We start from the raw sequence: 57,671 nt of genomic DNA, 5'->3' as shown, positions 1-57,671 counted from the left end.
TGCTGCGTAATGGCACTTGCTTCGTGCGGAAACGACCGTGATGAAGAAATCTCGAAAGGTACTCCTCCCGTAATCACATTTGAGAACGGCACAGGCGTCTACGCAGTGAAAATACTGAAAGACATCACCATCACGCCCGTCGTGACAAATGCCACTGACCCCATCTATACGTGGAAAGATAAAGATGGGAAAATCATTAGTAAAGACGTCTCCTGCACCTATTCGTCCAAAACTGCCGGATCGGTCTTTCTTCGCTTTCGCGTTGACACCGAAAATGGTTATGCGGAAGAAGAAATACGTGTAGAGGTCGTAGATAAAATGATCCCTGCCGTATCGCTAATCCCTCTCTACAATACGTATATAGGTAAAGATATAAGCATTGTATCTTCCGTCAACATCACCGATGGGAGCACCTATGCCTGGACGATGGATGGCAAAACGGTAGGAACAGAACCCACCTACACATTCAAACCCAGTGAAAAAGGACAGTTCAGTCTGAAACTTGTGGTAACCAACGAAGACGGTAGCGGCAACGCCACCACCTCGATACTGGTATCGGACAAGCCGGAGATGAACATCGTGTTCAACGAGACCCAGCTGACTGTTCCCACCGGACGTGCCGCCTGCGTATCTCCCGTCATCACCGATGCCACCGCCAACGCGACCTATGTATGGCAAGTGGACGGAGTGACCCAACAAGGCCAAACACAATCCACCTTCACCTTTACACCTCCCAGTGCCGGAAACTATCAGGTGAAAGTGACCGGAACAGACGGCACCGTGGTGAAGAGTGCCACACAAACCGTTGTCTGCCTGACAACCAACGAAGCCAAATATTACCGCGCTCCCACAGCTAATAGCTCGAGCATGCAGATCACCGTATTTGACCTCTTGCCTGCACCGGGACAATTCGTTAGCCAGATTAACGGAGCCACACAGGCGGAAGCCAACACGTATGCCGAGCGGCGAATCAACCAAGATAAGAACTATATATCGTTGGGGGCTTGGGGCGGCTACATCGTGGTAGGCCTCGACCACAGCATCTACAACAAGAACAACGGTTACGACTTCTTCATTACAGGCAATGCCTTCAAAGGAAGTTCCGAGCCTGGCATTGTTTACGTGATGCAGGACGAGAACGGTAACGGAAAGCCTGATGATACTTGGTACGAACTGCGCGGCAGCGAGACCGGCAAAGCGGAAACGTATCAGAACTATGCAGTGACCTACTATCGCGCTCCTAAAACCAATATGCCTCTGCAATGGACAGACAATCGCGGCAACTCCGGCAGCGTCGATCTGAAACCCTCCTTCCCTTCCTGCTCAAAGATGCCCAATATACCCTGCGCGGTACACGCCTGAAAGCGAATACCCGTCATGACGGCCTATGGTACAACGATGCCTACGATTGGGCTATGCCGACAACTGGGGAACTGACTTCGTCGGTGGAGAGAATGCCAACGCAGACCCTGCCGGTAACGGATTCAAGATAGCCAACGCGATGTATCCCAACGGAGAAAAAGTGACGTTGCGCTACATCGACTTCATCAAAGTGCAGACAGGCATCCAGTCGGTAGCAGGTGTGCTCGGAGAGTTGTCCACAGAAGTTTTCGGCTTCACCGACAACCAGATGAACGAATCACCTTCCACCCTGCAATAACTATAAATTTAAAGCATTACAGATATGACTCTGAATATTTTAGGAAAAACCTTTTTGTCGGTTCTTTGCGCCGTAACCTTGTTCACAGGTTGTAGTGACGACGACGATAACAGCCCGTTCGTCGGACTGGACAACAATATGCTTTCATTCTCCCTCACCCAGGGAGTAACCACGTGGCAGGCAGCCATTGACGACAACGAGATCGTGATAACCGTTCCCGAAGGTACCGAACTTGCGGGAGCTACCGCCACCTATCGCCTGAGCGAACAGGCCGCCATCTTCCCCGATCCCGCGGGCATAAACTTATGGAACGAAGAACAACAGTTCGTTGTGAAGTCGTATAACCAGACCAGACGGACGTACAAATACACCATCCAGTACACGCCCGTCAGCGAGGTGGCCAACATCACCCTCAACTCACAAGCGGAAGTCGATGCGTTCGGCACGCACGGGGTAACGGCCATAGAAGGAAGCCTATTCATTGGACTTACTGAGAACACAACCGATCCGATCATGAATCTGAATGGTTTATCCAAGCTCACCGAGGTAATGGGGCAACTTCAGATCGGGCAATACTATCAAGGCGAGTACCTTGACGGACTGGCTAAAATCAAGCGAGCAGGAAGCATCTTGATCACGACTGTCGGAACAGGCGTTGCCAAAAACCTCAAGTCGGTCTCCTTCCCTGCCCTCACACTCATTCGCAGAGATTTGAACCTATATAACGGTAAACAGATTGAATCCCTTTCGATGCCTCTTCTGAAGACTATTCTCGGAAACTCGGAGATTCAGGAAACGAGCATAACCTCTTTCAACATGAACTCTCTCCAGCAGGTGGGAGGAAGTATAATCTTCAATAGCAATCAACTAACTGACTTGGAGTTCCCGGATTTGGAATCCATCGGAGATCAGCTCTATCTATACGCCAGCACTTCCGGCGCAGGATTTCCCAAGCTGACCACAATCAACTTACCGATATTGGGCACTTGTTCCCGAATCAGATTCGAAGGGGCAGAAAGTTTGGAAACTCTCCGTATTCCGAAATTAAAGGCTTTATCTACGCTGAGTTTCCAGAAATCTCTGTCGTTTACAGACATCAATACCACTATAAAAGACCTCGAAAGCATAGAGACTCTTACCCTCTCTTCGACCTCTGTTTTGCAACTGGACGCTACCGGCAAGACTATCGAGAAACTTACCATTTCCCCAAACGGCACCGATCAATTCACCCTGACGGGTAAAGACACCTTTGGTGACATTGAGTTTGCCAACAACAATCAGGCTCCGTTGCCTATTCTCGTGGGCATAAACACGATAGCCAACTATTCCATCCGCACGGCACGGGGTAGCGTCTCCTTAGACGGGGTGAAGGCGATCACCGGAAGCCTGAGCACCAGTCCGGTTACCATGAACGTGCTGGATGAGTTACTGCTGCCGGACTTGGAATCGGTAGGCAGCATTAAGACGCATCTGGGAAGCAACGGAGTAGCCACTCGCCTCAACGCACCCAAGCTGACCGAGGTCACGGGAAGTCTGGCTCTCACCGTCAACACCAGTCAGGCAGACCTTTCGTATATCAACCTACCCGTACTGAGCAAAGTCGGCGGGGAACTGAACATAGCAGGCAAAACAACCTCGCAACAGACGATTACGCAGATCAATTGTTTCCCCAAGCTAAGTTCTGTAGGAGAGGTGACCATCAAAGGCTTTAAGAAGCTGTTCAACTTCAGCCCGTTCAAGCCTATGATCGAGCAAGTGAGCAAATGGACAGTCACATATTGCGGTTCCAATCCGACCTTACAACAGATGAAAGACTCACCTACCGGTATTTTAGCAATAATTAAAAAACAAACTTATGAAAAAAAATCTCCTTTTCTGTGCTGCTTGCGCACTTATCGTAGCGTTAGGCAGTTGTACGAATGATGTGCTGGACGAAGTGCTGGACGATTCTCAACCAACCGAAGAGCCTACACGTTCAACGAATGACACCCGATGGTTGCATGCGTATGTATTATGTGAAGGAACCTGGAAAGCGGGCAATGCGTCCATCCCGGGATATTTAATTAAATATGATAGCCTTTGGAACGAAATCTCCAGAACTCAGGTAGGAGACACCGGCAATGCGCTCATTAAATACGGTTCTAAATTGTATTGTGCTGTGAGCGGCAATGGTCTTACAGCCGACAATGGAGGAATCCGGGTGTTTAATGCCGGTACAGGTACAGCACTAACTTCACTCATTCAGTACGACGACCCCAAGAGTGGACATAAGATCATGCCTCGCCATTTGGCAGCTCACGGTGGAAAAGTGTACATCAGTCTCTATTCCGGAGCGGTGATGTCTATCGATACCCTCGTTTATGCCAAGCAAAACTCCCTTGCACTGGCAGCCACCTATTCCGAAGGTATCTGTGTAGCGAACGATCAGGTTTATGTTTGCAACTCCGGAAACGCCAATGATACGTCTGCCGGAAGCGGAAACACGATCTCCGTGTTGCCACTCGATCTAAGCGAAGAAGATCAGCTTACCATTGTTTCGAATCCGAAGCTCATCAAACAGGCTCCCGACGGAACGATTTACTTCAACGCGCTGGGCAACTACACAACAGAGAGCTCGGCTTTGTATAAACTGACCACGACCGGTTACAGCCAAATCACCGATCAGGTGGGAGGTTTTGGAATCGGAGCCGATGCTGTTTACACAGCGGATATTGATTGGATGTCAATGGATTACGATACACATCTGAAGAAAGTAACCTTTGCCGGAGTAGTGAGCCAATTTAATGTGAGCACCCTACCCGATTTTATGTTTGGCTATAGTGTTTCCGTCAATCCGTATAACGGGGATGTATGCATCGGTCAGTCCATGGGACAGGATCTAAACATTTTCAAATCGGATGGTACAGGCCCGACGCATACGATCGAGACGGGCGTTGCCAACGTCAACTCGGTAGTATTCGCTAATTAGTCCCTACATTCTAAATAGGCCGGACAATCCGGTTTTACCTTCACCTGCCTGCCGAAAGTTCTCAGCAGGCAGGTGAATCTTCTTATTTTTTACTACTTTTGCCCGATAAAAGCATGCATATGAACAAAAAGGCTCCTATAATTCTTCCCATAATTCTCCTATTTCTTGCCGTAGCGTCGTGCATGGATTATGATCCTTTCGAGAAGAAAGCGTTCAATGCCTCCGGTAACGGATTATTCATTACCAATGAAGGCAACTTTCAATACGGCAATGCCAGCCTTTCTTACTATGATACGAATACGAAAGAGGTTGAGGAGGACGTCTTTTTCAGCGCGAATGGCCGTAAGCTAGGAGATGTTGCCCAATCGATGACCATCCATAAAGGCAAAGGCTATGTGGTGGTCAACAACTCAGGCGTGGTCTACGTCATCGATATACAGACTTTCGAGGTGCTCGGAGGTATCAAAGGCCTCTCTTCGCCTCGCTATGTGCACTTTGTGAACGATACCAAAGCTTATATAACCGATCTTTATGCGCCCGTTATCACGGTTTTCAATCCCCAGACCTTGGAGAAGACGGGAACGATCGACACCCAAGGCCATAAATCGACCGAACAAATGGTGCAGTACGGCAAGTACGTGTTTGTCAACTGTTGGTCGTACGACAACTCTATCCTGGTTATCGATACCGAAACGGACAAGGTGGTAGACAGAATCGCCGTAGGCGTGCAACCTACTTCACTCGTTCTCGATAAATATGGTAAGCTGTGGACAATAACCGATGGCGGATACGAAGGTAGCCCCTACGGATACGAAGCTCCGGCACTCTACAAGATAGATGCCGCCACACGGACGATAGAAAATAAATTCACCTTCACCAAAGGGGAGAACGCTTCGGAAGTTACGCTCAACGGCGAACGAGATACACTCTATTATATCTGCAACGACATTTGGCGGATGGACGTCACCGCCACGCGCACACCGGTACGCCCTTTCTTAAAACGACCGGAGAAGAATAGCATCTTCTACGGCCTGACGATCGACCCTTATACGTCGGAGGTCTATGTGGCTGATGCCATCGACTATCAACAACGCGGAGCTATCTTCCGCTACACCTCGCAAGCCGTACCGGTAGACACCTTCAAGGTAGGTATCATCCCGGGAGCGTTCTGCTTTAAATACAACCGTCCATGAGTATGATAACTAAAATACGGATAAGTATCGCATTCCTGCTTTGCTGGGTACTAACCCTGCAAGGACAAGACAAGAAAGTGGCCTGGCAGTTACGTCTGGACACGGTCACCATTGTCGGCAAACGTCCCTTCCGCGATATCGGAGCCACAAAAACGGTACTCGACACACTCGTTCTGCGTGAGAATATAGCCAATAGCCTGGCAGACGTTTTGTCGCAAAGTACCTCGATCTTTATCAAAAGTTACGGCAGGGGAACCATGGCAACCGCTTCTTTCCGCGGTACGGCTCCCTCGCATACGCAAGTACTTTGGAACGGCATGAGTATCAATTCACCCATGTTGGGACAGGTGGACTTCTCACTCATCCCCTCCTATTTCATCGACGACATGAGTCTGTGGCACGGGGCAAGTTCGGTCAATGTTAGCGGTAGCGGACTGGGTGGTGCGATTACATTGGGCACAGGCCCCGAAAGGAAAAAAGGGTTCGATCTGCACTTTGTGCAAGGTATCAGTAGTTACCGAACTTTTGACGACTTCCTTCGTTTCAGTTATGCAGGCGAGAAGTGGCAAAGTTCGACCCGCCTCTACTTCGCCAAATCGAAAAACGAGTTCAGCTACACCAATTACGATAAAGCGCAACTCAACGAAGACGGTAGCTACAACCCGGAATATGAAAAGTCCACGAACAAGAACTGCCAGTATCAGGACTTCCACTTGATGCAGGAACTTTATTACGACCGCAAAGACGGCAATAAGTTTTCGCTCACCGCTTGGCTGATGAATTCCGACCGGGGCGTACCGATGCTTACATCCGACCAACGCGAAGAGGCAAACTATAAAACCCGGCAGGAGGAAACTACGTTCCGTGCCGTCGGCGGATGGGATCGAACAGCGAGAAGCTGAAAGCATCCGGTAAGCTGGGCTATACCTACACGCATATGCAGTATAAATACGACTCGCGAGTAGGTGAAGAGCAACTGAACCGCATGCAAAATGCAAGCAGCTATGTCTATTCCGGTTTTATGTCGGGCAATGTAGAATATATCCCTTCTGAGAAGTGATGATCGGTGCCAACCTAAACGGAACATTCAACTATGCCGATACGTGGGAAAGTGTGGACAAGGTGGGTATATTGAGAGCCGCCCGGAGATTTCCGCACTCGCTACCGTACGCTACCGCCCTTGGTCACGCGTGGGATTAGCAGCCGACCTGCGGGGTATGTATTACAATAAATTCACGCCGCTCATTCCGGCCGCCTTTCTGGACGTCACCCTCTGGCCGCGTTACGGACTTATGTTCAAGCTTCTATCGCCCGCAACTACCGCTACCCTACGCTGAATGACCTTTATTTTCAGCCGGGAGGCAATCCGAATCTGGCACCCGAGAAAGGATTTACATACGACACCGGCCTGGAGTTTACGCTCAAATCGGATGAGCTTTTCACCCTGAAAGGTGAAGCCACCGTTTTTGATTCGCACATCGACGACTGGATTCTCTGGATTCCTACCACCAAAGGGTACTGGACACCTCGCAACGTGAAGCAGGTACACAGCTACGGTCTCGAACTAAAGGGAAAGGCTTCGCTTCGTTTGGGAGAGTGGACGTTGTGGATGGACGCCAACTGGACGCACACCAAGGCAATCAACAAGAGCGAACCGGTTAGCTCGGAAGATAAATCGACCGGCAAGCAATTGGTTTACATACCTGAGTACTCGTCGGCGCTCATGACGCAGGTGAGTTGGAAGGATTTCTTCTTTATATATAAGTATAACTATTACAGCCAACGCTATACGACTTCAAGCAACGAGATGTACACCAAGCGGGACCAACTCGGCGCTTACTATATGAATGATGTATCGCTGGAGAAACGGTTCAAGTGGAAGCAAACGGGGGTATCCGTGAAGTTCTCGGTGTACAACCTCTTCAACGAAGAATATATATCCGTACTCAGTCGCCCCATGCCCCGGAGGAACTATGGTTTCACCGTCAGCATCAACCCACGGTGGGGACATAAAAGCAACTGACATTTATTCATTTAAAAACAGAATCACTAGAATATGAGACATACCCTTTCAACCCTTACGCTGCTTTGCCTGCTTGTACTGTCAGGTTGCAAATCAGGCAACAAGGTTTCGCTGGAAGCTTTTAGCAACGAAGTATATGCGCCCGAATACGCTTCGGGATTCAAAATAATAGGGGCGGACAATACTGCCAGCACCATCATCCGAACATTCAACCCCTGGCAAGGGGCAACCAACATCGAGATGCCTTATTTCATCTCACGCAACAACGAACAACCACCTGCCGGATTTAGCGGAACCGTTATTCCTGCCGGTGCGAAACGAATTGTCTGTATGTCTTCTTCGTACATCGCCATGCTCGACGCCTTAGGGGAAGTCAGCCGCATCGTGGGAGTTTCGGGCATCAATTATGTTTCCAACGCCTACGTTCTAGCACACAAGGATTCGATTCAGGATATGGGTGCTGAAATGAATTATGAACTGTTGCTGGGACTAAAGCCTGATCTGGTACTGCTGTATGGCATTGGAGATGCGCAGGCAAGTGTGACCGACAAGCTGAAAGAGTTGTCCATCCCTTCGATGTACGTAGGTGAATACCTGGAAGAATCTCCGCTGGGCAAAGCGGAATGGCTTGTTGTCTTAGGGGAATTGATGGACATTCGGCAGAAAAGTATCGACGCATTCCGGGAGATTCCCCAACGCTATCACGCTCTGAAAGCGCTTACCGATTCGGTAGAGCAACGGCCTACGGTGATGTTCAACACGCCTTGGAATGATAGTTGGGTAATGCCGTCGACTCAGAGTTATATGGCACGCCTGGTTGCCGATGCGGGAGGGGACTATATTTATAAGGAGAATACAACGACCAGCTCCACGCCCATCGGTTTGGAAACAGCCTACCAATTGATACAGAAAGCGGATTACTGGATCAACTTAGGCATGGCTTCTTCGTTGAAGGAATTGAATAAGATGAACCCGAAATTCTCCGCTGCCAAAGCTGTACACAACCAGACGGTTTACAACAACAACCTACGATTGACGGCTACGGGCGGCAACGACTATTGGGAATCGGCGGTCGTACACCCCGACATCGTATTGCGCGATTTGATACATATCTTCCATCCGGAACTGGTTCCCGATTCACTCTATTATTACCGACAGTTGCAATGAGTAAAAACGGAAAACGAACCTCCCTGCTATTTACCTCTTTGGGTATCATTGCCATCGTCCTGCTTCTGGCGGATATGGCAACCGGAGATACCTTTATCCCCATTGGCAAGATATGGGCGGTACTTACCGGAGGCGAATGTGACGGCACCACACGCAACATCTTGCTCTCGATCCGTTTTATCCGGGTTGGCGTTGCCGCTTTGATAGGGATCGCTCTTTCCGTAAGCGGACTGCAAATGCAGACCGTCTTTCAAAATCCATTGGCGGACCCGTATCTATTGGGAGTCAGTTCGGGCGCAGGGCTAGGAGTCGCGCTATTTGTATTGGGCGCACCGACATTGGGATGGACTGATTTCCCGATGTTACAGTCCATTGGTATCGTTGGTTCGGGCTGGATCGGAACTTCCGTTATCTTATTGGGTATCGCTATTCTCAGCCGGAAGGTAAAGAACATTCTGGGTGTATTGATTGTGGGGGTCATGATCGGGTACGTAACGGGTGCCATCATTCAGATCCTGCAATACCTGAGTTCCGCCGAACGCTTGAAGATGTTCACCTTATGGTCGATGGGATCACTTGGACATATCACCTCCAGCCAACTGGCAATCATGATACCTGTGCTTTGCGTCGGACTGGTTTTATCCGTCGCTTGCATCAAGTCATTGAACCTGTTGCTGCTCGGCGAGAACTATGCACGCACCATGGGCATGAACGTCAAACGCTCACGTACCCTGATCTTTATGTCCACCGCGCTACTGACCGGAACGGTTACCGCATTCTGTGGCCCGGTAGGATTTATCGGATTGGCTATTCCACATATCACACGCCTGGTGTTCAGCAATGCCGATCATCGGGTATTGGTTCCCGGCACAATGCTGATCGGCATGATCGGTATGCTGATTTGCGATATCATTGCGAAGAAGTTCCTGTTGCCGATCAATTGCATCACCGCCCTACTCGGAGTTCCGGTTATTCTATGGGTGATTAGTAAAAACTTAGGTATATTCAAATGATTGAGCTCAAAGATCTGACATTAGGTTATGGCCAACACATCCTGCTGGATAAAGTTTCCACCGAGATAGCAACCGGACAACTCGTTGCCCTACTGGGACGCAACGGTACGGGCAAGAGCACGCTGCTTCGGGCCGTTATGGGCTTGGAGAAACCGCAGGAAGGGGAAATCCTCCTGGATGGTAAGCAGGTGGCTCGTCTCAAACCGGAAGAGCTGGCTCGTAAGATCAGTTTCGTGACGACCGATAAAGTGCGCATAGCTAATCTCAGTTGCGAGGATGTGGTTTCTTTGGGACGTGCTCCGTATACCAACTGGGTGGGCCGCCTGCAAGAAGAAGACCGGGAACGGGTGACCGAGGCCATGCGCCTGGTAGGAATGAGTGATTATGCCGGCAAAACGATGGATAAGATGTCCGACGGTGAATGTCAGCGCATTATGATAGCGCGGGCACTGGCGCAAGATACGCCGGTTATCTTACTCGACGAACCTACCGCTTTTCTGGACTTACCCAACCGGTACGAACTTTGCCTACTCCTGAAATCCTTAGCCGAGAATGCTCGAAAGTGCATTGTATTCTCTACACACGACCTGGACATTGCTCTCTCGCTCTGTAGCACAATTATGCTGATTGACAACCCGCGACTCTATAGTTTACCTACTTCGGAGATGGTCAAAAGCGGGCATATCGAACGCCTGTTTCGCAACGATTCCATCACGTTCGATCCCCAGGAGATGCGCGTCCGCGTCACCGAAACAGGTAAAATTCCCTAAAAAAGATTCTTTCCGCATAAATGGTGATGATTCCCGATTAATGGCTATCTTTGTCACCGAATCGGTTTTGGGTGGCCTTTAGCTATCCAAATTAAAAGGGAATCGGGTGTAAATCCCGAACAGTCCCGCTGCTGTGAAACTCCATACAACTCTTGGTAATACTCCTGCACTGGACTAATATCCGGGAAGGCACCAAGCAGGGAGCCAGTCAGAAGACCTGCCGTTCAATGTCTGAAAAGCTGTCTTCACTCGTGGGATAGGAAAACAGCCGACTATTAAGTAACCGTTTCTAAGAAGCCGTACTTGAAGATATATTCTTCGGGCGGTTTACGTAATGGCATACATATGTATTCATAATATAAATAACGATGGAAGTTCTAAGAAATTTATTCGAAGGTTACCCCAATTTATGGGGAGGCGGGGTGGCGCACTCTGTTTTAATTTTGTCGCTTGTCATAGCATTCGGCATCATGCTGGGAAAAATAAAAGTATGGGGTGTTTCTCTCGGGGTTACCTGGATTCTATTTGTCGGCATCGCGTTCGGCCATTTCAACCTGAACCTGGATGAGCACCTACTCCATTTCCTAAAAGAATTCGGATTAATCTTATTTGTTTACTCAATCGGCCTGCAAGTCGGGCCGGGCTTTTTTTCAGCATTTAAGAAGGGTGGTTTCACCTTAAATATGCTGGCTGCTTTGGTGGTATTCCTCGGAGTAGCGATCACGGTTATCCTGCATTTTGTAACAGGGACGCCTATCACGACCATGGTAGGTATCTTGTCGGGTGCGGTAACCAATACCCCCGGTCTGGGTGCTGCCCAACAAGCCAACAGTGATTTACGAGGGATCGATGCTCCCGAAATAGCCATGGGCTATGCGGTCAGCTACCCGTTGGGTGTTGTAGGTATTATCCTATCACTCATTTTCCTGAAATATATCCTCCGCATCAACACGACTCGCGAAGAGGAAGAGGCTCAGAAAGGTCTGGGCCATCTGCAAGAACTGACCGTTCGCCCAACCTCTATCGAGGTGAGAAATGAGGCGATCGACGGACTCATTATTAAAGAGCTTGGCCCGCTGGTGAATCGCAAATTCGTCATATCACGCATACGCCACCGCGAAGGAGGGGTAACGGAGCTGGTCAACTCGGAGACTGTATTGAATGTAGGAGATATTATTCTGGTTATTGCCAACCCGATAGATATGGAGGCAATCACGATCTTCTTCGGCAAGGAGACGCAGATGGAGTGGAATGACCTGAACAAAGAACTGATTTCCCGACGCATTCTGATTACCAAACCGGAACTGAACGGAAAGACGCTTTCGCAACTTAGAATACGAAATAACTTCGGGGCGAATATTACCCGGATTAATCGTTCGGGGGTGGACTTGGTCGCTTCGCCGAACCTACACTTACAAATGGGCGACCGGGTTACGGTGGTTGGAACCGAACTGTCGGTTAGCCATGCGGAAAAGGTGCTCGGTAACTCGTTGAAACGTTTGAATCATCCGAACCTGATCCCTATCTTTATCGGGATTGCGCTAGGTTGTATTCTGGGTAGTATACCGTTTGCTTTCCCCGGCATTCCGCAACCGGTCAAGTTGGGATTGGCAGGCGGCCCGCTTATCGTTTCGATTCTAATCAGCTGCTTCGGCCCGAAACTCAAACTTATCACATACACGACCATGAGTGCCAACCTGATGTTGCGCGAAATCGGTATCGCACTCTTCTTAGCCTGTGTGGGACTGGGTGCCGGAGAAGGCTTTATCGACACCGTAATCTATGGCGGCGGATATATATGGGTTGGCTATGGGGTAATTATCACCGTTCTACCTTTACTTATCGTAGGTATGATCGGAAGATGGTACTGCAAACTGAACTATTTCACCTTGATGGGAGTTATCGCGGGATCTACGACAGATCCTCCGGCATTGGCCTATTCGAATGACCAGACTTCCTGCGATGCTCCGGCAGTGGGCTACGCAACTGTTTATCCGCTGACTATGTTCCTGCGGGTACTGACTGCCCAATTGCTGATTCTGGCATTGGGCTAGCTCAACCAGCTACTGCTCCGGCAGGGGAATACCGCTAAACGGCTTCACCTCGCCTATGGCAAACACGCTGTGCAGGCTGCCGATGCATTCGATAGTACCCAGCGTATTGAGGATAAAGTCCTGGTAGTGTTTCATGTCGCGTACATAAATCTTCATCATAAAATCGTAATCACCGGATGTGTTATAGCATTCGGTGATTTCTTTGATCGTTTCGATGGCTGCCATGAATTGCTGTCCGTACTCTTTGCTGTGCTGCTTCAGGCGAATGTTGCAGAATACAATGAAGCTGTTTCCTAACTTATCGGCATCCAAGACTACTGAATATCGTTTGATAAACCCTTCGCGCTCCAAGCGTTTCTGACGTTCGAACACCGGGGTAGCCGACAAATTTACGGCCGAAGCCAACTCTTTGGTTGTCAATTTCGCATTTGCCTGCAAAGCCTTTAGAATCTTCAAATCAATCGCATCTAACTTCTCCATAGAATATTATTCTCATCCATCCTGTACTTACAGAATTATTTTATAGTTTATACTTCAATACAAGCGCAAAATTAGAAAAATAATCCAACTTCAAACAGGCTATTAGATTTTATTTCCACGAGACATACCTTTGTAGAGAAAAAAGCAAAACAATGGGAAATAAAAACAACGCACCCTTTCGGGCAGATATCGTAGGTAGTTTCCTGCGTCCGGAAGAGTTGAAAAAGGCACGTGCCGACTATCAGGAGCATAAAATTACGGCAGAAGAATTGAAAGCTGTGGAGGATAAATGCATCACCGAACTTATCGGAAAGGAAAAAGCAGCCGGTCTGCAATGCGTCACCGACGGAGAGTTCCGTCGCAGTTGGTGGCACCTCGATTTCTTCTGGGGATTTGAAGGTGTGGAATACCAAAAGGCCGAACAGGGATATAAGTTTCACGATGAAGAGACCCGTGCGGAGTCAGCTTCTCTATCCGGTAAGGTTCGTTTCAATCCGAATCATCCCTTCTTCGAGCATTTCACATTTGCCAGTCAAGTAGCAGGCAATGAGGTCTTGACGAAGCAAACCATTCCCTCTCCGTCACAATTCTACATGGCACTGAGCTGGCCGGGCAACCAACACGCCATTGCCGACTTCTATACCGACGAAGAGGAACTGTACAGTGACATCGCAGACGCTTACCAAAAAAGCATACGAAAGTTCTACGAACTGGGTTGCCGGAATATCCAATTGGACGACTGTACCTGGGGAATGCTTTGCAGCCGCGAGTACATGGCAGCCAAAGGGGTGACAGCCGATGCCGAACAGGTGAAAGCCTTGCAAGCCCTGTATGTGAGATTGAACAATGAAGCGATCGCCGATTTACCGGAAGATTTGGTAATCAACACGCATGTTTGCCGAGGTAACTACCACTCTACTTGGGCAGGTTCGGGAAGTTACGAACCGGTAGCAGAGTCTCTGTTCGCCAAAGAGAACGTACATGCTTACTATTTGGAGTTTGACACAGAGCGTGCCGGAGGATTCGAGCCTCTCCGCTTTGTACCGGAAAACAAACACGTGGTATTGGGTCTCATAACCTCTAAGCATCCACAATTGGAAGAGAAAGAACAGATCAAACAGCGTATTCAGGAGGCAACTCAATACGTACCACTCGATCGGCTTTATTTAAGCCCTCAATGCGGATTCGCCTCAACAGAAGAAGGCAACATCCTCACCGAAGAAGAACAGTGGAATAAAGTAGCACTCGTACGCGAAATAGCGGCCGAGGTATGGGGTTAACGATCGATTCCGTCTCGTGACAATACACCTTGGGTATAGTAATGCTTTACTTCACGCATCTCTGTAACCAAGTCAGCCATTTCAATCAGCTCTTGCGGAGCATAACGTCCGGTAATGATCAATTCGGTTTCCGGACGTTTGCTGTGCAGAAGCTTCTGCACGTCTGCCAGTTCCAGCAGGCCTAGATACAACGCAATAGTCAACTCATCCAGAATCACAATCTCATATTCGTCCGCCAGCAAGATCTGCTCACATCGTTCCAACCCCTTACGAGCCATGCGGATATCTTCCTGATCAACCTCACGGGTCAGCATACAGCCGTTGCCGAACTGTTCAATACATATATGCTCGAATTTCTCAACCATACGGGTTTCGTGGTACTGCATACTCTTGACAAATTGCCCGACGAAGACGTGCTTCCCGGCACAAAGGCACGTACAGCCAATCCGAAAGCAGCCGTTGTCTTTCCTTTTCCATCGCCTGTGTAAACGTGAATATATCCTTTTTCCATTCGGTGTAAATGCTAGTGACTGTACAAAAATAAACTTTATCTTTGTGATATGAAAATAAATGAAGACTACCTAGCCGAAGAATTTTCGGTCATAATTCCCGTAGCCGACTTTATGGCTCAATACCGGGATGCTGAGAAGTTTATGGGTTTCTGCCAACAATGCCGCCGCTATGACACTTGCTGGGCCTGTCCGCCATTCAGTTTCAATGTAGACCATTATCTGTACCAGACTGCCTTTATACTAGCCTCCAAGATCACGCCGCTGCACCCCCAAGAGATTACAGATCCCATTACGTATGGAGCCGAACTGATGAAGACGGAACGCTTGTCGATGGATGCTCGCTTACTCAGACTGGAGAAGCAGTATCAGGGACGCGCTTTCTTCGCCGGGTTTTGCATCGTTTGCCCTTCCTGTACCCGCATCGAAGGTAAGCCCTGCCCCTACCCTGAATTGGCTCGCCCGTCATTGGAGTCTTGTGGTTTCGACATTGGTAAGACTACCTCCCAATTGCTGAACATCGAGCTAAAATGGAGCGAGAATGGCAAGATGCCGGAATACCTGACGCTCGTCGGTGGCGTATTTCACAACGCCATTCAATAGCCACACTAAAAATTACAGGAGCAGACCACCGCTAAAGCACTCCTACACCCTATCGGCTAACTACCTTTGCTCTATCAACTAATTCGTTCGACCCGGGTGGAACGAAACAAATACCCGGGTCGGACCAAACACCGACCTAGGTGGAACGAAACATCAACCCGGGTCGAACGAATCCAAAGTAGTAACCTAACTAATTATTTTTAGCGTATGAGTGCCGTATATGATTTATTTGAGAACCCGCCCGCAGAGGATGGAGCACAGCAACCTTTACACGCCCGAATCGTGCTCAAAGGGACTGTCGGGCAGGAAGAGTTTTTAGACCGCGTACATAAGTTTACGGGCATCAGCCGAAGCCTGCTGGCAGGTGCCATGGAAGCTTTTGCCAATGAGACTTGCGACTTGCTGGCCAATGGATGGAATGTAGAATTGGGCAAACTGGGTTTCTTCTCCGCCTCCCTGCAATGCCCACCGGTGTATGATAAGAAAAAGGTCCGGGTATCCTCCGTCAAACTGAAAAGTATCAACTTCCGGGCAAGCCGGGTATGCAGAAGGGAAGTAGGCCGGCAAATGAGGTTGCAACGCCGGGAAACTTCCCCTCAGTCAAAACAGGGTGGCATTTCCCGTCCGATGTGTATCGAACGACTTGCCGAGTATTTCAAAACGCATCTGTTCATCAGCCGGACAAGCTACTGCCTGCTTACCGGACGGAATAAAAGATGTGCGATAGCCGATCTCAATGCTTTCATTGCCGAAGGGATAATCCGGCGTGAAGGGCTGGGAAAACTGAGTATTTATTGCAAATCAGACGTTTTTTCTCCTCCCCAATAGAGCCAAATAGTTAATTCTCTATTTTTTTTCAAAATTGTGCGTCAATGTGCATCATTGACGTTCATTAAAGCACATGGACGTTTTCCATATGTCGTATATTTGTATCGTGATCACAAAGAGATATGGTAATAAAATTAGTAACTTAAAAACATCATTTAAAATGGCATTAAAGTATGTAATTAAAAAAAGAATTTTCGGTTTCGACAAAACAAAAACTGAAAAGTATGTGGCACAAAACTTCATTACGAATACCTTGGATTTCCGAAGCTTATGCGATGAAATAACCAAAGTGGGCATGGTACCTAGCGGAGCGGTTAAATTTGTACTCGACGCACTGATAGATACCTTGAGTATCAACCTCAACAAAGGTATCTCCGTTCAACTGGGGGACTTCGGATGCTTCCGACCGGGCATGAATTGTGAAAGCCAAGAGACTGCTGAGAAGGTAGACACGGATACAATCCGGAGGGTGAAAATCATTTTCACACCAGGCTATAAGTTTAAAGAGATGCTACACAACGTAAGTGTGCAAAAGCTCGAAACCGAACCTTCCAAACCGGAAGAGGGAGGCGGTGGAGAAGCTCCGGACCCGACAACACTCGAGAATCTGTAAATCAAAACCTGCACCTGATAAAACAGGTGCAGGTGATGCTTAAAAAAACGTATGATATGTTGATATTTTGTTCAATATTTCGTATATTTACCAAACCTTAAAATGAAAAATTAAATGGAACATTCAACCTGGGAAGAATTGGAAGAAGAAGAGAAGCCTTTTGTCATCAAAACGTATCTAAAAAAGGATTTAGCCTGCCTTTACAACCCGAACATTACGCCACGATGCGCCATCCGGATGCTAACCAAGTGGATAAAGATCAATAAAGAGTTGTACGCTCGCTTGACGGAACTCGGATACAATCCGCGTACACGTACTTTCACGCCCCGCCAAGTACAGCTAATAACCACTTTCCTGGACATTCCTTAGCGGATGTCCAGGGATACCTGGCATATATCAACGAGCAGCTTCGGCCTTCTTAAACTGCCTGAATTGCCACCAAAGCATAGCGCCCGACACAACACTTGCCGCCAAATCGGCTACCGGCATACTTACCCATACGCCTAGCTGCCCATAATAATGCGGCAGAATCAACAGACACGGAACGAGGAAAAGCATCTGCCGGGTGAGTGAAAGGAAAATAGCCTTATTGGCCATTCCGATACTTTGAAAGAAGTTGGAAGCTACCATCTGGAAACCTACGATGGGGAAAAACAGGACAACCAAACGGAATCCCTTCGAGGAGATCGCGATCAGCTCTGGGTCCGACGTAAAGATGGCGGAAACCATTTCGGGAATAAACATACCGATCAGGAAACCGATTGTCGTGATTACGGTCGCATAGCGAATCGTCTCCTTCAACACCCGCGTCACACGCGGATAAAGCTTCGCCCCGAAATTATAGCCGGCAATAGGCTGCATCCCCTGATTCAATCCCAACACAATCATTATAAAGACAAAGACGATGCGGTTGACAATGCCGAACGCGCCAATAGCCAAATCGCCTCCATACTTCTTCAACCCCTGATTGATGAGGATGACAATGAAACAAGAAGCCATATTCATCAGGAAAGGAGCCATACCGATCGCTAAAGAGTCGGTTACAATCTTACGTTCCAACCGGTAAATACCTTTCTGCAACCGGATCAACTCGTCTTTACGACTGAAGAAATGAAACTGCCACAGCAAAGCGATCAACTGCGCGCAAACAGTAGCAGCAGCCGCTCCCCGAATCCCCCAATCGAATACAAATATAAACAAGGGGGCGAGCAGCACATTGATTACCACCGTGGTTATGGTAGCGATCATCGCCTTCTGCGGATGTCCGGAAGCCCTAAGTACCGCATTCAGCCCGAGGTAGAGATGGGTAACCACGTTACCGAGCAGGATGATCTGCATAAACTCCCGGGCATACTTCACCGTTTCGTCACTTCCTCCGAAGAAATAAAGAATCGGATCGAGAAACGGTAGGACAAGGAGCGTAAAGGAGATACCGATAATCAGGTTTAAGATAAGCACATTGCCAAGTATCTTCTGGGCAGTACCGTAGTCTTTCTGCCCCAGCTTGACAGATATAAGTGTAGAGGCTCCCACTCCGACCAACGAGCCGAAAGCAGCACCTAAGTTCATCAAAGGAAACGTCAGCGCAAGCCCCGAAATAGCCAGTGCTCCTACCCCGTGTCCAATGAAAATACTATCTACCATGTTATAAAGAGAAGATGCCGTCATAGCGATGATTGCCGGAATGGCGTATTGCATCAGAAGTTTTCCAATCTTTTCAGTACCCAGCGCAGTGGGTGTTTTTTGTTGACTCATATTCTTTTCTTTGAGGGCGCAAAGATACAAAAAAGAGACGTAATACGGGATATATAAGAAAAGTTTCGTATTTTTGCCTCCAAAATTGAGTTAATACATAACGAAATGAATATATTAGAACTAAGTGAACAGGAAATCATCAGACGTAACAGTCTGAACGAACTTCGCGCGATGGGTATTGATCCCTATCCGGCAGCAGAGTATGTAACCAATGCTTTCTCCACCGATATTAAAAAAGAATTCAAAGATGAAGACGAACCTCGCCAGGTATCGATCGCCGGACGTATCATGAGTCGCCGTGTGATGGGTAAAGCCTCTTTCGTTGAGTTGCAGGATTCCAGAGGCCGTATCCAGGTATATATCACCCGTGACGACATCTGCCCGGGAGAAGACAAGGAAATGTACAACACCGCATTTAAACGTCTGCTCGACTTAGGCGACTTTATCGGAATCGAAGGTTTTGTATTTCGCACGCAAATGGGCGAAATAAGCGTTCATGCGCAAAAGCTGACCGTTCTGGCTAAGTCCATCAAACCGCTGCCCATCGTAAAACACAAAGATGGCGTAGCATACGACTCTTTTGAAGATCCTGAACTTCGTTATCGCCAACGCTATGTCGACCTGGCAGTAAACGAAGGCATCAAAGATATTTTCATGAAGCGCACGAAAGTATATAGCTCCATGCGCGAGTATTTCAATACCAAGGGCTATCTGGAGGTAGAAACTCCAATCCTGCAAGCAATCCCCGGTGGCGCTGCGGCTCGTCCGTTCATCACACACCACAATGCTTTGGATATGCCTCTTTACCTACGTGTTGCCGACGAACTTTATTTGAAGCGTCTCATCGTAGGTGGTTTTGAAGGTGTATACGAATTCTCCAAGAACTTCCGTAACGAAGGTATGGACCGTACGCACAACCCGGAGTTTACTTGTATGGAAATCTATGTATCCTACAAGGACTACAACTGGATGATGGAATTCACCGAAAACATGATCGACAAGATCTGTATGGATGCCAACGGAACGCACGAGGTTAAAGTCGGCGACAACGTAATCAACTTCAAAGCTCCTTACAGACGGGTGACTATGCTCGATTCGATCAAGGAATTTACAGGATACGACCTCACCGGAAAGAGCGAAGCTGAAGTTCGGGAGGTCTGCCAGGCGTTGAAAATGGATATCGATGACACAATGGGTAAAGGCAAACTGATCGACGAAATCTTCGGAGAATTCTGCGAAGGAAATTATATCCAGCCTACATTTATCACCGACTATCCGGTGGAAATGTCACCGCTGACCAAACGCCATCGTAACAATCCGGAATTGACGGAACGCTTCGAGCTGATGGTAAACGGTAAGGAATTGTGTAACGCATACTCCGAATTGAACGACCCGATCGATCAGTTAGGACGCTTCCAAGACCAACTCCGCCTCAGCGAAAAGGGAGACGACGAGGCCATGTTTATCGATATGGACTTTGTACGCGCGTTGGAATATGGTATGCCTCCTACTTCGGGAATGGGAATCGGTATGGACCGCTTGGTTATGCTCATGACCGGACAAACGGCCATTCAGGAAGTTCTGTTCTTCCCGCAAATGCGCCCTGAAAAAACAACCAAAAAAGATTCGGCTTCCAAATACATGGAACTGGGCATCCCGGAAGAATGGGTAGCTCTCGTACAAAAAGCCGGTTACAACACAGTAAGCGACATGAAAGATGTCAACCCGCAAAAACTACACCAAGACATCTGTGGTATAAATAAGAAGTATAAATTGGAATTAACTAACCCAACCGTGAACGAGGTGACCGACTGGGTAAACAAACTTAATTGAATCTAATTGCAGAAAGACGTATCAGACTTCTTTCTGCAATTATCAATGATCCATTAAATATGAAATTACCCGGTAAGATAGCGATAATGGGCGGCGGAAGTTGGGCTACAGCCATTGCTAAAATGTGTCTGGCTCAGGAAGACTCCATTAATTGGTATATGCGACGAGACGATCGCATCACCGACTTCAAAAGACTGGGGCATAATCCGGCCTATCTAACAGGGGTGAAGTTCGATGTAAAGCGTATCAATTTCAGTTCCAATATCAACGATATTGTGAAACAATCGGATACACTCATCTTCGTGACCCCTTCTCCGTACCTGAAAGCGCACTTGAAAAAACTGAAACATAAAATTCGGGACAAGTTCATTATTACCGCTATCAAAGGAATCGTACCCGACGATAATGTTATCGTATCAGAATATTTCACCAAGGAATACGGTGTTCCCCCCGAAAATATCGCCGTATTAGGTGGCCCATGCCATGCAGAAGAAGTTGCGTTGGAACGTCTCTCGTATCTGACGATCGCTTGTCCGGACAAGGACAAAGCACGTATCTTTGCCCGCCGGTTGGGAAGCAGCTACATCAAAACTTCCGTGAGTGACGACGTGATAGGTATCGAATATAGTTCGGTACTGAAAAATGTCTACGCCATTGCGGCAGGTATATGTAGCGGCCTAAAGTACGGAGACAACTTTCAAGCGGTACTGATATCCAATGCGATTCAGGAAATGAACCGTTTTCTCAACACGGTGCACCCGCTCAACAGAAATGTATACGAGTCGGTGTATCTAGGCGACCTGCTGGTAACCGGCTACTCTAACTTTAGCCGTAACCGGACGTTCGGAACCATGATCGGCAAAGGATACTCCGTGAAAAGCGCGCAGATTGAGATGGAAATGATAGCCGAAGGATACTACGGTACCAAGTGCATCAAAGAAATCAATAAGCATCATCATGTGAATATGCCTATACTGGATGCCGTATACAACATCTTGTACGAACGCATTTCGCCAATGATCGAGATAAAGTTACTCACCGACTCATTCAGATAAACCTTATAAATAGTATAAAGATATGATTAGTTTGAATATTGAAAAAACTTTTGGTTTTATCGCAAAAGAAAAAGTTTTTGCCTATGAAGCTGAGGTAAAGGCTGCACAGGAGATGTTAGCAAAAGGTACAGGGAAAGGAAACGACTTTCTAGGTTGGTTACATCTGCCTTCTTCTATCAGTAAAGAGCATCTGGCTGACTTGAAAGCTACCGCACAGGTATTGAGAGATAACTGCGAAGTAGTCGTTGTAGCCGGTATCGGTGGCAGCTATCTGGGTGCCCGTGCTGTAATCGAAGCCTTGTCCAACAGCTTTGCATGGCTGCAAGATAAGCAAACTTCTCCGATCATGATTTATGCCGGGCATAACATCAGTGAAGATTACTTATACGAACTTACCGAATATCTGAAAAACAAGAAATTTGGTCTTATCAACATCTCTAAATCGGGTACAACTACCGAAACTGCCCTCGCTTTCCGCCTGCTGAAAAAGCAATGCGAAGATCAACGGGGCAAAGAGACTGCTCAAAAGGTTATCGTAGCAATTACCGATGCCGAAAAAGGAGCTGCGCGCATCACAGCGGACAAGGAAGGATACAAAACGTTCATCATTCCTGATAACGTTGGCGGACGTTTCTCGGTACTGACGCCGGTTGGCCTGCTTCCGATTGCGGTTGCCGGCTTCGACATCGAACAATTAGTTGCCGGAGCAGCTGATATGGAGAAAGCTTGTGGTGATCAGGTACCTTTTGCCGAAAACCCAGCGGCTATTTATGCTGCCACTCGCAACGAGTTGTACAAAAGCGGGAAGAAGATCGAGATTCTCGTTAACTTCTGCCCGAAGTTGCACTACGTAAGTGAATGGTGGAAGCAGCTTTACGGAGAATCTGAAGGCAAAGACAACAAGGGTATTTTCCCGGCTGCTGTTGATTTCTCTACCGATCTTCACTCCATGGGGCAATGGATTCAGGAAGGCGAACGCTCTATCTTCGAGACGGTGATCTCCGTAGATAAAGTAAATCACAAACTGGAGGTTCCTTCTGACGAAGCGAATCTGGATGGCCTGAACTTCTTAGCCGGCAAACGTAGATGAGGTGAACAAGATGGCTGAACTAGGTACTCAGTTGGCTCACGTAGACGGTGGTGTTCCCAATATGCGCATTGTTCTTCCCGAACTGAGCGAGTACTACATTGGCGGACTTCTGTACTTCTTTGAAAAGGCTTGCGGCATCAGCGGTTATCTGTTAGGAGTTAACCCATTCAACCAGCCGGGCGTAGAGGCTTACAAAAAGAATATGTTTGCTCTGCTAAACAAACCGGGATACGAAGAAGATTCGAAAGCTATTCAAGCTAAGTTATAAGAACTGTATTCCCTCAATATAAAAAAGAAGCGACCTTTTGAAGATCGCTTCTTTTTTATTATATATAGGTGGAAAATCATTCGTTGTCGGCTGCCTTCGTCTTTAAATCAATAACTTCCTGTGCTCCTTCGCACTCGGCTTTGGAAGAGAGATAGAAAGATAGCTTCACATCACCGTTTTGGTCGACTTTCTCCACGACGGCCTGCACCAGAACCTTGGACTTTGTTACTCCATCCTTAAATCGCAACTGCCCTTTTTCCTTATTGGTCAGATTGCCTTCGGAAGTTACTTCGCCCTCCTCATAAACCAAGTCGGTAAGTACCTCTCCCTCGTTCAAGAGTTTAAAGGTCTTCAACTCGGCCCCATTGCCATCGAGCGATAAATAGGCATCAACCTTATCACCCGGCTCCAGCACAGGCAACTGGTCTAAATTACCGGCATAATTCTTCGATTTTTCAATTTCTCCGTCTTCGCCTTCTAAACTTACATATAGTTTTTCGACTTTAATAACCGGACTCTCTTCCTTGGCGGAACAGGCTCCCAGCAATAATGGCAGCAGAAATAATAGTCCCTTTTTCATACTATCAATAGATTAATCATGCCACAAAAATACATATTATCTTCTAATTAACAAACAGTTGCGCCATTTATCAACCTGACTACCAACCGACAACTATCTTTTCGTTAGGCTTTGTCTCTCATTTTTTATAACTATCTTTGCACGATATATCTTCCTATCTGGAAGATTATCAAATTCTAAACTGTTGAGCTATGCAAAATTTAATCAAGAAGTCGCATGTATTTATGCTACTATCGGCTTTATCCTTATTTATGATATTAGTTGGTTGCCAACAGAGTAAACTCAAAGAAGCAATCGAGAATGCCAACAAGCAGTGTCCCATCACCTTAGGGGAAACCGGAGAGATTAGCAGTATTGTTTATGATGGGCAGAATGTAATTTATACGCTCTCTATCAACGAAGCGCTTACGGATATGGAGGCGTTAAAGGCAAATCCCGAAAGCCTGAAAACATCAATCATGCTCATGCTTCAAGATCCGACGACAGATACCAAGGACTTGTTTACCCTTATGGTTCAATCGAAAGCAGGGCTGCACGTCATATACATTGGCAAAGATTCAGGCAGTAAACTTACTTGTGAACTGACGCACGACGAGCTGAAAGGTACGCTTGATACCCAAGTCGATTCGCCGGAAAACGATCTAGCCAATCTAAAATCACACCTAGAGATAGCTAGCCGGGAACTTCCGATACAAGTCAATAAGGATACCCGTCTGGAAGAAGTGCAACTCACCGATAAGTCTGTTATCTATGTATCTCACATCGATGAAGCCGGATACAGTCTCAGTAAAATCAAAGATAGTTCGATAGCTATCAAACGGAATATCATCGAAACATTGTCCACAGCCGGCCAAGCAACTCGTGTGTTTATCAACAATTGTGTAAGTTGTGATAGGGATATAATATACCGATATGTCGGTAGCCAGTCCGGAGACCACTACGATGTGACAATCAGCATTCCTGAACTAAAGGATATTATCAAATAAGATTAAGAATCGCAACGATTCTATTAAACTCAAAATATGAAGAAGAAACTCAAAGCTGTCCTGTTCGATATGGATGGCGTACTATTTAATTCCATGCCCTACCATGCCGAAGCCTGGCATCAAGTAATGAAGAGCTACGGGCTTTCACTCAGCCGCGAAGAAGCGTATCTGCACGAAGGGCGCACAGGTTCTTCAACGATCAACCTGGTTTTCCAACGTGAATTAGGTAGAGAAGCGACGCAAGAGGAGATCGAAAACATCTATAAGGAGAAAAGCATTTTATTCAATTCATATCCCGATCCCGAACGTATGCCGGGCGCATGGGAACTGCTTCAGAAGGTAAAAAGTAACGGACTCACCCCGATGGTTGTTACCGGTTCCGGACAACATTCGTTATTGGACAGGCTGGAGCATAATTTCCCGGGGATGTTCCGCAAAGAATTAATGGTAACCGCCTATGATGTGAAATACGGCAAACCCAACCCTGAACCCTACCTGATGGCTCTCGGTAAAGGGGACCTGCAAGCCGACGAAGCAGTCGTAATAGAAAATGCACCGCTCGGAGTGGAATCCGGACATAAAGCCGGCATCTTTACCATTGCGGTCAATACCGGTCCGCTGGATGAGCAAGTGTTACTCGAAGCCGGTGCAAACACGCTCTACCCATCTATGACATCGCTTTGTGAAGATTGGGAAGAGATTCTGGAAACCATGCCCAACTGCTGATTCACTTCATTGAATCAAACATCCATAATAGCATTAAGGAATACTAAGTTCCTTAATGCTATTTCATACCCCATCCATATACCTGAGAACAAGTACGATATAGAGACTATCCAATCTCTGTCTCTCTACAGCTATTATACACATCAATAGCTTCCCTATAATAGCATTTACCTCCCCAAGCAAAAGAAACTCTCAGAAACTGTAAGGAAACTGGTAGTTACGTTCAAGAATAATTGTACAGGAAGATGAATTCGCATAAAATGTCAATCATTTTCATCAAAGCTGTTGTAATTTAATCTTTTATCCTATATTTGTAACATTCCGTTTACAGATGCATCAGTAAAACGTAGGAAAACATTTTGTTTGTAACGAAGGACGCTAATTTTATTATCCCGAAGTTGGAAGCTCGACAGTTTCCCTTGGAAAGAAATAATAGACAGAGACATCTCCCCGCTGAGTAGAGAATTACAATTTCCAATATAAGAAAAATGTATGTACGAACATTAAACTTTGATACAGAGATGAGAAAATCACTTATTCGTATATTCCTATTAGTTGCGACGTGCACTGCAGTAATGACATCATGTACCACAGAGGTCACTCCTAAGACAAAAAAACAAAAGTCTTACATTACACAGTTCGTCAAATGCGAGCAGCTGTACATAACAAGCTCGAATACTTCCATGCTCGACCTAGAAAAAAAGGAATTCTTCTGGCAATACCTGAACGAGGGGCAAATGAAGTCCGATGTGTCACTAAACGTTAATGCTACGCTGATTAACCCAAACTTGAACGAACACGAATTCTACCCCGCTAAGAACGATGACGATCCGCGCCGTGCCGAAAAGCAGGCAGTTTACGAGCGTTATATCAAGCAACTGAACGATATGGCCTTTGTCTGGAATAGCTCGACATGCGGGCCATCGCGGGACCTCACCGTGACATGTGTGCCGTTGAAATCCGTCGCTATCACTGCCGACAAGGACTTCGGCGAAGACCTGCCTGCAGGTGCAGACTTGGGGCAACTGTTCCATATCCTCTTTGACGATGTGGCTGCGACCATCAGCGCTGGCTACACTGCGACCGGCGATTGCTACCAAGGACTCTTGCCAGATTATCAATGGGTGTTCGGTCCCGATCAAAGCACATGCAGCCCCATATCGCTCCGCTGCCTTCCGCTGAAGGACGCACCTCTGGAAGACTACTCGTTCACCGAAGCGCGGTGGGTATTCTTTCTTGACGACAAGCCCGAGAAGCCGGACACTTACACATTCCACGTGCAGATGAATTTTGCCGACGGTACCGTGCTCGAAACCGACTCGCCACCAATCCTAATCAAAGGAGAGAATTAACTTAAGAAGTAGCCACCAAATCCGGTGGCTATTTTCATTCCATTATACATACTGGTATACTTTATTGTAATATTTACGACATAAGGATTATCTAAATAACTGACGGCTATTATATAAATAAAGCCATTTAGAACCCAACTCAGAGGGGAAAGAGATATACACTTCTTCTTATCAGTACAAGCTCGGAGCAAGCTATCTTTACTATATATGCTCATGACTTTTAGGTATTTTTATATTTTCGAATACTGACATTTGGGTATTGACTGTGTGTTTTTCTGTAACTAATTTTGCAGGTAATAAATAAAAGAAAAAAATGGAAAAAGGACTATTTTATGTAATGCTAATATGGTTAACATTGAGTGGGTGCAATGATACTATCAATGAGGTATTGCTAGAAGAATCAACACCCCGTATTATTGAATCGAATCAGGACAAAGCTGTTTGCACTGCAATTGGGATGGAGTGGAACTGCAAATGGATATTACAGATATGCAGATTCAAGGGGATTTTTTGAGTTTGATACGACCTCCGGTGCTGCGTGGGAAGGCGATGGGACGCATTCAAGCTATGTTTTTGCCGACAGTTTTAGGATGATTTATAACATATATTATGAAGAAGATTCTTGTTATAATGTCTTTTTTTTGTGTGTGTTCGGGAATTGTTTCTTGTGATGACAGAGATATCAATGACAATCCGCTCGTAGGGAACTGGGAATCGCAATTTTCTTTGCCTAAGGATACGTTTGAGTATGCTTATGATGAACAAACTGACACAATCGCTGTTCAGGGAAAACCTTTTATCGTAAATAGCATTTGCGATATGGATAGTGGTAGTTTTGTGAGTTTCGCCCATGAAAATGACATCCAATACAAATGGATGAATGTAAATTTTACCAACAGCGAACTAGTTTTGTCGTTGGCGGAAAATTCTAAAGTGGATAAACGCCGTATGTGGATGTGGCTTAGTAGTGGAGATTATTTCAAGAAAATATATATAGTACAAGATGGAAAAAAGTAGTTGAAGAAGTATCTATGCTGAAATGCAATAATGCGATTTCTGATTAAGAAAAAGCTATTAATATTATAGTTCGTATCTCCAATGCGGATTACCCCAACAATACCACCGCACGAAGAAGGTGCAAACAGTTCTGCTATATCAACATCGAAGGCATTGGCTATCTTTTCCAATACTTCTACGGATGGATTACCATTGATGTGGTTACTAAGTCCAACACGGTTAAAATGGACAATATGAATAAAAAAATCCGCAATCAGCTAATAATTAACTGATTGCGGATTTGCTAAGTGACCCCGGTGCGATTCAAACGCACGACCTTCAGAACCGGAATCTGACGCTCTATTCACTAAGCTACGGAGCCGTTCTCTTAATGCGAGGACAAAAGTATAAAAAAACTTCTCATGTTCCTAGCGATTCTACTTTTTTTATGCACTTTTGATAGGATCCCCTCCTCGCTATATTGTTATTTTGAAACACTTTAGTGGAATGGTTTATCAAATTGACATTATTTTAGAGAGTTTCCAATACATATATCAATATTATTCATACCTTTGCCGACAATTAACATTCAATAAACCTATGAGTTATCTGATAAAACCAAAGAACTATCAACCACTGCTCGACCTGAAACAAACCGAGCTGGGAATTAAACAAATAAAAGAGTTCTTTCAACTGAACTTATCATCTGAACTGCGCCTGAGACGGGTGACAGCTCCGCTCTTCGTTCTGAAAGGAATGGGGATTAATGATGATTTGAATGGTGTGGAACGCCCCGTATCTTTTCCGATCAAAGACTTAGGAGATTCGCAAGCTGAAGTCGTTCATTCATTAGCTAAATGGAAAAGACTCACTTTGGCGGACTACAACATAGAACCGGGATATGGTATTTATACAGATATGAACGCCATTCGCTCGGATGAGGAGTTGGGAAATCTGCACTCACTTTATGTAGATCAATGGGATTGGGAACGTGTAATCACGGAAGAGAATCGGAATGTGGACTTCCTCAAAGAGATTGTCAACCGCATCTACGCTGCCATGATCCGCACAGAGTACATGGTCTATGAAATGTACCCGCAAATTAAGCCATGTCTGCCGCAAGAATTGTACTTCATCCATTCCGAAGAACTACGTCAGCTCTACCCGGACCTCGAGCCGAAATGCAGAGAACATGCGATTTGCAAGAAATACGGTGCTGTATTTATCATCGGTATTGGTTGCAAACTGAGTGATGGCAAGAAACATGATGGCCGCGCTCCCGATTACGATGATTATACATCCAAGGGAATCAATGATCTTCCGGGATTGAATGGAGATCTTTTGCTTTGGGACAATGTGCTGCAACGCTCTATTGAACTGTCTTCCATGGGGGTTCGCGTAGACAAAACAGCTTTAGAGCGCCAGCTGAAAGAGGAACATGAGGAGCAACGCATGGAGCTTTATTTCCACAAACGACTTATGGAAGATTCGTTGCCTTTATCCATCGGAGGTGGTATCGGTCAGTCGCGTCTTTGTATGTTTTACCTCCGCAAAGCACATATTGGAGAAATCCAAGCGAGCATCTGGCCCGAAGATATGCGCAAAGAATGTGAAGAACTTGATATACACCTAATTTAATAATGAACGTACAGATAGAGAGTAGTTGGAAAACACATTTACAGCCGGAATTTGAGAAAGATTATTTCGGCAAGCTGACTGATTTTGTCAGAGATGAATATCGTCAATTTCAGATCTTCCCTCCGGGGAGCTTGATCTTTAATGCTTTCAATCTTTGTCCTTTTGACAAAGTGAAGGTCGTAATTATCGGACAGGATCCTTATCACGGTCCGGGACAAGCCCATGGGCTCTGCTTCTCAGTCAACGATGGTGTGAGATTTCCGCCTTCCCTACTGAATATCTTTAAAGAAATCAAAGAAGACTTAGGTACCGAGTCTCCTGCAAGCGGCAATCTGACTCGCTGGGCGGAACAAGGCGTACTGTTGCTGAACGCTACCTTAACCGTGCGTGCGCACCAAGCCGGTTCGCATCAGAATAAAGGATGGGAAGCATTTACAGATGCTGCCATACGGGCTTTGGCCGAAGAGCGGGAACACTTGGTTTTCATCCTGTGGGGGGCATACGCCCAGCGTAAGGGAGCATTTATCGACCGCAACAAACACCTGGTGTTAAGTTCGGCACACCCTTCTCCCCTATCTGCATACAATGGATTCTTTGGCAATAAGCATTTTAGCCACACCAACGAATACTTAAAAGCACACGGAGAAGCAGAAATCATCTGGTAAAATAAACTCCGGTGACATAGATAAAATAAGAGCGATAGTTTCCGCATGAAACTATCGCTCTTATTATTTTATAATTGAATGATCAACGAAGATCTCTTAATGTTATAAATTTACTTCGTATATAATAGTCAGGTTCTTTCCCAATCTCTCACATCCGATTAATACCACTGGATATTACTTTGTGTCTGGCTTCTCTGTTCATATTTCAAGTCTTGCAGGATACTGGCATTGGCACGTATCGTGACATTGTAGTACTTCCAACGACCAAACGGAGAAAGGCTGGCTGATAAGTTGAAACAGTGCAAGTCGCGAGAAACCGTACAAGAGGTTTGCGTAATTTCTTTAGCTTGGAAGTCGTATCCCGAATTGAAAGAGAACGACCAATTGTTGGATATCTTCACATTACCGTTGGCATTGATATTATGCGTATAGCTATAAGGGTAACGCATCGAGTGCCGGTTAATAGCCTTATTCTTATCTTCACGGATATTGAACGAATAACTTAAACTTAAGGACCAAGGCATCTTAAAGACCTGATAGCCATCCGAATCGGATTTCGCTTTCTCTACTTTCTTGGTAGTGGTTGCTTCTCCGTCTTCTTCTTCCGAATCATCGTCATCGTCTCCGGAAGGTTTCTTCTTGTTGGCTTCTTTTTCATCCTTCGGACCAAACCACTTCTTCCACGTATCGTTATTTAGCGTATAATTAAAAGAAGAACCATAGCCCTGGAATCGCCCGAATCGCCCATACGACCACTCCGTACGATTGCTGGTAACAACCGTACCACTCTTATCAAAAGTATACGCATAAGTAGCAAATTGCGCATTCATATTAAAGGTGTAGCTTTTTGATAACTTCAACCGAAGATTCAGGCTCAAATCACTCCACGGTCTTTCTTTGGCAGCCATATTATAAGACATATTCGCACTCAAGTCATCAATCAAGCTGACTTTCTTAATGGAGTCATTCTTATCCTTATATTTCATTTCGAAGTTATTCGCCATAGAGAAGTTAACCGTTCCCGAACCTTGACGAGATGGTACGCCAAAAGGCTGACCGGAAAAAGGAGAATAGTATTGTGTCGCTCCATTATAGTCAGTATATTCTTCCCAGTATTTACTGAAACCGGGAGCACCGCTCAAGCTTACCTGTGGAGTGAAGACGTGACGGATCTGTATCTCTTTCTTCTTCATAAAAAGAGGCTTATACATACCGTACACTTTCGTACTCATACTTAAGCTAGCCGAATAATTAGACACTCGATAAAACCCGTTGATCGAGTCATTGGCAACTGACTCCAGCCTGCGGGTATCCATATTGTACTCCTGATTAATCTTCCGGGTATACCAACGTTCGGTATAATTTACCGAAGGAGAAACCTGCAAATATTTAAAGAGCGTGAAAGTTGCACTGACCGGAACATTATGATTCATGGCATTCTCCCACTCACTAATCCCAGCCTTAAACAAACGATCATCTTTGGTCCGAATACTATTGGTTAGACGTCCGGTATAGGACAGAGATATTTTTTCATACCAACGTTCCTCACCAGCTGCTTTCTTTCTTTTAAACGGAAACAAACGGCTCAGCGTAATATTTAAATCCGGTAAAGTCACCGCGATGGAAGAGTCACGCATCGTCTGCGCAATATTAGATGTTCCGGACAAGGTCAAACCCATATCTGGAAAGCTGCGCGAATAACTGATACTTGATGTTTTAGTATTCTGTGTCAACAGCTGAGAGTTATAAAGGTTGTTGACATTGGTACGTTCGTAGCTACTTGTCGAGAAGTTCACACTTGCCGAGAACGTACTATTCGGACTGGCTTTAGCATCCTGTCGGTGATTCCAAACAACCTTAAAGTCTTTGGCAACCGTATAGTCAGACATCCCTTTGTCTCCGGTCTTTGTCACCTGGTAGTCAGCCTGAAGTGTTCCGGAATATTTATATCGCCGATTGTAATTCGTCAAGCCGGACAGCCGCCAAGAACCCTTGGTATAAATATCTGCGGTCATTTTCAAGTCCATAAGATCACTTATCGCAAAATAATAACCGCCTTCTGCCAAACCAAAACCACGACTGGAGTCATCCATATACGTAGGCATGATGAAACCGGAAGAGTAGCTGCTCGAAAAAGGAAAGAAAAAGAATGGAACCGCTATAGGTAACGGTACATCTTCTACTACCAGATAGGCAGGCCCGGTTACTACATTCTTCTTAGGACGTACTTTAGCTCTGGTCAACTGCATATAAAAGTGCGGATGATCATGATGGTCACAAGTGGTATAGCGTCCATCTTCCATGAAGATTTCGTCATTGGCACCTTTCTTGGCCTTGTTACCCGTCACATAGCCTTCTCCTTGTTGAGTGACGATGTCCGTTATTCCAGCCTTTTTACTCTTGAAGTTATAGCGTATGGTTTCCGTATCGTAAGCTGTATCGCCATCTTTAAAGACAGGTTTCCCTTTTTCCACGCCGGCAGAATCCTTAATACCATAAGCGTGAACAGTACTGCTGTCGAGATTCATCGAGATAACTTCAGCCGTTAATTCAATTTTCTGGTAATTGACCTTTCCGCTACCATACAACGTAGCATTCCCTCCCTGTACAAAAACAGTAGAGTCATTGGATTCATAAACAACAGGAGCATCAAGAGGTTGCTTTTTCTTTACTACCGGCAAAGAATCAATGCGTACCGTATCAGCCTTCAATGAATCGCGCCCATTCTGCAAGGAGTCCGTTCCTGCGGTATTAGAGGCAATCATCCCCCTTCTTCGACGCTGAGACGTGGCTCATCGGGTAAGAATAGTAAGACAATCAGTAGTATAAGTGGTATAAATATTTTTGCTTTCAATGGCGCCATTAACTAATAGTTTACGCTTGAAGTGGCAAAAGTACATAAACTTCATCAATTATACGTGAGAATCGTGGTTATTTAATTATTTTTTAGTGCTACGCAAAGAGCTTACACCACTCGTCAAAGCGGCAAAGGCCTTCTTCTCCATATTTTGCAATGCTTTTCCGAGCCTTTTCAATCGTTTTCTCTTCGTCAAGATGAGTCTTCGAAAAGAATTTATCAGCGAAACATATCAATTGTTCCTCTAAACTAACCGGAACCATTTCTCGATGAGGTACAGGAAGCTTTTGTTCAATGATTTCGTGCAATGAAAGTCCGGCACCTGTATGGCGTTCACAAACTAGCGCATGCCTATCTAACCCTTCGCTACGCATTAAATCAGCTCCCAAATATCCATGGCAAATATAAGGATGGGTACCAAAGCAGTAGATAGAAGGTGCCTGTGTCAGGAATATCCCAATATCATGGAGCATGGCGGCTTCTTCCACAAACTTGCGATCAATAGCCAATTCCGGATGCCTGTCCGCTATCTCTAAAACCTTTTTGGCTACAGAATGACTATGCACCATTACTATCTTCTTTAGCTCATTATTCTGCGGATAGTATTTATTTATTATCTCAATCGGATTCATACTTTCTCTTTTATTCTTGTTCGCTTGCTAATAAATGAATATTTTTGTGCAATATTACCTAAAATAGTACCGATATGCAAGTGAGACCTTTTTTCGTTATCAGTTTTCTATTGGCTCTGCTATTCTCATCAAACTCTTATGGAGTTGTGACAACCGGAGCGGAACGTATCGATAAATACTTGCCCTTACTTCAAGGCAAACGGGTAGGATTGGTGATTAACCATACCTCGATTGTCGGACCGACCCGGACTTGTTTACTCGACTCCTTACTTCAATTAAACGTAAATGTAGTCAAAGTGTTCGCACCTGAACACGGTTTTCGCGGAGATGCCGATGCCGGAGAAACAGTCAAAGATGGTAAAGATAGTCGAACGGGAACTCCTATTACCTCCCTCTACGGAAGCAATAAAAAACCAACGAGTAATCAATTAAGCGATTTGGATATAATTGTGTTTGATATACAAGATGTGGGAGCACGGTTTTACACCTATATAAGTACGATGTATTACGTCATGGAGGCTTGCGCCGAAAACCAAAAAGAAATGCTTGTGTTGGATCGCCCTAACCCTTGCGATTATACGGACGGCCCTGTACTAAAGCCCGCTTATCAAAGTTTTGTCGGCATGCTCCCCATTCCCATATTGCATGGTTGTACAGTCGGAGAACTTGCACGAATGATCAACGGAGAAGGATGGCTTACTACAAAAGAGAAATGTCGGCTAACCGTTATTCCGGTAACAGGTTGGAAACACGGTCAGGCCTATTCCCTACCCGTCAAACCTTCGCCTAACCTTCCGAACGATCAGTCCATCCGCCTATATGCGTCCTTATGTCCTTTCGAAGCAACTAACATCAGCGTGGGGCGTGGTACACTTTTCCCCTTTCAGGTTATTGGAGGCCGCAGCAAAAAGTATGGAAACTTCACCTTCACACCTCAATCTTTACCGGGCTTTGATAAGAATCCGCTGAACAAAGGCGTGTTATGCCACGGTGAAGATCTACGTAAGACAGAAGACGTTAAGGGTTTCACACTCCGCTTTTTCCTTCAATTCTACCGCCTTTCCGGTGAAGGGAGCGCATTCATCTCAAGGGCACGTTGGTTTGACCTATTGATGGGAACCGACTCAGTGCGAAAAGCGATTCTTGCCGGCAAATCAGAAAAAGCCATCCAAGCCGGTTGCAAAAAGAACTTGAGGCCTACAAACTTATGCGAATGAAATATCTATTGTACTGATGAGTGGCGTTTGCGCCATTCGGTGACTTTCTGCTCATAAGCTTTAGCTTTCTTTCCGGTCAGCCAAGGGATATCGAGTATCTCAGGAATGTTCTTTGCGCCATCTATCACCTCGATACCAGCCTTCGTTTTGATAAGACTGACGTCATCATAAAGCGAATCATTTTCTAAGAAAGCGCGCATCCGAAGGGTATCGCCTTCTACATTCACCGTTTGATAGAAACGATGATTCGTTCCATAACGATCGTAACGATCACTTATCCACAAGCGATATTCTTTGGGGGATGCGTGGCTGACGAGATAGAGCGGTGTTGTCATTTTCCCATCGTCTGTTTTGTTAGTCATGCGCGCATAATTATGCTCATGCCCTTGAAGTACAAGATCCACCCCATATTCACGAAACAGAGAATCAAACATCCAACGTACGGTTAGATTGTTCATTTTCCCCTTAATGGAATAGACGGATGATGAAGCATGACAATCTTCCACTTCTTCGTTGACTTTTTCAACGTATTCTCCAACCACTCACGCTGGGAAAACATAAACCAAGGATCTCGATTACTATCTAAGGTGATAATCGTGGCATCTTTATAATCGATAGAATATACATTATTGTCTTTATATCGCGATTCGAGCAAATAGGATAAGACATAAGCAAAACGCTTCTCTAAGACACGGGTCAGTCCCTTCACATATTCATGATTGCCCGGAGAAATTAGCAAGGTTTATGAGGGGCTATCGAATCAACGCTCTGATAAGCTTCCTCCCAGTAACAATTCATTGGACGTTCGGCGAAATCACCGGCGAACATATAAAAGTCTACAGCGGGATAACGGTGACGGACATTCTCCATGAATTCGCGAGTCTTCCCACGCAAAGTGTCTTGCACATCGCCAATAAAGACAAAAGAGAAATGATCGGTAGAGTCCGGTTGCATAGTAAACGAATACCAGGGAGAAGCCATCTCATCATTACACACCCGATAAGAATATGATTTGCCATAAAGCAATCCGCGAAACTTAGCCCAGTTTGCATATCCAAACCCACCAAGTGTACGTAGAAACTTAGAAGAACCATCTACAAAAATCGTATCGCCGGACCCTATGCGCGTATACTCCAATCGAGCCTGCTTGGAAACTCCCCCACAAATCCAACTGACGTTCCGCGATAGTTCGCCACTATTTCCAAAAGTCAAAATTACCCGTTGAGGTTCATCAGAGAGGACATACCTTACTTCAGGGATGTTGTAAAACCAAGTCTTCCAACGTATCTTACAAAGAACTCCACCAGCTATTAATATCAATAAGAGTAGTCCGCAACCAATTTTTATTTTGCTTATTTTCATGGCTATTACCTTAGTGAAGGCAAATATAAAAATAGTGTTCTAAAATTCCGGTAATATGACCCTTTTTAACCTTTCATTGAACTTCTCTTTTTCTCTTTTTCCACAATTGCCAGCTATTAATGATATTCTGCCATAAAACATACGATCCCGGAGCGACAGAAGACAAAGGATCTAGATAAGTATGAGCCATCCAAATAGCAAGAATCGTATTCTTTTGACCCAATGCCTGCCCTCCACTAATGCGATCATTATAAATACTTCCAATCGTTTTTCCTAAAAAGAACTGAAGACAACAAGCTACTAAAGCCCCCAAAGCGATAAAAAGTTCGGTATGCCCATCACCCGGATTGTTTATTAATGAGAAGAGCGTCTGCGCGGTAACAATAGCCAGAGAAACAGCCCATAGATAAAATGCGATTTCGTGGAATCCCAACAATTTATGATGAACCTTGGGGAGTAGTTTTTCCAATAACCAAGCAACTAGGAAAGGGCAAATAAGTAAAGGGAAGACTTTGCCTAAAATTAGAAGAAACGAAGCCCAGAAATTGATATCAGGATGTACTTCAATTAAAGGGAAGAAGATGGGCACAGCCAGAGCCGCTCCAACATTCCCGATCAATGTATAGGTTGTCAAACTTGCAGCACTACCGCCCAATTTCGAGGTGATCACTGCAGCGGCTGTAGCTGTAGGGCATATGATACAGACCATTACACCTTCGGCTACGATTTTATTAAAGCGATACAACAGTAAATAAACGCACAAAGCACCTACTATTTGAATCAGCAGCAACCAAAGATGAAGAGGTTTGGGTTTTAAGTCACTTGTCGATACTTTACAAAAAGTAAGCAGCAACATAACAAAAATCAAATAGGGTGTCAAAAAGGAAAGCTCCATAAACAACGGATAACCAATAGCACCCGTCAACATCGCAATAGGAAGCGTCCAATTCTTCAATAACTTAAGCATTGCTATACATTTTAACTTCAAACGACAAAGTAACACAGATTTCAGGATAAAATCGATGACTAAACCGAAAAAAACACAAAACTTAAAAGCAAAGCATCAGTTTTCTGCAAATTTCTACTACATTTGCATATTAAATTAGAATATGAAGTCCAGTAAACTGTACATATTACACCTATCTCTTTGCTTCTGGCTAGTTGCTTCGCCTTTTTGCACCACTAATTTATGGGGTAAAGACTTCGTGGTAGTCATAGACGCCGGACATGGTGGACATGATCCCGGAGCTATCGGGAAGACCTCCAAAGAAAAAAACATTAATTTAAATGTTGCTTTAAAGTTCGGCAATCTCATTAAACAGAACTGCAATGACGTGAAAGTGATTTATACACGAAATAAAGATGTATTTATTCCTTTAAATCGTCGTGCGGAGATAGCCAATAACGCGAATGCCGATCTATTTATCTCGATACACACCAATGCATTAGCTAATAATCGAACAGCCAAAGGTGCATCCACCTGGACTTTAGGACTTGCTAAATCCGAAGCGAACTTAGAAGTAGCCAAACGAGAGAACTCTGTAATCCTCTATGAAAGTGATTACAAAACACGATACGCCGGCTTCAATCCGAATTCTGCCGAATCGTATATTATTTTCGAGTTCATGCAAGATAAATACATGGAACATAGCGTGCACTTAGCGTCACTCATTCAGAAACAGTTCCGTCAAACATGCAAACGGGTAGACCGGGGTGTACACCAAGCAGGGTTTCTTGTGCTAAAAGCAAGTGCCATGCCTAGTATCCTAATCGAGCTAGGCTTTATATCAACCCCCGAGGAAGAAAGGTATTTAAACTCCGAAGAAGGTACCGCCACAATGGCAAAAGGAATCTATCGGGCATTCTTAAATTACAAACGGGAACATGAGCTGCGCCTGACCGGAAGTAGCCGAACAATAATTCCGAGTGAGACAGAAGAGCTTGCTACTATCAGCACGCCCGAAATAATTGAAGCGGATTCAGATACGCAAGTAGTAGAAACTCCCCGCGAACCATTGATTGCTGCTAACAAAACTCAAAGAACAACCTCCAGATCATCTACCAACAAGAACCGGCCTACCGTTGTTGAGAGTGCGGCGAATGATAGCGAAATTCTGTTCAAGATACAGATACTCACATCGTCTCAGCCATTATCCAAGAATGACAAACGCCTGAAAGGTTTAAAGGATGTTGAGTATTACAAAGAAGGAGGAATCTTAAAATACACCTATGGAGCTTCTCCCGATTACAATCAAGTGCTACGAACGAGAAGAAGCATAGCCACACAATTTAAAGATGCCTTCATTATTGCTTTCCGCAATGGAGAGAAGATGAATATCAATGAAGCAATATCCGAATTCAAAAGAAGAAGAAATAAATAAAAGATAAGATGAAGTACATAACAAAAGAAGTTAGAATAGGAATCGCAGGCATTATCGCCTTATGCATACTCATTTATGGGATCAACTGGTTGAAAGGCATACATATGTTCCAACCATCAAGCTATTTTTATGCAAAATTCGAGAATGTCAATGGCCTAACGAAATCTAGCCCTGTATTTGCAGACGGAGTTCGGGTCGGTATCGTACGCGATATTCTCTATGACTATACTAATCCCGGCAATGTCCTTGTCGAAGTTGAACTAGATACAGAGTTGCGTATCCCCAAAGGAAGCTCGGCCGAATTAGTCGCCGAATTGATGGGAGGAGTACGCATGAATATTCTTTTGGCTAACAATCCGCGAGAAAAATATATGGTTGGCGATACCATACCGGGGACCTTAAATAACGGAATGATGGAAAGCGTTGCGGAACTGATGCCGGAAATAAAAAACATGTTGCCTAAAATGGACTCGATACTTACCTCCCTCAATACAATTTTAGGAGACAAAAGCATTCCTGCTACGCTGCATTCTGTCGAAAAGACAACAGCCAATCTGGCAGTAGCCAGCGCTCAAATGAAAAACTTGATGAGCAAAGATATCCCGCAACTAACTAACAAGCTCAATATCATCGGCGATAACTTTGTTGTCATCAGCAACAGTCTCAAAGAAATTGACTATAAGGCGACTTTTCAGAAAATAGACGCGACACTTTCTAACGTAAAAACAATTACAGAAAAATTAAACAATAAAGATAACACGGTCGGTTTACTACTTAACGATCCGAATTTATACAACAACTTAAACGAGACTACTGCCAATGCAGCCAGCTTGCTCGAAGACCTGAAAGCGAACCCTAAACGATATGTGCACTTTTCACTTTTCGGCAAAAAAAATAAGTAGTCATTTTTGCCTTATATAGATTTCATCTAAATAAGCGCCTAAGGGTAATAGCAACAATAATGCTTTGCAAAGTCAGTCTACATAGTAAAAGTTATATTATTAGCCTAACTGGTTTTCATTGAACAAATGAGGATATTTTAATGACAAAACCCTTATATACAGAGGCTTATTAAAAAACAAACAGGCACAAGAGTGAGTCTTCACACTCAAAACACTTAAGTAGCTGAATGTAAACCGATTATTGATTTTACGGAAAAAGCAAGAAAAAAGAAGATTTGTTTTTTTCAAATAAGATTCCCAATTTTGCAATCGTAGAAGTTTTGCTTAATTTAATAAATGTATTAAAGTCACTATGATTAAATCAAATCATGTTGTACTTTGGAACCGCTGTCTCGAAATTATTAAAGACAATGTTCCTGAGACGACATATAACACTTGGTTTGCCCCTATTGTCCCCCTAAAATTCGAGGACAAAACGCTAATTGTACAAATACCCAGCCAGTTTTTCTATGAAATACTGGAAGAGAAATTTGTCGATTTACTTCGTAAGACGCTCTACAAGGCTATTGGCGAAGGAACCAAGTTGATGTACAATGTTACTGTAGACAAAACTTCAATTCCCAATCAAACAGTAAATCTTGAGGCTAGTAATCGCTCAACCGCTATTACGCCTAAAAACATAACCGACGGCAATAAAGCCCCTGGCTTTTTTAAAGCCCCGGCTGTGCAAGACTTAGATCCACATCTAAACCCGAACTACAACTTCGAGAATTTCATCGAAGGGTACAGCAATAAATTATCAAGAAGTGTAGCAGAAGCAGTTGCACAGAATCCTGCGGGAACAGCTTTTAATCCGCTATTCCTTTATGGAGCTTCCGGCGTAGGGAAAACACACCTTGCCAATGCCATTGGAACCAAAATCAAAGAATTACATCAAGGTAAAAGAGTACTCTATGTTTCAGCTCATTTATTTCAGGTGCAATACACTGACTCGGTACGTAACAATACCACCAATGACTTTATAAACTTCTACCAGACCATCGATGTATTAATTATTGATGACATACAAGAATTTGCCGGAGTTACCAAAACGCAAAACACGTTCTTCCATATTTTCAATCACCTACACCAAAATGGCAAACAGTTAATACTAACATCCGACCGTGCCCCGATCTTACTCCAGGGGATGGAAGAAAGGTTATTAACCGTTTTAAATGGGGGATGGTAGCTGAGCTTGAAAAGCCCACTGTAGAGCTCCGCAAGAATATACTCCGCAACAAAATACATCGTGACGGTTTACAATTTCCACCGGAAGTAATCGAGTACATTGCAGAGAATGTAAATGAGAGCGTTCGTGACTTGGAAGGAATTGTAATTGCCATTATGGCGCGTTCTACGATCTTTAATAAAGAGATCGATCTGGATTTAACACAACATATCGTACGCGGAGTTGTCCAGAATGAAACGAAAGCCGTAACCATTGACGACATTCTAAAAGTAGTATGCAAACACTTTGATCTCGAAGCGGCTACCATACATACAAAGTCACGAAAAAGAGAAGTGGTTCAAGCCCGGCAGATCGCCATGTTCTTGGCCAAGAAGTACACCGATTTCTCAACCTCGAAGATAGGTAAGTTTATTGGAAATAAGGATCATGCAACTGTATTACACGCCTGCAAAACGGTGAAAGGACAGATTGAAGTTGACAAGAACTTCAACAGTGAGGTGAAAACAATCGAAGCTACTCTCAAAAAGAAAGCGTAATTAAGTATAAGATGTAAATCACATATAACTGTAAAGCAGGAATTTACATCTTACACTTAATCCATTTGTTCTAAAGAAAACCTTGTTGACGAAGAACTTTCAATAAATTCTCAGACATAAATTCATTATCCTTCTTGGTATAACGTACATCTGTAAAAACCTGAGCCAGCGTTTCTTTATTATTCTCTTTTATAAATTGCTTGTTTTCCGGAAGTGACTCCTTTTCAGCATACAAACGATTGATATCTTCTGGAGTATAATCATGATAAACCTCTTCATGAACCGCTGCCTCCAATGGAAGGCGATCTACTTGTGCAGGCATACCATCAGGATAACCAACGGTTATGGTTGTGATAGGAAACACTAATTCCGGTAAATGAAGCGTATCAATTATCATCTGAGGATTGTAAGTTGTAGTCCCGATGTAGCAAATACCCAAACCAACCTCCTCTGCCAACGTACAAAATGTCTGAGTTACCAATAAGGTATCCATTGTCGCATTCATAAATGACATTAGGTTATTATATCCGGGGAGTGCATTTCGTTGTTCACACCACAGACTAAAACGACGAAAATCCGCACAAAATGTAAGCACAACAGGAGCACCTTTCACCATGGGCTGATTAAAATGAGCTGGCGACAATTTAGCTTTCATCTCCTCGTCACGGGTAACAATCACACTATAAAGTTGCATCCCCCCCGTGGTAGAAGCCCTGAAAGAGGTTTCAAGCAAATCATTTAACAAATCAGGCGCAATATCTTTCTGCTGATATTTCCTAATAGTCCTTCGGTTCTTTACTGATTCAAACATGTCTTTTTTTTGCAAAGATACAAAAAAGCCATATTATATTATTATATCGCTAAAATATTATAATTTTCTTTTTGGAAAACTTTATCGAGTGAACAATATTATAATTTAATTGTTTATCAGCAAGTTACCATTATTAAATAGACAACTTGCAGTAAGCCAATAAAATAATTCATTTTTATTTTGATAGTTTGAAAAACATTATTAGCTTTGCAGTCGCATTTATTAGCGGTAAGTAAACTTCTACAAATTACTTATTTAATAATAAATTCAAAGATATACAACATCGTGGAAAAGCAAATTTATTCTTATGATGAAGCCTACGAAGAATCTTTACGATATTTCCAAGGCGATGAGCTTGCAGCCAGAGTTTGGGTAAACAAGTACGCAGTTAAAGACTCTTTTGGGAACATCTATGAAAAATCTCCGGAAGACATGCACTGGAGAATAGCAAACGAAATTGCTCGTGTAGAATCCAAGTACCCCAATGCTTTATCAGCCAAGGAACTATACGATTTATTAGATCACTTCAAGTACATCGTTCCTCAAGGAAGTCCTATGACCGGAATCGGAAATGATTATCAGGTTGCCTCCTTATCCAACTGTTTTGTTATTGGTGTTGACGGTGCTGCCGATTCATACGGAGCAATCATCAAAATCGATGAAGAACAAGTACAATTAATGAAAAGACGCGGTGGTGTAGGACATGACCTTTCTCATATCCGGCCCAAAGGTTCTCCGGTTAAAAACTCTGCCCTGACATCCACTGGACTAGTTCCTTTCATGGAACGTTATTCCAATTCCACGCGTGAAGTTGCGCAAGATGGACGCCGTGGTGCATTAATGCTCAGTGTATCTATCAACCATCCGGATTCGGAAGCTTTTATCGATGCTAAAATGACTGAAGGTAAAGTGACCGGAGCCAATGTATCCGTCAAGCTGGATGACGCATTTATGGAAGCAGCTATAAACGGCAAGCCTTATATACAAAAATATCCGATCGATGCTGCCAATCCCACTTTCACCAAAGAGATAGAAGCAGCTACGTTATGGAAGAAGATTGTACATAACGCATGGAAATCGGCCGAACCCGGAGTACTCTTCTGGGATACGATCATTCGTGAGTCCGTTCCCGATTGTTACGCTGATTTAGGCTATAGAACGGTTTCTACCAATCCTTGCGGTGAAATTCCTTTGTGCCCCTATGACTCTTGCCGCCTGTTGGCTATCAACTTATATTCGTATGTTGTAAACCCATTCAGACCCAATGCTTACTTCGACTTCGAATTATTCAAAAAGCATGTTGAGTTAGCGCAGCGCATCATGGATGATATTATCGATCTGGAACTAGAGAAGATCGAACGCATCATCAACAAGATTGACGACGACCCGGAAAACGAAGAAGTAAAACGGTCGGAGCGCGTATTATGGGACAAAATATACAAGAAGAGCGGACAAGGACGTCGTACAGGAGTTGGTATTACTGCCGAAGGAGATATGTTAGCAGCTCTAGGATTACGGTACGGAACAGAAGAAGCTACTGAGTTCTCTGAAAATGTGCATAAAGTCGTTGCCCTATACGCCTATCGCTCTTCTGTAGCAATGGCAAAAGAACGCGGAGCGTTTGAGATTTACAACAACGAACGCGAACAAAACAATCCATTCATCCAACGTTTGGCAGAGGCAGATCCGGAGCTATACAAGAACATGAAAAAGTATGGCCGCCGTAACATTGCCTGTTTAACTATCGCTCCAACCGGCACAACCAGCCTTATGACACAAACCACTTCAGGTATTGAGCCGGTGTTCCTTCCTGTGTATAAACGCAGAAGAAAAGTCAACCCAAATGACACCAATGTACATGTTGACTTTGTGGATGAGACCGGTGACGCATTTGAAGAATATATCGTATTCCACCATAAATTTGTAACTTGGATGGAAGCGAATGGATTTGATCCGGCTAAACGATATACGGAGGAAGAAATTGACGAACTCGTTGCACAATCTCCCTACAATAAAGCCACATCTAATGATGTAGATTGGCTGATGAAAGTAAAAATGCAAGGAAGAATCCAAAAATGGGTAGACCACTCCATCAGCGTAACAATCAATCTTCCGAATGATGTAGACGAAGATCTGGTAAACCGCCTGTATGTGGAAGCTTGGAAATCCGGATGTAAAGGTTGTACGGTTTATCGTGACGGTTCTCGCTCAGGCGTCTTGATCTCGGCCAAAGCCGATAAAGACAAGAAAGACGAACTACCTCCATGCAAACCGCCTACAGTAGTAGAAGTACGCCCCAAAGTTCTAGAAGCAGACGTTGTTCGTTTCCAGAATAACAAAGAGAAATGGGTTGCTTTTGTCGGTCTATTAGACGGACACCCCTACGAGATATTTACCGGACTACAAGATGATGATGAAGGTATTTTATTACCTAAGAGTGTCACCATGGGCCGAATTATCAAGAATGTAGATGAAGAAGGAAACAAACGCTACGACTTCCAATTCGAAAACAAGCGCGGCTACAAAACCACGATTGAAGGGTTGTCGGAAAAATTTAATAAAGAATATTGGAACTACGCCAAATTGATCTCAGGCGTTCTTCGCTACCGGATGCCCATCGAGCAAGTAATTAAGCTGGTAGGTTCTTTGCAGTTGCACAGCGAAAACATCAACACTTGGAAGAACGGAGTTGAACGCGCACTGAAAAAATACATCCAGGACGGCACAGAAGCTAAAGGAAAAAGATGTCCGAGTTGCGGCAGCGAAACTTTAGTTTACCAGGAAGGCTGTCTGATATGTACCACATGCGGGTCATCTCGATGCGGATAAGCCAACAAAAAGTGTGATCACACGATATTACAGCGGGAAGTTCCAATCAACTTCCCGCTGTTTTTATATATCTCCATCTTCCTTTTCTGTATAATTTATTCGATAGCAAATAGATGATATATGAAAAGAATATCTTATACTTGCATAGTCATTAGCATACATCCTAAATCAGAAATATATGATTGTATCATTTCATATTGAATATCGTACCAGTTGGGGCGAAGAGGTTTACATCGCTAACCTGTTTCCCGAACCGGTACGCCTACACACCATTGACGGTATCCACTGGGAAACAGAAGTAGAAATTCACTCACCGGAACAAGATATAGACCTCACTTACAGCTATCAGATAGAATGCGACGGCAAGATTATACGCCGGGAGTGGGACAACTTCCCACGCACACTCCACCTATCGGGTAACTCCCGCAAAGTATACCGGATTAATGATGCTTGGAAAAATATTCCCGAGCAACTTTACCTTTACAGCTCCGCATTTACCGAATCGCTACTGGCACATCCCGATAAAGCAGAAATGCCGATGAGTTATAAAAGTGGGTTCGTAATTAAAGCCTATGCACCGCGTATCAACAAAGACTATTGTCTGGCGGTATGCGGCAACCAAAAAGCACTGGGCAACTGGAATCCGGACAAAGCCGTTCTGATGAGCGACCATAACTTTCCCGAATGGATCGCTGAGATCGATGCCAGCAAACTGAAGTTCCCGTTGGAATATAAATTCATCCTATACAATCGAAAAGAGAATCGCGCAGAGTGTTGGGAAAACAACCCCAACCGTTACGTGGCAGATCCTCTTCTGAAAACAAACGAGACATTCATAATCTCCGACCGGTATGCTCATTTCTCAATCCCCACTTGGAAAGGAACTGGAGTAGCCATTCCCGTCTTCTCTCTTAAATCAGCTAAGAGTTTTGGTGTAGGAGATTTCGGAGACCTCCAACTCATGATCGATTGGGCAGTAAGTACCCACCAAAGAGTTATTCAGATTCTGCCCATCAACGATACGACCATGACACATACATGGACGGACTCCTACCCTTACAACAGCATCTCTATATATGCTTTTCACCCCATGTATGCCGATCTATCACAAATGGGCACACTCAAGGACAAGCAGGCGGAAGCACTTTTCCGTCAAAAACAGAAAGAGATCAATGATCGTCCGGCTATTGACTATGAGGCGGTCAACCAACTTAAATGGGAATTCTTTCATCTCATATTCCGACAGGAAGGAGAAACACTTTTAGCATCCGACGCATTCAAAATCTTTTTTGAAGCAAACAAAGAATGGTTGCAGCCGTATGCCGTTTTCAGCTACCTGCGCGATGCTTATCATACACCCAACTTTCGCCAATGGCCCAAGTATACGACATATGACACCCATGAAATAGAAAGAATGTGCCGGCCGGAATCGGCAGATTACCCGCACATCTCGATTTACTACTACATCCAGTATCACCTGCATCTGCAACTGCTGGCAGCCACAAAGTACGCTCGTAAACATGGCGTCGTACTCAAAGGAGATATTCCAATCGGAATCAGCGCAACAGTGTTGAAGCCTGGACAGAGCCGCATTATTTCAACCTAAACGGACAAGCAGGTGCTCCACCCGATGATTTTTCCATAAACGGGCAGAACTGGGGATTTCCTACTTACAATTGGGAAGTCATGGAGAAAGACGGCTATCGCTGGTGGATGAAACGCTTTCAGAAAATGGCCGAATACTTCGACGCTTACCGCATCGATCATCTGCTGGGCTTTTTCCGTATTTGGGAAATCCCCATGCATGCCGTCCACGGATTACTCGGACAATTCGTGCCATCGTTACCCATGAGTAAGGAAGAGATCGAAAGTTTTGGGCTCACCTTCCGCGAAGAATATCTCCGCCCTTACATACACAATTATTTTCTCGAACAAGTGTTTGGCCCTCACACCGACTTTGTAAAACAAACATTTATAGAGCCTACGGATACAGAAGGAATTTATCGCCTGAAACCGGAGTTCGACACCCAGCGTAAAGTAGAAGCCTACTTCGCCGAAAAAGAAGACGCCGATAGCAAATGGGTTCGAGATGGACTATACGCTTTGATAAGCAATGTCCTGTTCATTCCCGACAACAAAGAATCCGGTAAATATCACCCCCGGATCAGTGTACAACATGATTACATCTATCGTTCGTTGAATGAACAAGAAAAAGATAACTTTAACAAGCTATACGATCATTACTATTATCAGCGACACAATGACTTCTGGTATCATCAAGCCATGAAAAAATTGCCGCAACTGACTCAATCCACGCGGATGCTTGTCTGTGGCGAAGATCTAGGCATGATTCCCGATTGCGTAGCTTGGGTTATGAACGAGCTTCGCATCCTTAGCCTGGAGATTCAACGAATGCCCAAAGATCCAAGCAATGAATTCGGTATTCCTAGTGAGTACCCCTACCGTTCGGTTTGCACCATATCAACTCATGATATGTCGACCTTGCGAGGATGGTGGGAAGAAGATTACCAACAAACCCAACGATTCTATAATTCCATGTTGAGACATTATGGAACTGCTCCTACCGTGGCAACACCCGAGTTATGCGAAGAAGTGGTACGCAATCATCTGAACAGCAACTCCATGCTTTGTATTCTAGCGTTACAAGACTGGCTCTCCATAGATGCCAAGTGGCGAAATCCGGATGTAAAAGAAGAACGTATTAATGTACCATCGAACCCACGCAACTATTGGCGCTACCGGATGCATCTCACGTTGGAACAGTTACTGAAAGCTGACAACCTAAACGTAAAAATCAGGAAGCTAGTAACAGAAGCGGGGCGAAATACAGATAAGTAAAGGCACGAAAAGCAACAGTTTTTTCAAATGTATAAAATAATTATACTATTTTTGTATCAAAACCAACTGCTATCATGAAAATAGTCATTGTTATAAATAGCATCATTCCGGCAATTAAATACGGAGGAACAGAAAGAGTTATTTGGTACTTAGGGCAGGAGTTACACAAAATGGGACACACCATCACCTACCTGGCTCCTAAAGGCTCCTATTGTGATTTCGCACAAATAATAGAGCGTAATCCGGCAGTGCCTGTCAGTGCACAGATTCCAGTCGAAGCAGATATCGTTCACTTTCAAGGGACTATCCCCGAAGGTGTAAACAAACCCTACATAACCACCATACATGGCAACGGAGTACCGGCCAATGCCGACCGAAATTTGGTTTTCGTATCACGCAATCATGCACAACGTTTTGGTAGCAACTCTTTCGTTTACAACGGACTCGATTGGGAAGACTATGGCCCGGCCAATTTAAAGCTGCCCAGATCCCGCTACCATTTCTTAGGAAAAGCCGCTTGGAAAGTCAAGAATTTCAAAGGAGCGATGGCAGTTACCAAAGCAATCAAAGGCGGTCAGTTGGATGTACTCGGAGGATATCGGTTTAACTTCAAGATGGGAATGCGTTTTACGTTCAGCCCTCAGATTCATTTCCACGGCATGGTTGACAACAGTGCCAAAAAAGCCATTATCGAACGTTCGAAAGGGCTTATCTTTCCGGTCACTTGGCATGAACCTTTTGGACTGGCCATTACCGAAAGCCTCTATTATGGTTCTCCTGTTTTTGGTACACCCTACGGTTCACTACCCGAGTTAGTGCCCAATCAAGTCGGCTACCTATCCAATAAGGCAAGCGAACTCATACATCATATGAAAGAAGCCGATTATTCTCCTGTAACTTGCAACGAGTACGCACGCGACCTGTTTAACTCCCAAATAATGGCTCAGGAATATCTAAAAAAGTACGAAGCTGTATTAAACGGAGAATCACTTAACCCGGAGATACCGCAGGCTATCGATATCGCACGCAACCTCCCTTGGGAGTAGTAGGCGAAAAGTCCCCTAACAGTTAGAGAAACAATGAAGATAAACAACAGCTATATATTTCTAAAAGATGTGTCCTTCTACGCTTACCATGGAGTGGCACCGCAAGAAACTAAGATTGGCAATGAGTTCGTAATCAACTTAAAGCTAAAAACGGATATCAGTCGGGCTGCGGAGACAGACGAAGTAGCCGATACAGTCAGTTATGCCGATGTGCACGCAGCCCTGAAAGAAGAGATGGCTATTCCGTCTAAACTCTTAGAACATGTATGCGGACGCATCTGCAGGCGACTCCTCAAGGAATTTCCTGCTATTGAAGAGATTGAAATGAGTTTGGCTAAACGTAATCCTCCGATGGGAGCCGATATCGAAACTGCAGGCATAGAATTGCAGGTCAGCAGAATATAAATGCAAACTCGCAATATTTACAAACCTATTTACGCACCATAAAACCCTATCTGAGAACGTTACGGGGCGAATCCCTCAGATAGCATGTCTTAGCGGATGATAATAGACTACCAAACATCCTGCATCTCAAAGAAGATAAAACGCTTGAACCAAACAAAACGCAATTGTGCCAATGTAATTGCATAGTAACGCAACAACATTGGCACAATCAGTGTATTATACTTTGTAATTACTACTTTTTCTTCTTTTTCTTGACAGATTCAACAGCCTCGTTAACCACATGCTTATCTTCAAAGCGTTTGGTATAGCCCGAATAGTCAGGATGAGTCCGTTCATATTCCGAATCCATAAACAAGGGACTGGATATAATATGGTCAGCCGTAGAGCGGTTGCAGCAGAAAACAATATTTTCCACACTAGCCAGACGAGTCAAAGCCTTTACATCCGTATCATGAGGTTGTAGCGTCATCGGGTCCGTAAAAAAGAAAAGGTAATCTATTTGCCCATCAACAATGCGCGAACCCATCTGTTGGTCACCTCCTAGCGGGCCGGATTTTAAGATCGTAAAATCCCAGCTCTCATCCGGATGCTTCTCTCGCAATGCTTCCAGAATCAATGTACCGGTAGTTCCCGTGCAATAGAACTTGTGGCCCATCAATAGTTCCGAATTCCAGAGCACCCATTCTATTAAATCCTTCTTCATAGCATCATGTGCTACCAGTCCAATACCTCTTCTAGCCTGTAGTTCCATTTTGGTTATTCTTTAAAGTCCGACAATTGAGAGAATCGTTTGCAACCTCTCCCATAAAACTGCCACAAGATACTACTTTTAATTCGTTCGGGTATGAAATTTTGAGAAGTTTTTTTCAGGTTCTCTTCACGCAAAGGCGCAAAGGAAGCGCGAAGCGAAGCAAATTCTCTTCGCGCCCGAATCACCTGCCAAGCATTACCTCCCTGCCCTTTCAGCAGAAAAGTGAGTGCAGCGATATAATCCAGACAAGCCCGTATACGCATCACTCGCTTCAATTCCTCATCCGGCAGATTTTTATAGAGCATGACAAGATTGTTACGAAAATTGAGAAAAGTCTTCCGAGGGTTCTCTTTTTTAAGCGTAGCCCCTCCCACATGATACACTACACTTTCGGGGATACAAACGATTTCCCGACTACGAGCACGCAAGCGCCAGCATAAGTCGATCTCTTCCATATGAGCAAAGAAGCGTCCGTCCAATCCGCCAGTCTCCAGGTAATCGCTCCTTCGGATAAACAAAGCAGCACCTGTAGCCCAGAATACCGGAATCACCTCATTGTATTGTTCTTCGTCAGCTTCTACAACCGAAAAAATGCGCCCCCGACAAAAAGGATATCCATAATGGTCGATAAAACCTCCGGCCGCCCCCGCATACTCAAAGAGTTCTTTTTGCCGTTGGCTTCGTATTTTGGGTTGGCAAGCAGCCACTTCCGAGTGTGTATCCAGATAAGCAATCATCGGTTCCAGCCAATGTTCCGTCACCTCCACATCCGAATTCAACAAAACGACGTATTCAGCGTCAACCTGCGCCAACGCCTGGTTGTAACCTTCAGCAAAACCATAGTTACGGTCTAAAAGGATTAGTCGAACAGCAGGGAACTCGCTCTGCAACATCTCAACCGATTTATCAGTTGAGCCATTATCCGCCACACAAACCTCTATCCCGTCGTTAAGCGAATGCTCAACTACCGAAGGCAAAAAAGAACGAAGCATTTCACATCCGTTCCAATTTAAGATGACAACCGATACTTTCTTTTCCATATTATTTTTTCGCTTCACCTTCCTCCTCCGCACGAGTCGCTTTCCATCGTTTATGCGACCACAGCCAGTAAGCCGGTTCCCGTTGAATCGTCTGTTCCAGGCGATTGGCAAACATCTCCGTTATCTCACCTTCAGCCGTTTCTTTCGGAGTTTCAGTCATTAGTTTGAACTCAGCCTCACAATATCCTCGTCGCGACTTCGTCAGTTCACAATAGAACACCGGGAAGCTCATCATCTTTGCGATGCGCTCCGCACCGTTCAGGAAAGCCGTTTCCTGTCCTAAGAAGACAGTCCAATGCTTCTCATCCCCGCTGGGCCATTGATCGGTAATCAAGCCGACCACCATCTTCTTCCCCGCACGCTTCAGCTTAATAATCTCTCGAGCCGTAGAGTGTTTGGGGATGTTATAGCCACCAAAGCGAGAACGTATCTTTTTAAAAAGCTCGTCCAGGTATTTATCGCGTAACGGTTTGTATACTTGTGCCGGCACATCTTCCGGTTTCATCACCGCACCCATGCCGATAAGCCATTCATAGTTAGCATAATGGGGAATCATCACGATGATTCCGCCGTATTTCTCCGTCAGTTCCAGGTATTGTTCGGTGTTCTTATAAGTCATTCGGCGGTAGAGATCCTCCTCCGACATATGCAGCAACTTCAAATCTTCCAGCATATAATCCGACAGATAGCGGAAGAACTTACGTTCGATCCGCAAACGCTCCGCATCCGACTTTTCGGGGAAAGAGTTTTTTAGATTTCTCCGTACTACCTTCCGTCGGTATCGTCCTACACGGTACATCCAGAAATAGTTGAAATCAGAGAAAAGATATAATACACTAAAAGGAAGGGCCGAAAAAAGCCACATTCCGCTATAGACCAACCAGTAAACGAGCCTTGATTTCATAATTAAGCCAGTACTATGCCCTTTAATGCCGTTTTATCCTCGTTAAACTCCCCTAAGCGCACGCTGACTATTTGGTTATCCAGCGAGTCATCACTCTCTACCTCCACCCGGATGTAGTTTGCCGTAAATCCATGCATCGGCGCATCAGCCTTCGGTTTCTCCATCAGTACAGCCATAGTCTGTCCGATATGACGAGCGTAGAAAGCCTGCGTTTTCTCATCCGAAAGCGTCAAAAGCGCTTGGCTACGTCTATGCTTCTCTTCCATTGACACAACATGATCGATTTTCAAAGCCTGCGTTCCGGGACGTTCGGAATAGCTGAACACATGCAACTGCGTCACATCCAGCCCTGCTATAAACTGATACGCATTCTCAAAGTATTCTTCCGTTTCGCCACGAGTTCCTACAATCACATCCACCCCAATAAAAGCATCAGGCATAACCTCTTTGATCTTCTTCACTTTCGAAGCGAACAAAGCCGTGTCATACCGACGACGCATCAACTCGAGCACTTCATCACTTCCCGATTGAAGCGGAATGTGGAAATGCGGCATAAAACGACGAGAGGAAGCAACGAACTCTATAATTTCATCCGTCAGCAGATTCGGCTCGATCGAAGAGATCCGGTAGCGTTCAATACCTTCGACCTCGTCAAGCGCCTTCACCAAATCGAAGAAAGTCTCACCCGTAGCCTTACCAAAGTCGCCGATGTTCACACCCGTCAGCACAATCTCCTTACCACCTTCGGCGGCAGCTTCCCGGGCTTGTTCAACCAAAGACGCAATCGTTCCGTTCCGGCTACGCCCACGAGCGAAGGGAATGGTACAATACGAGCAAAAATAGTCGCATCCATCTTGCACTTTCAAGAAGAAGCGTGTACGGTCTCCTCGCGAACAAGATGGGGCAAACGATCGAATATCCTTAGTAGCTGTCGCATGCGCCTCGCCCGATTCATTTTTTTGCAAATCGCCCAAGTATTGGAGAAGTTCGCCTTTCTGTTCGGCTCCCAATACCAAATCGACTCCACCGATTTGAGCAACATCACCCGGTTTTAACTGCGCATAGCATCCCGTGACCACCACAAATGCTCCGGGATGTTGTTTCACCAGCCGGTTGATAGCCTGACGGCATTTCTTATCCGCCATCTCCGTCACCGAACAAGTGTTCACAATGCAAAGGTCTGCTTTCTCTCCTTTGCGCGCGGTCCGTACCCCTGCTTCGCGCAGAAGTTTGCCAATGGTTGATGTCTCTGAGAAGTTCAATTTACAGCCCAGCGTATAGTATACGGCTGTTTTATTTTGGAATACAGTGGTATCTATCATAATCTGTTGTTACACCTAAATTTGGGCCAAAGTTACACATATTATTAGTAAAACGCTTTAGAGAATCAAAGTTTATTCCTATTTTTGCACAATTTACAAAGAAACGTGCAATGATTAAAGAGAATTTTATCAAACTCTACGAAAGCAGTTTTCGCGAAAACTGGGATTTACCTTGTTACACCGATTACGGTGAAAATGTCGATTACCGTTACGGACAAGTAGCCGAAGAAATAGCCCGGCTACACCTCCTGTTCAAACATTGCAGCCTTCGCCGGGGAGACAAAATCGCCGTTATTGGCAAAAATAACTCCCGCTGGTGCATTGCCTACATGGCAACCATCACCTATGGAGCAATCATCGTCCCCATCCTTCAGGACTTCAATCCCAACGATGTTCACCACATCGTTAACCATTCCGAATCAACGTTCCTCTTCACAAGCGACACCATCTGGGAGAGTTTGGAAGAAGAGAAGCTGACAGGCATACGCGGTGTATTCTCCTTGACCGACTATCGCTGCCTATACCAGCGTGACGGAGAAACCATACAGAAGTTCCTCCGGAATCAAGATAAAGAAATGCACGCCGCCTATCCCAAAGGTTTCGCGCGCGAAGATATCCAGTACACCACCCTGTCTAACGACAAAGTGATGCTGTTGAACTACACTTCGGGAACCACAGGATTCAGCAAAGGCGTTATGCTCACCGGCAACAACCTAGCAGGCAATGTCACTTTCGGCATCCGCACCGAGCTCCTGAAAAAAGGAGAAAAAATCCTCTCCTTCCTCCCCTTGGCACATGCTTATGGATGCGCTTTCGACTTTCTCACAGCCACAGCCGTCGGCACACATGTGACGCTACTGGGCAAAACGCCTTCTCCCAAAATCATTATGAAAGCGTTTGAAGAAGTAAAGCCCAACCTTATCATTACCGTTCCGCTGGTTATTGAGAAGATCTACAAAAATATCATTCAGCCCCTTATTAATAAGAAAGGTATGAAGTGGGCACTTAACATCCCACTGCTCGATACGCAAATCTATAGTCAGATCCGAAAAAGACTGATTGATGCTTTGGGCGGACGTTTCAAAGAAATCATCATCGGTGGAGCCGCCATGAGCCCGGAAGTAGAAGAGTTCTTCTACAAGATTAAATTCCCTTTCACCATTGGTTACGGTATGACCGAATGTGGTCCCCTCATCAGCTACGCTCCTTGGGATGAATTTCTGTTGGGCTCATCAGGCAAGATACTCGATATCATGGAAGCTCGTATATATAAGGAGAGTCCGGATTGGGAAATCGGCGAAATTCAGGTTCGGGGTGAGAACGTAATGACCGGCTACTATAAAAACCCGGATGCCACCAAAGAAGTATTCACCGAAGACGGCTGGTTACGCACCGGCGATTTAGGCACCATGGACGCTCACGGGAACATCTATATACGTGGACGACTCAAGACTATGATTCTGAGTTCGAGCGGACAGAATATTTTCCCCGAAGAATTGGAAGCCAAACTCAATAATCTGCCGTTCATTCTCGAGAGTCTGGTCATCGAGCGCAACAAGAAATTGGTAGCTTTGGTGTACGCCGATTACGAAGCTTTAGACTCTCTCGGTCTCAATAATCCGGATAATTTGCAGACAATTATGGACGAAAACCTTAAAAGTCTGAACAACAGTGTAGCCGGATACGAAAAAGTGAGCCAAATCCAGCTATATCCCACCGAGTTCGAAAAAACATCCTAAAAGAAGCATCAAAAGGTATCTATACAACAGTATTGCAGTCGATTAATGTACACTTTTAGACAGGAAAAGACATAAAAAAACAAGCTTTGGAAAAAAAAACTAAAAAAAAGTTGGCTTTAAGAGAACAACATATTGAAAAAGTACATACCTTTGCAACGTTTTAATAAAGCAATTGATTGTATTACGTTTAAAAGCAAAAGAAAATGAAAAAATTAGTTTTGATGGCAGTAGCTATCGCAGCAGTATCATTCGCATCATGTGGTAACAAAGCAGCTGACGCAGCAAAAGCAACAGCAGATTCAATCCGTATCGCTGATTCAATCGCAGCAGTAGAAGCAGCAGCAGCAGAAGCAGCAGCTCAAGCTACTGACACAACTGCAGTAGCTGATAGCGCAGCAACTGAAACTGTAGCTGAATAATTCAGAACAGCTTAAGAAATTGAAAGAGGGTATCCTAACAAGGGTACCCTCTTTTTCGTATATACCCTTTCCTCTCCCGCTGAAGTTTTATGCCGTGCCATTCGTATGCCATCATATACCCCATGGCCCTAAATGGAAAACCGCGCGAATTATCCCAATCCACGCGGTCAAAAACAAAATTTATAAAACTAAACACCAGTGTCTCACGACACCTGAGTTACTAAAGCCCTTAGGGCTAGACGGAAGAAGTCCGTAGCAACATCGCATAATAACTAAGACTTCGTTTCATCATATTAACATTCGAAAAAAGGATAGAGATTATTATATTTTCTTTCATGCATACAATCGGTTGGAAATAGGTTCTACCTTTTCCGCAAATTAAGCATGCCATACAACTGATAAGCATAGGCTGTGCAATTTCTTTCTTGCCCTATTGCTAGTATTTATTCCTTCGATGCATATGAAAGCACCGAAGGAATAAAATCAACCGAGTCGAATATACAGCTTCCGGTGTGCTTTTATTTTTCATCTACAACGCAACGGACACTAAAGCCAGACTTACGTTGACCAGCGTCATAGTGATCGCCAATTGTTGGGACCGAATCGCTAGTTTTAAAAAAATTCAGAGCATACGCATTCAAATAATAATTTTGGCTAGGCGTTGACGACCAATAGTATCCCTCTAAACTAATATTTCTTAAGGTTCCACTATTATTTACTCGGTACCCCGAATTGGGGAAGAAAACGTTCTCTTTGCTAGTAAGACCATAATTTAATTTGCGTTCACCACTAGCTCCTTCAGCAGAAGTAAGCGGAAGATTAGCAAATGAAAGCGTCGTCTCGTCTACTTTGAAGTCCGTAAATTCATTGGAGGTCGCATTCGCCATTTTTTACCATGGAGCAAACCATTTGTCCCTTTTTCTGTAAGATATCTACAAATATCACCTATGCCAGTTGAACCGGTAAGATCTGTAACTTCATAGAGATACGCACGATCTCTATGCTCTTTACCCTCTGGAACATTATATATTGTTATGGCTTCTTCAACACGCGGCCACGTAGCCCAGTTGTCATATGTAGTTTGCACTCCACCCGGTGCATAGAGATTAACATTATGTCCCCATTTCAGAGACTCCCCATCATTAGGCGCAGAAGCAATACCCCAAAGACTACCCCAGTTAAAGAAGACACCCTGATATTTTTCACGAGTTTTGACTCCTACATCATCAAAGGTTAACTTCGTGCCATCCCAATAGATATTGGAACCTGCCCAGCCACCATGTTTCTTTGGATAATATCCACCTATTATTTTAAGAGTGATTGTCTTATCAGCAAATTTCTTGGGATTATCTGTACTCTCAAATACGACATCTACAGTCCCTCTAATTCCTGATAATTCTTCTTTGATAACTGTAAATCGAACATCGGTACCCGTCGAAAGATTGGCATCACCCGTGGTTCCAACTTTCAGATTGTCTGTTGTTTGAATATTCAATAGTTTATCACTGCTCCGCTCTATTGACTTTATCCTCCAATCGGCATTACTTTTTATATTTAAAGTATACGTACTTCCATTGGAATCGTAATAAGTTTTTACGTTGGTAGATAAAGTATAATTCACATGGCGTATGAACACCGATGCTGAAACACTCCTGATACCATCAGTAGTAGTAAAGTCCAGCTTGGAGATTTTTTCCAGCGGACTCTCTTTCTCTTTCTCTGTAAAAGCGGTCGGAGTTATCGTATAAGTGTAGTTTCCCGTACCACCCGATATCGTTGTTTCACCCAATACCGGTACGCCTGTCCCCACAAAGGTTTGTAATTTCCAAAATTTGAATTGACAACACTTAAATCACGGCCTTTAGGAGACCATTTAATATTGAGCTTCTGTGATATAGTTTCGTCCATAGAGGTAAATAGTAATTCACTCACAACCTGGCCATTCGATGTAACCTCTATACTCACCTCGTCCTCTGTCGATTGATTTACAGTCAGGTATATTTTAGTATTGGCGTATTGGATATAGATATAGCCTACACGATTTTCACCTGTCTCATTAAGAGCTACCGTAAGGGTCATCGGCACTTTTGAGCCATCCTTACCCTGTGCGGCATTCATCAGTTTGTCCACCTTCAGCCAACCGGTATTTGGATCGATTGGAGTTTTCTTATCCGCTTCGGTTACTCCAACCACTTTCCATCCACCCGGATAGTCGGTCTTTATATTGACTATTTGCGGATCGCCGTTACGGTAGAACTCGAAGATGCTTCCCGGGCTGAGTGCCAGGCGATAACCACCCGACTCATTAATCTCGCCCACTTCCCCA

General features: G+C 44.8%; 48 protein-coding genes, 1 tRNA gene, 7 pseudogenes and 1 riboswitch (1 of these 57 running past the window's edge). Of the genes and pseudogenes, 37 read left to right on the top strand and 19 right to left on the bottom strand.

Features of this window, described 5'->3' with window-relative positions; genetic code table 11:
• From JCM10512_RS16320 to JCM10512_RS16280, 13 genes are all read left to right on the top strand, one after another.
• On the top strand, window positions 1-1,362 hold the 3' portion of the coding sequence (locus tag JCM10512_RS16320) for a PKD-like domain-containing protein (RefSeq protein ID WP_244437246.1). The gene continues 45 nt to the left of window position 1, outside the view; only the last 1,362 of its 1,407 coding nucleotides appear in the window; the start codon falls outside the window, past its left edge; its stop codon occupies window positions 1,360-1,362.
• A 25-nt stretch (window positions 1,363-1,387) separates the two neighbouring features.
• The gene (locus JCM10512_RS24215; protein ID WP_244437245.1) at window positions 1,388-1,660 is read left to right on the top strand and encodes a hypothetical protein; all 273 of its coding nucleotides are present in this window, start codon (window positions 1,388-1,390) and stop codon (window positions 1,658-1,660) included.
• A 24-nt stretch (window positions 1,661-1,684) separates the two neighbouring features.
• Window positions 1,685-3,583, top strand: a complete 1,899-nt coding sequence (locus JCM10512_RS16315) for a leucine-rich repeat domain-containing protein (RefSeq protein ID WP_148298438.1) — start codon at window positions 1,685-1,687, stop codon at window positions 3,581-3,583.
• A complete protein-coding gene (locus tag JCM10512_RS16310) occupies window positions 3,516-4,628 on the top strand; it encodes a hypothetical protein (RefSeq protein ID WP_044164750.1) in 1,113 nt (370 codons plus the stop codon). The genes JCM10512_RS16315 and JCM10512_RS16310 overlap by 68 nt, the downstream gene beginning before the upstream one ends.
• A 119-nt stretch (window positions 4,629-4,747) precedes the next feature.
• Window positions 4,748-5,821, top strand: a complete 1,074-nt coding sequence (locus JCM10512_RS16305; protein ID WP_044164749.1) for a YncE family protein — start codon at window positions 4,748-4,750, stop codon at window positions 5,819-5,821.
• A complete protein-coding gene (locus JCM10512_RS21535; RefSeq protein WP_052517256.1) occupies window positions 5,818-6,723 on the top strand; it encodes a TonB-dependent receptor in 906 nt (301 codons plus the stop codon). The genes JCM10512_RS16305 and JCM10512_RS21535 overlap by 4 nt, the downstream gene beginning before the upstream one ends.
• Complete coding sequence (locus JCM10512_RS21530) at window positions 6,699-6,881, top strand: hypothetical protein (RefSeq protein ID WP_052517255.1); 183 nt, start codon at window positions 6,699-6,701, stop codon at window positions 6,879-6,881. Before JCM10512_RS21535 ends, JCM10512_RS21530 begins: the two co-directional genes overlap by 25 nt.
• 43 nt (window positions 6,882-6,924) lie before the next feature.
• On the top strand, window positions 6,925-7,158 hold the full coding sequence (locus tag JCM10512_RS21525; RefSeq protein WP_052517254.1) for a hypothetical protein: 234 nt from the start codon (window positions 6,925-6,927) through the stop codon (window positions 7,156-7,158).
• Window positions 7,053-7,844 (top strand): TonB-dependent receptor domain-containing protein, encoded by a 792-nt coding sequence (locus JCM10512_RS22110; protein WP_081741400.1) that lies wholly within the window; start codon window positions 7,053-7,055, stop codon window positions 7,842-7,844. The genes JCM10512_RS21525 and JCM10512_RS22110 overlap by 106 nt, the downstream gene beginning before the upstream one ends.
• Window positions 7,845-7,877: 33 nt before the next feature.
• A complete protein-coding gene (locus tag JCM10512_RS16295) occupies window positions 7,878-9,011 on the top strand; it encodes an ABC transporter substrate-binding protein (RefSeq protein ID WP_044164748.1) in 1,134 nt (377 codons plus the stop codon).
• Window positions 9,008-10,024 carry a FecCD family ABC transporter permease gene (locus JCM10512_RS16290; protein WP_044164747.1) on the top strand — a complete coding sequence of 339 codons (1,017 nt, stop codon included), beginning with the start codon at window positions 9,008-9,010 and terminating at the stop codon, window positions 10,022-10,024. The genes JCM10512_RS16295 and JCM10512_RS16290 overlap by 4 nt, the downstream gene beginning before the upstream one ends.
• Window positions 10,021-10,794, top strand: coding sequence for an ABC transporter ATP-binding protein (locus tag JCM10512_RS16285; protein WP_044164746.1), 774 nt, complete (start codon window positions 10,021-10,023; stop codon window positions 10,792-10,794). The genes JCM10512_RS16290 and JCM10512_RS16285 overlap by 4 nt, the downstream gene beginning before the upstream one ends.
• Before the next feature lie 45 nt (window positions 10,795-10,839).
• Window positions 10,840-11,032, top strand: a riboswitch (cobalamin riboswitch).
• 130 nt (window positions 11,033-11,162) lie between these two features.
• Window positions 11,163-12,848: a putative transporter gene (locus JCM10512_RS16280; RefSeq protein ID WP_044164745.1), complete on the top strand. Its 1,686-nt coding sequence runs from the start codon at window positions 11,163-11,165 to the stop codon at window positions 12,846-12,848.
• Between the two features lie 9 nt (window positions 12,849-12,857).
• Here the strand turns inward: JCM10512_RS16280 and JCM10512_RS16275 are convergent, their stop codons facing one another.
• Window positions 12,858-13,328 carry an Lrp/AsnC family transcriptional regulator gene (locus JCM10512_RS16275; protein ID WP_044164744.1) on the bottom strand — a complete coding sequence of 157 codons (471 nt, stop codon included), beginning with the start codon at window positions 13,326-13,328 and terminating at the stop codon, window positions 12,858-12,860.
• Window positions 13,329-13,480: 152 nt separating this feature from the next.
• On the opposite strand from JCM10512_RS16275, the gene JCM10512_RS16270 reads away from it, so the two are divergent.
• Window positions 13,481-14,608, top strand: coding sequence for a 5-methyltetrahydropteroyltriglutamate--homocysteine S-methyltransferase (locus JCM10512_RS16270; protein ID WP_044164743.1), 1,128 nt, complete (start codon window positions 13,481-13,483; stop codon window positions 14,606-14,608).
• On the opposite strand, the pseudogene cobO reads toward JCM10512_RS16270, so the two are convergent.
• Window positions 14,605-15,119, bottom strand: a pseudogene (gene cobO / locus JCM10512_RS16265) (cob(I)yrinic acid a,c-diamide adenosyltransferase). The gene JCM10512_RS16270 and the pseudogene cobO sit on opposite strands and share 4 nt — an antisense overlap.
• 49 nt (window positions 15,120-15,168) lie before the next feature.
• Here cobO and JCM10512_RS16260 point away from each other — a divergent pair.
• The 4 genes from JCM10512_RS16260 (at window position 15,169) to JCM10512_RS16245 (ending at window position 17,530) form a co-directional block, all read left to right on the top strand.
• Window positions 15,169-15,720 carry a DUF2284 domain-containing protein gene (locus tag JCM10512_RS16260; RefSeq protein ID WP_044164742.1) on the top strand — a complete coding sequence of 184 codons (552 nt, stop codon included), beginning with the start codon at window positions 15,169-15,171 and terminating at the stop codon, window positions 15,718-15,720.
• Window positions 15,721-15,927: 207 nt separating this feature from the next.
• Entirely contained in the window at window positions 15,928-16,548 is a 621-nt protein-coding gene (locus JCM10512_RS16255; protein ID WP_044164741.1) for an HU family DNA-binding protein, read from the top strand.
• 160 nt (window positions 16,549-16,708) lie between these two features.
• Window positions 16,709-17,161: an HU family DNA-binding protein gene (locus tag JCM10512_RS16250; RefSeq protein ID WP_044164740.1), complete on the top strand. Its 453-nt coding sequence runs from the start codon at window positions 16,709-16,711 to the stop codon at window positions 17,159-17,161.
• Between the two features lie 114 nt (window positions 17,162-17,275).
• A complete protein-coding gene (locus JCM10512_RS16245; protein ID WP_044164739.1) occupies window positions 17,276-17,530 on the top strand; it encodes a DUF4248 domain-containing protein in 255 nt (84 codons plus the stop codon).
• Window positions 17,531-17,557: 27 nt separating this feature from the next.
• Here JCM10512_RS16245 and JCM10512_RS16240 read toward each other — a convergent pair whose 3' ends face one another.
• On the bottom strand, window positions 17,558-18,916 hold the full coding sequence (locus JCM10512_RS16240; protein WP_044164738.1) for an MATE family efflux transporter: 1,359 nt from the start codon (window positions 18,914-18,916) through the stop codon (window positions 17,558-17,560).
• Between the two features lie 105 nt (window positions 18,917-19,021).
• On the opposite strand from JCM10512_RS16240, the gene lysS reads away from it, so the two are divergent.
• The 3 genes and pseudogenes from lysS to JCM10512_RS16225 all read left to right on the top strand — a co-directional run bounded on the left by lysS (window position 19,022) and on the right by JCM10512_RS16225 (window position 23,162).
• Window positions 19,022-20,749, top strand: coding sequence for a lysine--tRNA ligase (lysS, locus tag JCM10512_RS16235; protein ID WP_044164737.1), 1,728 nt, complete (start codon window positions 19,022-19,024; stop codon window positions 20,747-20,749).
• 59 nt (window positions 20,750-20,808) lie between these two features.
• Entirely contained in the window at window positions 20,809-21,804 is a 996-nt protein-coding gene (locus tag JCM10512_RS16230; protein WP_044164767.1) for an NAD(P)H-dependent glycerol-3-phosphate dehydrogenase, read from the top strand.
• 22 nt (window positions 21,805-21,826) lie between these two features.
• Window positions 21,827-23,162 (top strand): annotated as a pseudogene (locus tag JCM10512_RS16225) (glucose-6-phosphate isomerase).
• Window positions 23,163-23,238: 76 nt separating this feature from the next.
• Here JCM10512_RS16225 and JCM10512_RS16220 read toward each other — a convergent pair.
• Entirely contained in the window at window positions 23,239-23,742 is a 504-nt protein-coding gene (locus JCM10512_RS16220) for a DUF5035 family protein (RefSeq protein WP_044164736.1), read from the bottom strand.
• Window positions 23,743-23,933: 191 nt separating this feature from the next.
• On the opposite strand from JCM10512_RS16220, the gene JCM10512_RS16215 reads away from it, so the two are divergent.
• The 4 genes from JCM10512_RS16215 (at window position 23,934) to JCM10512_RS16190 (ending at window position 27,823) form a co-directional block, all read left to right on the top strand.
• Complete coding sequence (locus tag JCM10512_RS16215; protein WP_044164735.1) at window positions 23,934-24,728, top strand: hypothetical protein; 795 nt, start codon at window positions 23,934-23,936, stop codon at window positions 24,726-24,728.
• 36 nt (window positions 24,729-24,764) lie between these two features.
• A complete protein-coding gene (locus tag JCM10512_RS16210) occupies window positions 24,765-25,454 on the top strand; it encodes an inorganic diphosphatase (RefSeq protein WP_044164734.1) in 690 nt (229 codons plus the stop codon).
• 683 nt (window positions 25,455-26,137) lie between these two features.
• Window positions 26,138-26,806 (top strand): hypothetical protein, encoded by a 669-nt coding sequence (locus JCM10512_RS16205; RefSeq protein WP_044164733.1) that lies wholly within the window; start codon window positions 26,138-26,140, stop codon window positions 26,804-26,806.
• A 609-nt stretch (window positions 26,807-27,415) separates the two neighbouring features.
• Window positions 27,416-27,823, top strand: a complete 408-nt coding sequence (locus tag JCM10512_RS16190) for a hypothetical protein (RefSeq protein WP_148298437.1) — start codon at window positions 27,416-27,418, stop codon at window positions 27,821-27,823.
• 288 nt (window positions 27,824-28,111) lie between these two features.
• On the opposite strand, the gene JCM10512_RS16185 is transcribed toward JCM10512_RS16190, so the two are convergent.
• Window positions 28,112-28,184 (bottom strand) — tRNA-Arg (locus JCM10512_RS16185).
• A gap of 218 nt (window positions 28,185-28,402) precedes the next feature.
• On the opposite strand from JCM10512_RS16185, the gene asnA reads away from it, so the two are divergent.
• Together asnA and ung are read left to right on the top strand one after the other, a co-directional pair.
• A complete protein-coding gene (asnA, locus tag JCM10512_RS16180; protein ID WP_044164766.1) occupies window positions 28,403-29,440 on the top strand; it encodes an aspartate--ammonia ligase in 1,038 nt (345 codons plus the stop codon).
• 2 nt (window positions 29,441-29,442) lie between these two features.
• Window positions 29,443-30,105 (top strand): uracil-DNA glycosylase, encoded by a 663-nt coding sequence (ung, locus tag JCM10512_RS16175; protein ID WP_044164729.1) that lies wholly within the window; start codon window positions 29,443-29,445, stop codon window positions 30,103-30,105.
• A gap of 158 nt (window positions 30,106-30,263) precedes the next feature.
• Here ung and JCM10512_RS16170 read toward each other — a convergent pair.
• Both JCM10512_RS16170 and JCM10512_RS16165 read right to left on the bottom strand, forming a co-directional pair.
• A pseudogene (locus JCM10512_RS16170) lies at window positions 30,264-32,968 on the bottom strand (putative LPS assembly protein LptD).
• Window positions 32,969-33,057: 89 nt separating this feature from the next.
• Window positions 33,058-33,594, bottom strand: a complete 537-nt coding sequence (locus JCM10512_RS16165; RefSeq protein ID WP_044164727.1) for an HDIG domain-containing metalloprotein — start codon at window positions 33,592-33,594, stop codon at window positions 33,058-33,060.
• Window positions 33,595-33,668: 74 nt separating this feature from the next.
• On the opposite strand from JCM10512_RS16165, the pseudogene JCM10512_RS16160 reads away from it, so the two are divergent.
• A pseudogene (locus JCM10512_RS16160) lies at window positions 33,669-34,828 on the top strand (exo-beta-N-acetylmuramidase NamZ family protein).
• On the opposite strand, the gene JCM10512_RS24210 reads toward JCM10512_RS16160, so the two are convergent.
• From JCM10512_RS24210 to JCM10512_RS16150, 4 genes are all read right to left on the bottom strand, one after another.
• Window positions 34,817-35,269 (bottom strand): hypothetical protein, encoded by a 453-nt coding sequence (locus tag JCM10512_RS24210; protein WP_244437243.1) that lies wholly within the window; start codon window positions 35,267-35,269, stop codon window positions 34,817-34,819. The pseudogene JCM10512_RS16160 and the gene JCM10512_RS24210 overlap by 12 nt on opposite strands.
• Entirely contained in the window at window positions 35,266-35,520 is a 255-nt protein-coding gene (locus JCM10512_RS24205; RefSeq protein ID WP_244437241.1) for a metallophosphoesterase family protein, read from the bottom strand. Before JCM10512_RS24205 ends, JCM10512_RS24210 begins: the two co-directional genes overlap by 4 nt.
• A gap of 23 nt (window positions 35,521-35,543) precedes the next feature.
• The gene (locus JCM10512_RS24200; protein WP_244437239.1) at window positions 35,544-36,173 is read right to left on the bottom strand and encodes a fibronectin type III domain-containing protein; all 630 of its coding nucleotides are present in this window, start codon (window positions 36,171-36,173) and stop codon (window positions 35,544-35,546) included.
• 73 nt (window positions 36,174-36,246) lie between these two features.
• The gene (locus tag JCM10512_RS16150) at window positions 36,247-37,140 is read right to left on the bottom strand and encodes a transporter (protein ID WP_044164726.1); all 894 of its coding nucleotides are present in this window, start codon (window positions 37,138-37,140) and stop codon (window positions 36,247-36,249) included.
• 142 nt (window positions 37,141-37,282) lie between these two features.
• Between JCM10512_RS16150 and JCM10512_RS16145 the strand changes: the two genes are divergently transcribed.
• The 3 genes and pseudogenes from JCM10512_RS16145 to dnaA all read left to right on the top strand — a co-directional run bounded on the left by JCM10512_RS16145 (window position 37,283) and on the right by dnaA (window position 41,220).
• Window positions 37,283-38,554, top strand: coding sequence for an N-acetylmuramoyl-L-alanine amidase family protein (locus JCM10512_RS16145; RefSeq protein ID WP_044164725.1), 1,272 nt, complete (start codon window positions 37,283-37,285; stop codon window positions 38,552-38,554).
• An 8-nt stretch (window positions 38,555-38,562) separates the two neighbouring features.
• Window positions 38,563-39,456: an MlaD family protein gene (locus JCM10512_RS16140; RefSeq protein WP_044164724.1), complete on the top strand. Its 894-nt coding sequence runs from the start codon at window positions 38,563-38,565 to the stop codon at window positions 39,454-39,456.
• A 352-nt stretch (window positions 39,457-39,808) separates the two neighbouring features.
• Window positions 39,809-41,220, top strand: a pseudogene (gene dnaA / locus JCM10512_RS16135) (chromosomal replication initiator protein DnaA).
• A 70-nt stretch (window positions 41,221-41,290) separates the two neighbouring features.
• On the opposite strand, the gene JCM10512_RS16130 reads toward dnaA, so the two are convergent.
• Complete coding sequence (locus JCM10512_RS16130; RefSeq protein WP_044164723.1) at window positions 41,291-42,031, bottom strand: NADPH-dependent oxidoreductase; 741 nt, start codon at window positions 42,029-42,031, stop codon at window positions 41,291-41,293.
• 285 nt (window positions 42,032-42,316) lie between these two features.
• On the opposite strand from JCM10512_RS16130, the gene JCM10512_RS16125 reads away from it, so the two are divergent.
• The 4 genes and pseudogenes from JCM10512_RS16125 to folB all read left to right on the top strand — a co-directional run bounded on the left by JCM10512_RS16125 (window position 42,317) and on the right by folB (window position 49,170).
• Complete coding sequence (locus JCM10512_RS16125) at window positions 42,317-44,860, top strand: adenosylcobalamin-dependent ribonucleoside-diphosphate reductase (RefSeq protein ID WP_044164765.1); 2,544 nt, start codon at window positions 42,317-42,319, stop codon at window positions 44,858-44,860.
• Between the two features lie 178 nt (window positions 44,861-45,038).
• Window positions 45,039-47,719: pseudogene (locus tag JCM10512_RS16120) on the top strand (4-alpha-glucanotransferase).
• A gap of 74 nt (window positions 47,720-47,793) precedes the next feature.
• Entirely contained in the window at window positions 47,794-48,765 is a 972-nt protein-coding gene (locus JCM10512_RS16115) for a glycosyltransferase (protein WP_044164722.1), read from the top strand.
• Window positions 48,766-48,798: 33 nt separating this feature from the next.
• Window positions 48,799-49,170, top strand: coding sequence for a dihydroneopterin aldolase (gene folB / locus JCM10512_RS16110; RefSeq protein ID WP_044164721.1), 372 nt, complete (start codon window positions 48,799-48,801; stop codon window positions 49,168-49,170).
• A gap of 232 nt (window positions 49,171-49,402) precedes the next feature.
• Here folB and JCM10512_RS16105 read toward each other — a convergent pair whose 3' ends face one another.
• Genes JCM10512_RS16105 through mtaB form a run of 4 tightly spaced genes read right to left on the bottom strand, consistent with a single transcriptional unit; the run spans window position 49,403 to window position 53,187 of the window.
• Entirely contained in the window at window positions 49,403-49,921 is a 519-nt protein-coding gene (locus tag JCM10512_RS16105; protein ID WP_044164720.1) for a methylglyoxal synthase, read from the bottom strand.
• Window positions 49,922-49,926: 5 nt separating this feature from the next.
• Complete coding sequence (locus tag JCM10512_RS16100; protein WP_044164719.1) at window positions 49,927-50,961, bottom strand: glycosyltransferase family 2 protein; 1,035 nt, start codon at window positions 50,959-50,961, stop codon at window positions 49,927-49,929.
• A gap of 1 nt (window position 50,962) precedes the next feature.
• Window positions 50,963-51,865, bottom strand: coding sequence for a lysophospholipid acyltransferase family protein (locus JCM10512_RS16095; RefSeq protein ID WP_044164718.1), 903 nt, complete (start codon window positions 51,863-51,865; stop codon window positions 50,963-50,965).
• Between the two features lie 2 nt (window positions 51,866-51,867).
• Window positions 51,868-53,187, bottom strand: coding sequence for a tRNA (N(6)-L-threonylcarbamoyladenosine(37)-C(2))-methylthiotransferase MtaB (mtaB, locus tag JCM10512_RS16090; protein WP_044164717.1), 1,320 nt, complete (start codon window positions 53,185-53,187; stop codon window positions 51,868-51,870).
• Between the two features lie 110 nt (window positions 53,188-53,297).
• Here mtaB and JCM10512_RS16085 point away from each other — a divergent pair.
• Both JCM10512_RS16085 and JCM10512_RS16080 read left to right on the top strand, forming a co-directional pair.
• Window positions 53,298-54,972: pseudogene (locus JCM10512_RS16085) on the top strand (long-chain fatty acid--CoA ligase).
• 157 nt (window positions 54,973-55,129) lie between these two features.
• Window positions 55,130-55,345, top strand: coding sequence for a hypothetical protein (locus JCM10512_RS16080; protein WP_044164716.1), 216 nt, complete (start codon window positions 55,130-55,132; stop codon window positions 55,343-55,345).
• Window positions 55,346-55,863: 518 nt separating this feature from the next.
• Here JCM10512_RS16080 and JCM10512_RS25250 read toward each other — a convergent pair.
• The 3 genes from JCM10512_RS25250 to JCM10512_RS16070 form a co-directional block, all read right to left on the bottom strand.
• Complete coding sequence (locus tag JCM10512_RS25250) at window positions 55,864-56,232, bottom strand: fibrobacter succinogenes major paralogous domain-containing protein (RefSeq protein ID WP_500778530.1); 369 nt, start codon at window positions 56,230-56,232, stop codon at window positions 55,864-55,866.
• Window positions 56,190-57,155: a hypothetical protein gene (locus JCM10512_RS16075; protein WP_148298436.1), complete on the bottom strand. Its 966-nt coding sequence runs from the start codon at window positions 57,153-57,155 to the stop codon at window positions 56,190-56,192. Before JCM10512_RS16075 ends, JCM10512_RS25250 begins: the two co-directional genes overlap by 43 nt.
• The coding region (locus tag JCM10512_RS16070) for a BACON domain-containing carbohydrate-binding protein (RefSeq protein WP_044164714.1) at window positions 57,083-57,671 on the bottom strand (589 nt) is incomplete at its 5' end. The genes JCM10512_RS16070 and JCM10512_RS16075, both read right to left, overlap by 73 nt.

It is taken from the genome of Bacteroides reticulotermitis JCM 10512 (genome assembly GCF_000517545.1).
Taxonomy (GTDB): Bacteria; Bacteroidota; Bacteroidia; order Bacteroidales; family Bacteroidaceae; genus Bacteroides; species Bacteroides reticulotermitis.
Note: the sequence above shows the minus strand (reverse complement) of the source record. Positions and strands in the feature narration are given on the sequence as shown.

What these genes read in the sequence shown, in the direction of transcription:
- JCM10512_RS24215 (WP_244437245.1), top strand. Translation starts at nt 1,388, where the DNA reads ATGGTACAACGATGCCTACGATTGGGCTATGCCGACAACTGGGGAACT.
- JCM10512_RS24210 (WP_244437243.1), bottom strand. Translation starts at nt 35,269, where the DNA reads ATGAACAATCTAACCGTACGTTGGATGTTTGATTCTCTGTTTCGTGAA.
- mtaB (WP_044164717.1), bottom strand. Translation starts at nt 53,187, where the DNA reads ATGATAGATACCACTGTATTCCAAAATAAAACAGCCGTATACTATACG.
- JCM10512_RS16275 (WP_044164744.1), bottom strand. Translation starts at nt 13,328, where the DNA reads ATGGAGAAGTTAGATGCGATTGATTTGAAGATTCTAAAGGCTTTGCAG.
- JCM10512_RS16080 (WP_044164716.1), top strand. Translation starts at nt 55,130, where the DNA reads ATGAAAAAATTAGTTTTGATGGCAGTAGCTATCGCAGCAGTATCATTC.
- JCM10512_RS16270 (WP_044164743.1), top strand. Translation starts at nt 13,481, where the DNA reads ATGGGAAATAAAAACAACGCACCCTTTCGGGCAGATATCGTAGGTAGT.
- JCM10512_RS16220 (WP_044164736.1), bottom strand. Translation starts at nt 23,742, where the DNA reads ATGAAAAAGGGACTATTATTTCTGCTGCCATTATTGCTGGGAGCCTGT.
- JCM10512_RS25250 (WP_500778530.1), bottom strand. Translation starts at nt 56,232, where the DNA reads ATGGCGAATGCGACCTCCAATGAATTTACGGACTTCAAAGTAGACGAG.
- JCM10512_RS16250 (WP_044164740.1), top strand. Translation starts at nt 16,709, where the DNA reads ATGGCATTAAAGTATGTAATTAAAAAAAGAATTTTCGGTTTCGACAAA.
- JCM10512_RS16215 (WP_044164735.1), top strand. Translation starts at nt 23,934, where the DNA reads ATGCAAAATTTAATCAAGAAGTCGCATGTATTTATGCTACTATCGGCT.
- JCM10512_RS16315 (WP_148298438.1), top strand. Translation starts at nt 1,685, where the DNA reads ATGACTCTGAATATTTTAGGAAAAACCTTTTTGTCGGTTCTTTGCGCC.
- lysS (WP_044164737.1), top strand. Translation starts at nt 19,022, where the DNA reads ATGAATATATTAGAACTAAGTGAACAGGAAATCATCAGACGTAACAGT.
- ung (WP_044164729.1), top strand. Translation starts at nt 29,443, where the DNA reads ATGAACGTACAGATAGAGAGTAGTTGGAAAACACATTTACAGCCGGAA.
- folB (WP_044164721.1), top strand. Translation starts at nt 48,799, where the DNA reads ATGAAGATAAACAACAGCTATATATTTCTAAAAGATGTGTCCTTCTAC.
- asnA (WP_044164766.1), top strand. Translation starts at nt 28,403, where the DNA reads ATGAGTTATCTGATAAAACCAAAGAACTATCAACCACTGCTCGACCTG.
- JCM10512_RS24200 (WP_244437239.1), bottom strand. Translation starts at nt 36,173, where the DNA reads ATGAAAATAAGCAAAATAAAAATTGGTTGCGGACTACTCTTATTGATA.
- JCM10512_RS16105 (WP_044164720.1), bottom strand. Translation starts at nt 49,921, where the DNA reads ATGGAACTACAGGCTAGAAGAGGTATTGGACTGGTAGCACATGATGCT.
- JCM10512_RS16210 (WP_044164734.1), top strand. Translation starts at nt 24,765, where the DNA reads ATGAAGAAGAAACTCAAAGCTGTCCTGTTCGATATGGATGGCGTACTA.
- JCM10512_RS21535 (WP_052517256.1), top strand. Translation starts at nt 5,818, where the DNA reads ATGAGTATGATAACTAAAATACGGATAAGTATCGCATTCCTGCTTTGC.
- JCM10512_RS16260 (WP_044164742.1), top strand. Translation starts at nt 15,169, where the DNA reads ATGAAAATAAATGAAGACTACCTAGCCGAAGAATTTTCGGTCATAATT.
- JCM10512_RS16230 (WP_044164767.1), top strand. Translation starts at nt 20,809, where the DNA reads ATGAAATTACCCGGTAAGATAGCGATAATGGGCGGCGGAAGTTGGGCT.
- JCM10512_RS16100 (WP_044164719.1), bottom strand. Translation starts at nt 50,961, where the DNA reads ATGGAAAAGAAAGTATCGGTTGTCATCTTAAATTGGAACGGATGTGAA.
- JCM10512_RS16245 (WP_044164739.1), top strand. Translation starts at nt 17,276, where the DNA reads ATGGAACATTCAACCTGGGAAGAATTGGAAGAAGAAGAGAAGCCTTTT.
- JCM10512_RS16285 (WP_044164746.1), top strand. Translation starts at nt 10,021, where the DNA reads ATGATTGAGCTCAAAGATCTGACATTAGGTTATGGCCAACACATCCTG.
- JCM10512_RS16240 (WP_044164738.1), bottom strand. Translation starts at nt 18,916, where the DNA reads ATGAGTCAACAAAAAACACCCACTGCGCTGGGTACTGAAAAGATTGGA.
- JCM10512_RS16150 (WP_044164726.1), bottom strand. Translation starts at nt 37,140, where the DNA reads ATGCTTAAGTTATTGAAGAATTGGACGCTTCCTATTGCGATGTTGACG.
- JCM10512_RS16280 (WP_044164745.1), top strand. Translation starts at nt 11,163, where the DNA reads ATGGAAGTTCTAAGAAATTTATTCGAAGGTTACCCCAATTTATGGGGA.
- JCM10512_RS16255 (WP_044164741.1), top strand. Translation starts at nt 15,928, where the DNA reads ATGAGTGCCGTATATGATTTATTTGAGAACCCGCCCGCAGAGGATGGA.
- JCM10512_RS16310 (WP_044164750.1), top strand. Translation starts at nt 3,516, where the DNA reads ATGAAAAAAAATCTCCTTTTCTGTGCTGCTTGCGCACTTATCGTAGCG.
- JCM10512_RS16295 (WP_044164748.1), top strand. Translation starts at nt 7,878, where the DNA reads ATGAGACATACCCTTTCAACCCTTACGCTGCTTTGCCTGCTTGTACTG.
- JCM10512_RS21530 (WP_052517255.1), top strand. Translation starts at nt 6,699, where the DNA reads ATGGGATCGAACAGCGAGAAGCTGAAAGCATCCGGTAAGCTGGGCTAT.
- JCM10512_RS16130 (WP_044164723.1), bottom strand. Translation starts at nt 42,031, where the DNA reads ATGTTTGAATCAGTAAAGAACCGAAGGACTATTAGGAAATATCAGCAG.
- JCM10512_RS16190 (WP_148298437.1), top strand. Translation starts at nt 27,416, where the DNA reads ATGAAGAAGATTCTTGTTATAATGTCTTTTTTTTGTGTGTGTTCGGGA.
- JCM10512_RS16205 (WP_044164733.1), top strand. Translation starts at nt 26,138, where the DNA reads ATGCTCGACCTAGAAAAAAAGGAATTCTTCTGGCAATACCTGAACGAG.
- JCM10512_RS16165 (WP_044164727.1), bottom strand. Translation starts at nt 33,594, where the DNA reads ATGAATCCGATTGAGATAATAAATAAATACTATCCGCAGAATAATGAG.
- JCM10512_RS16305 (WP_044164749.1), top strand. Translation starts at nt 4,748, where the DNA reads ATGAACAAAAAGGCTCCTATAATTCTTCCCATAATTCTCCTATTTCTT.
- JCM10512_RS16145 (WP_044164725.1), top strand. Translation starts at nt 37,283, where the DNA reads ATGAAGTCCAGTAAACTGTACATATTACACCTATCTCTTTGCTTCTGG.
- JCM10512_RS16140 (WP_044164724.1), top strand. Translation starts at nt 38,563, where the DNA reads ATGAAGTACATAACAAAAGAAGTTAGAATAGGAATCGCAGGCATTATC.
- JCM10512_RS16290 (WP_044164747.1), top strand. Translation starts at nt 9,008, where the DNA reads ATGAGTAAAAACGGAAAACGAACCTCCCTGCTATTTACCTCTTTGGGT.
- JCM10512_RS16115 (WP_044164722.1), top strand. Translation starts at nt 47,794, where the DNA reads ATGAAAATAGTCATTGTTATAAATAGCATCATTCCGGCAATTAAATAC.
- JCM10512_RS16095 (WP_044164718.1), bottom strand. Translation starts at nt 51,865, where the DNA reads ATGAAATCAAGGCTCGTTTACTGGTTGGTCTATAGCGGAATGTGGCTT.